The following is a 57671-nucleotide window of genomic DNA, read 5'->3' as shown; positions in this document are numbered from 1 at the left end:
GATCCCTCGCACGCCGACATGACGGCTCTATACGTCGAGCGTTTCATGAACTACGGCCTGACGCGCGAGGAATTGCAATCGGGCCGACCGATCATCGGCATTGCGCAGACCGGCAGCGATCTGGCGCCGTGCAATCGCCATCACATCGAACTCGCCGCGCGAACGAAGGCAGGCATTCGCGATGCCGGTGGCATTCCAATGGAGTTCCCCGTGCATCCGCTCGCGGAGCAGAGCCGCCGCCCGACCGCCGCGCTCGATCGCAATCTCGCCTATCTCGGTCTGGTTGAAATCCTGCACGGCTTTCCGCTCGACGGCGTCGTGCTCACCACCGGTTGCGACAAGACGACGCCGGCGTGCCTGATGGCCGCGGCCACCGTCGACATGCCCGCGATCGTGCTCTCGGGCGGCCCGATGCTCGACGGCTGGCACGAAGGCAAGCGCGTCGGTTCAGGCACCGTGATCTGGCATGCGCGCAACCTGCTCGCGGCGGGCGAGATCGATTACGAAGGCTTCATGCGCCTGACGACGGCGTCGTCGCCGTCCATCGGCCATTGCAATACGATGGGCACCGCGCTTTCGATGAACAGTCTCGCCGAAGCGCTCGGCATGTCCCTGCCGACGTGCGCGAGCATTCCCGCCGCATATCGCGAGCGCGGGCAGATGGCGTACGCGACTGGCAAGCGCATCGTCGATATGGTGCGCGAGGATCTGAAGCCGTCGAAAATCATGACGCACGACGCGTTCATCAACGCAATCGTGGTCGCCTCAGCGCTCGGCGCATCGACGAATTGCCCCCCGCATCTGATCGCGATCGCGCGGCACATAGGCATCGAGTTGAGTCTCGATGATTGGCAACGCCATGGCGAACAGGTGCCGCTCATCGTGAACTGCATGCCCGCCGGCGAATATCTCGGCGAGAGCTTTCATCGCTCGGGCGGGGTGCCCGCGGTCATGCGGCAACTCGACAAGGCGGGACTCATCAGACGCGATTGCCTGACCGTGTCGGGCCGCACGATCGGCGAGATCGCGAACGATGCGCCGGCCGCCGACAATGAAGTCATCCGCACCACGGACGATCCGCTGAAACACGGCGCGGGCTTCATGGTCCTGTCGGGCAATTTCTTCGATAGCGCGATCATGAAGATTTCGGTCGTCGGCGATGCGTTCAGAAAGACGTACTTGAGCGAGCCCGGTGCGGAAAACGCTTTCGAGGCGCGCGCAATCGTCTTCGATGGCCCCGAGGATTACCACGCGCGCATCAACGATCCGTCGCTCGACATCGACGAACATTGCATCCTCGTGATTCGCGGCTGCGGCACGGTGGGTTATCCGGGCAGCGCGGAAGTCGTGAACATGGCGCCGCCCGCCGAACTGATCAAGCGCGGCATCGATTCGCTGCCCTGCATGGGAGACGGACGCCAGAGCGGGACGTCCGCGAGCCCGTCGATTCTCAACATGTCACCCGAAGCGGCGGTGGGCGGCGGTCTCGCGCTCCTGCGCACGAACGACAGGATTCGCGTCGATCTGAACGCGCGCAGCGTGAACGTGCTGCTGGACGAAGCCGAGCTCGAAAGCCGCCGCGCGCAATCCGCATTCGCCGCGCCGGTCGCGCAGACGCCGTGGCAGGAGTTGTATCGACAAACGGTAGGACAGTTGTCGACGGGCGGCTGTCTCGAACCCGCGACCCTGTATCTGAAGGTGATCGAAACGCGCGGCAATCCGCGCCATTCACACTGAGCGAGCCGCCATGTCCTACGCCATCTACCCGAGTCTTGCGGACAAGCGCGTCGTCGTGACGGGCGGCGGCAGCGGCATCGGCGCGGCGATCGTCGAGGCGTTCGCGAAGCAGGGCGCGCGCGTGTTCTTCATCGATGTCGCCGAGGCCGATTCGCGGCAACTCGAACAGGCCCTCGCGAGCGAGAAGCATGCGCCGACGTTTCTGCATTGCGATCTGCGCGACACGGCCGCCATCGAAAAGGCCTTCGACGACATCGCCAGCGAAGCCGGTTCAATCGACGTGCTGGTCAACAACGCCGCGAACGACGACCGCCATCAGTGGGACAACGTGAGCAGCGCGTACTGGGACGAGCGCATGGCCGTCAATCTGCGGCATCAGTTTTTCTGCGCGCAGGCCGCGGCAGAGCGCATGCGCACGCAGAAGCACGGCGCGATCGTCAATATGGGCTCGATTTCGTGGCATCTCGCGTTGCCCGATCTCACGCTCTACATGACCGCGAAGGCCGCGATCGAAGGACTCACGCGCGGGCTCGCGCGCGAACTCGGCGAGCATGGCATCCGCGTGAACACGGTGATTCCCGGCGCCGTGCGCACGCCGCGTCAGACGAAGCTGTGGCAATCGCCCGAAAGCGGGGCGAAACTGCTCGCGCAGCAATGCCTGCACGAGCGGATCGACCCGGAACACATCGCCCGCATGGTGCTGTTTCTCGCATCGGACGACGCGGCACGCTGCACCGCGCGCGACTATTACGTCGATGCGGGCTGGTTCGGCACGTGACGCATGACGTAATGCGTTTCAGATGCGCGCATCGCGACGCCGCGTCACCTTCGGCGTCGCCCTGACGGTCGGCATCGTGCCGCTTTCGATGCAATGCTGCACGGCATCTGCGGCTTCGTCATAGTCGCGTTCATCGAGCCAGTGCCAGACTGCCGCGAGAAAGAGGCCGAGTCCCGCATGCCCGCAATGGGCGATTACCTCGGCGATGCCTTCCGCGAGCGCGTCGTTGCGGCCCTCGGGCTGCATCGCGCTCGCGACATGCGATGCCGTGCGCGATACCAGCATCGCGTGCATCGTATGCAGTTGCGGATTGAACGTGCTTGCGGCGTTTTTTCTTTGACTGCTGCCCATGAAACCCCCGTCTCTGGCTCGGCATGCGGCGACGGCATTGGAATTGCGTGCGCGCCGCGAGTGATTCTTCGAATGCGCCTTTTCTTAGGCGATGGGGTCGACTTACGCAAGAAGCGGGCCGACGGTCCACTTCGACCGGCGAACTTCGTTTCGCGCCTTATATAACGGCGCAGCACGCATCCTGCTGGGAACGGAGAAAAAAGCGTGTAAAGACGATCGCGCATGCATTTCATACAATTCAGCGCCGTGTGCGGCAAGCAATCCATCAAAACATGCGTCTTATGTCCTACTTTTGGTCGGCTGTATTCGCTTTGATCGCGGGCTGCTCGTCGGGCGCAACCGCGCGCAGTGATGAATCCGCGCATGCACCGGAATCGCAACAGCCGCAAGCGCTGCACCACGCGAAGCGCACCGCGTCCGGCTTCGAAAACGATTATGGTCATCTGCCGCGCGAATCGTTTCTGAAGTGGCGCTGGGAGCGCTTCACGCATGGCTTGCCGAAACCGCCCGCGAACGGCTATCACTTTCCGATGGCGCATCCCGACATCGCGTGGCTCAAGGCCAACCGCACCGCCGATACGCTCACGTGGATCGGCCATGCGAGCGCGCTGGTACAGATCGACGGCGTGAACATCCTCACCGATCCGGTGTTCTCCGAGCGCGCATCGCCGTTCTCGTTCGCGGGCCCGAAGCGCAAGACGCCGCCCGGCCTCACGCTGAACGAGCTGCCGCACATCGACATCGTGCTGATTTCGCACAATCACTACGATCATCTCGACAAGCCGAGTATCGAAGCGCTCAACCGGCAACCGGGCGGCCCTCCGCGCTTTCTCGTGCCGCTCGGGATCAGGCAGTGGATGAAGGACATCGGCGTGACGAACGTCGAAGAACTCGACTGGAGCGACGAGACGCACGCTGCCGGGCTGAATATCTGGTTCGTGCCGAGCCAGCACTGGTCGGCGCGCACGCCGTTCGACCGCGCGGAAACCCTGTGGGGCGGCTGGGTCGTGAAGACGCCGGCAGGCGCGGCGCATCCGTACTCGTTTTACTTCGCGGGCGACACGGGCTATTCGCCGGACTTTCGCGATATCGGCGCGCGGTTCGGCGGTTTCGATCTCGCGCTGATTCCGATCGGCGCCTACGATCCGCGCTGGTTCATGCACGCGCAGCACGTCGATCCCGAGGAAGCGGTGCGTGTTTTCCAGGACGTCCACGCGAAGAAGGCGATCGGCATTCACTGGGGTTCATTCGAACTGACCGACGAGCCGCTCGACGAACCGCCACGCCGGCTCGCCGACGCCGTGCGCCGCGCCGGCCTGCCCGCAGACGCCTTCACCGTACTGAAACACGGTGAAATGATTCGCCTCGACACGCCGAACTCAAGCGCAGCCACAAGCGGCCGTAAACACGGTCTGGGAGCGCGGCTTTCACGCGCACGAATTCTTCCTGCAAATTGAGGCGCCTCATCGTCGAGGCGACTCGCGGTTGTGCGCGGCGCGGCAATCGTCTTTATCACTGATGGGGCTCATCGCGTGAAGCAACTGTCCATTCGGCATCGCATTCTGGCCAGCTTCGGCATCATTCTTTCACTGATGCTCGTCATGGCGGCACTGTCGTACACGCTGCTTGGCGGAATCGATCGCGAAGCCAAGAGTCTCGAAGACGATTCGATGCTCGGCGTCTCGCTTTCCAGCGATCTGCGCGCGACATGGTTCGAGAACTACGCGATCACGCAGCGGCTCGTCTTCATCGACAAGGACGCCGAACAGGTGCGCCGCGATACGCAGCGTCTCGCCGAAACGCGCGCCACGATCGACAAGCTGATGGACACCTACGTGCCTACCATCTTCGAAGAAGATGACCGGCGCCTCTTCAACGATTTCAAGCGCCAGCGCGACCTTTACCTTCCGGTTCAGGACGAGACGCTGCGCGAACTCGCGAGCTCGAAGGACGCGGCCGCCGCGACCTTCAACACGCGTCTCGCGCCGGTATGGGAAGCAGGACAGACCGCGACGCGCGCGCTCGTCGACCATAACGAGAGCTTCAACGCGAAATCCGTGGAAAGCATTCGCGGCTCGGTGCAGAAGTCGGAAGCGACGCTCATCGTCATCATGCTCATTGCGATTGCGGCGGCAGCGGTGCTCGGCTTCATGCTGATGAAGGCGCTGACGGTGCCGATGCTGCGCATGGTCGATGTGGTGGACAAGATGCGCACCGGCGACCTCACGCAGCGGCTCGCGCTCGCGCGCCGCGACGAATTCGGCACGCTGGAAGCGGGCTTCAATCGCATGACCGACGAGCTCACGGGTCTTGTCGGCCAGGCGCAGAAATCGGCTGTGCAGGTGACGACATCGGTATCTGAGATCGCGGCGACCGCGCGCGAGCAGCAGGCCACCGCGAGCGAGACGGCCGCGACGACGACGGAAATCGGCGCGACCTCGCGCGAGATTTTCGCCACGGCGCGCGACCTCGTGCGCACGATGAACGAAGTGTCGGGCGTGGCGGAGCAATCGGCGGCGCTCGCGGGCACGGGTCAGGCGGGACTCACGCGCATGGAGGAAACCATGCGCCTCGTGATGGAAGCGGCGGGCTCGGTGAACGGCAAGCTCGCGATCCTCAACGAAAAGGCGGGCAATATCAATCAGGTCGTCGCGACCATCACGAAAGTCGCGGATCAGACCAACTTGCTCTCGCTGAACGCGGCGATCGAGGCGGAGAAGGCGGGCGAGTATGGGCGCGGCTTCGCGGTCGTCGCGACCGAGATTCGCCGTCTCGCGGATCAGACGGCCGTCGCCACGTTCGACATCGAACAGATGGTGAAGGAGATCCAGTCCGCCGTCGCGGCAGGCGTGATGGGCATGGACAAGTTCTCCGAGGAAGTGCGCCGCGGCATGCTCGATGTGCAGCAAGTCGGCGGTCAGCTTTCGCAGATCATCCATCAGGTACAGACGCTCGCGCCGCGCTTCTCGATGATCAACGAAGGCATGCAGACGCAGGCCACCGGCGCGGACCAGATCTCGCAGGCGCTGTCGCAACTGTCCGAAGCCGCGCAGCAGACGGCCGAATCGCTGCGCCAGTCGACGCAGGCGATCGACGATCTCACGCATGTCGCGAACGGCCTGCGCACGGGCGTGTCGCGCTTCAAGGTGGCGGCTTGACGTTCCATTGAGGCGCGCCGCGATGCTCTTCGTCCAGTTCACGCTCGGGTCCGACCGCTATCTGCTCGACAGCGCGCACGTCGAACGCATGCTGCCGCTCGCGCCGCTGAAGGCGTTGCCGGGCGCGCCCGCCTGGGTCGCGGGCGTGCTCGATTACGAAGGCGCGAGCGTGCCCGTCATCGATATCGCGGCGCTTGCGCTCGGGCGCGCATCGCAGGAAAGGCTTTCGACGCGGCTCGCGCTCGTCGCGTATCCGCGTTGCGGCGACGACGGCGTGACGACGCTTCATCGGCTCGGTCTTCTGCTCGAACAGGCGACGCGCACCGTCACATTCGATGCCGCTTCGTTCAGCGATGCGGGCATCGACACGCCGCACGCGCGCTATCTCGGCCCGCTCACGCGCGACGAAGCGGGGCTGCTGCAATGGGTGCGCATCGAGCATCTGTTGCCCGACGACGTGCAGGCGCTGCTTTTCGCCGGGAGCGACGCATGAGCGCGCTGCCGACATCATTCGCCGATGCCCGTCATGACGAGCCGTTCGGCATGGGCCGATTCATCGACCTGCTGCATCGCACGATCGGGCTCGATGCCGAATCGATCGGCGCGAACGCGGTGTCGCGTGCGGTGCGCGAGCGTTACACCCTGTGGCGAGACGAGCACGGCGGCACACTGGACGACTACTATCGCGCGGTGACGCAAGATGCCGCGCACATGCAGGAACTGATCGAAGCGGTCGTCGTGCCGGAGACATGGTACTTTCGCGATCCCGAAGCCTTCGCCGCGCTCGCGCGTCTTGCGCGCGTGCGTCTGCACGAGCGGCCCGCGAAGCCGGTGCGCGTGCTGAGCGCGCCGTGCTCGACCGGCGAGGAAGCCTATACCGTTGCGATCGCGCTGATCGAAGCGGGCATCCCCGCCGAGCGCTTCTCGATCGACGCGATCGACGTGAGCGAACGCGCGCTTGCCGTCGCGCGCCGCGCGCACTACGGGCGCAACGCGTTTCGCCAGCGCGCGCTCGATTTTCGCGACCGTCACTTCCGCGCAGCCGATGGCGGCTGGCAACTCGATCCCGCCGTCGCGCAGACCGTGCGCTTCTCGCAAGCGAATCTTCTGCAACTCGACACGCACGCGTTCGAGCAGTTCGATTTCATTCTGTGCCGCAACGTGCTCATCTATTTCGACCGCGACACACAGTCCGCGGTTTTCCGTGTGCTCGATGCACTGCTCGCGCATGGCGGCACCTTATTCGTGGGTCCGGCGGAGACGGGTCTTCTGATGCGCGAGGGCATGAGCTCCTCGAACATTCCGCTCGCGTTCGCGTTCAACCGGGCCGAGCGCGAGCATGTCAGCGTCTTCGATGCGGCGTGGCCGAGCCTGCCCGCCGTGAAGACGCCGCCGCCCATGAAGTCCGCGTTCGTCCTGCCCGCATGGGCCAGCGCGCCGCCCCCGGTTCGTGCGGTGCCGGTGCCGGTTCCCGGGGCGCGCGAAGACGCGCGCGTTCGGCCCGAGCCCGCGATCAGCCTCACGCATGCGCGCGAACTCGCCGATGCCGGACAGCTCGAAGCCGCGGCGAACGCGGCGCATGCGTATCTGCGCGTGAATCCATCGAACGCGGATGCGTACTATCTGCTCGGCGTGATCGCGGATGCGCGTGGCGAGCATCAGGCAGCGCGCGGTCATTATCGTCGCGCGCTGTATCTCGAACCCGCGCATCCCGAAGCGCTCGCGCATCTGGCCGCTTGCCTCTCGCTCGACGGCGATGAAAGCGGCGCGCGCCTCTTGCTCGCACGCGCCGGGCGCGTCACCGGGAGCGCGCGATGAACGCACGCGACACCCATATCGCGATCGATATCGACGATTGCTGGAACCGCATCGGCGTGCGCGGCGATGCGTCGTGTCCGAAGCTCGAACGCTACGTGCATTGCCGCAATTGCCCGATTCACGACGAAGCGGCCGCGCGCGTGCTCGATCGCGTGGAAGCACGCACGTCGATCGAACAGACGAGCGCGGTTTCGTCGAACGAGACGCAGAGCGTCGGCCAGACCGGCGCGCATTCGTGTCTCGTGTTTCGCATCGGCGGCGAATGGCTCGGCTTGCCGACGACCGTTTGCGCGCAAGTCGCTCAACTGCGTCCGGTGCATTCGCTGCCGCATCGGCGGCATCGCGCGGTGCTCGGCATCGTCAACGTGCGTGGCCGACTGATCGTGTGCGCCTCGCTTGCGCGGCTCTTCGGCATCGAAGAACGCGCTGTGAACGACGTATCGCATAACCGGACGCTCGATGCGCGCGAGCTCGGCCGTCTGCTCGTCATCCAGCGCGCGCAAGGCCGCGATCATGCGAACGGCGATCATGAAGGTCCGATCGCTTTTCCCGTCGATGCCGTCGACGGCGTGCATCGTTTCACGAGCGCCCAGCTTCAGCCCGTGCCCGCGACGCTCGCGCAGCGCGTGGCGTCGCATGCGCATGCGGTGGCCGCGTTCAAGGACGCGACCGTCGGCCTGCTCGACGCCGATCGTCTCATCGACAGCATGAACCGGAGTCTCACATGACGAGCATCGATCCCGGCCGCTCGTCGTTGCTCGAACTCTTTCAGGAAGAAGCGCGCGCGCAGGCGCAGATTCTCTCCGATGGCCTCATCGCGCTCGAACGCGCACCGCGCGATCCCGTCACGCTCGAAGCGAGCATGCGCGCCGCGCATTCGCTGAAAGGCGCTGCGCGCGTGGTCGGCGTGCCGGTCGGCGTGACGCTCGCGCATGTGATGGAGGATTGCTTCGTCGCCGCGCAGGACGGGCGCGTCGTGCTCGACGCAGGCTATATCGACATGCTGCTGCGCGGCGTCGATCTCATCGTGCAGATCGGCGAGGCGCGCGACATCGATGCGCAAACGGCGCTCGAACGCGACGTGGATGCGTTCGTCGATGCGCTCAACGCGCGTCTCGAAGGCACGCAAGTGGCCGAAGCGCCGCTTTCGAGCCACGTTGCGCTGGATCTTTCGCAAGAACTTACGCTCGACAATGCGCCCGAGCTGGTCCAGACGCCTTCGCGCACGAATGAAGCGCGCATGCTGCGCATGCGTGCCGACACGCTCGACCGCCTGTTGAGCCACTCGGGCGAATCGCTCGTCGAATCGCGCTGGCTGAAGCCGTTTTCGCAATCGATGCTGCGCGTGAAGCGCATTCAGCACGACGCGAGCCGCGCGCTCGAACGTCTGCACGAAACGCTCACCGAGACGAACGCGACGCAACTCGACGCACGCGCGCATGCCGCGCTCGACGAAGTGCGGCGCCTGACGGCCGAAGCACATCGTCAATTGAGCGAGCGCCTGGCGGAACTCGAAAACTTCGATCGCCGCTCGACGCATCTCGCGCAGCAGATCTACGACGAAGCGCTCGCGTGCCGCATGCGTCCTTTCGTCGATGCGACCGGCGGCTTCGCGCGCATGGTGCGCGATGTCGCGCGCGGGCTCGGCAAGGACGTGCGGCTCGAGATCGCCGGCGAAACGACGCAGGTCGATCGCGACATTCTCGATCTGCTCGACGCGCCGCTCGGCCATCTGTTGCGCAACGCGGTCGATCACGGCATCGAGCAACCCGCGCTCAGGCGCGCGCTCGGCAAGCCCGACACCGGCACGATCACGCTCGAAGCGCGCCATAGCGCGGGTTCGCTCTTCATCAGCGTATCCGACGATGGCGCGGGCGTCGATCTCGATGCGCTGCGTCGCGCGGTCGTGCGCAAGAATCTCGCGAACGAGGACACTGCCGCGCGTCTCACCGAAGCCGAGCTGCTCGAATTTCTTTTCCTGCCCGGCTTCTCGATGCGCGATGCGGTCACGGATGTATCCGGGCGCGGCGTCGGCCTCGATGCGGTGCAGGACGTCGTGCGGCAGGTGCGCGGCAGTGTGCGCGTGACGCAGGACGTGCACGCGGGCACGCGCTTCACGTTGCAATTGCCCCTCACGCTGTCGGTGATCCGCAGCCTGATCGTCGAGGTGGCGGGCGAGCCTTACGGCCTGCCGCTCGCGCATGTCGCGCGCACGCTCGTGCTGCCCGCGAGCGCTATCGACACGCTCGAAGGCCAGCAGCACTTCTCGTTCGACGGAAAGCGCGTCGGCCTCGTCACCGCGCATCAGATCTTGCAGACCGCCGCATTCGAAGCGGCGAGCGATGCGCTCAACGTCGTCGTGATCGGGCAGGGCGCGGCGAGCTACGGCATCGTCATCGATCGATTTCTGGGCGAGCGCATGCTGGTCGTGCAGCCGCTCGACAAGCGGCTCGGCAAGGTGCGCAACATCGCGGCGGGCGCGCTGATGGAGAACGGCGACCCGCTGCTCATCGCCGATCTGGACGACTGGCTGCGCTCGGTCGAAAAGCTCGTTGGCAGCGGCGAACTCGGGCGCGTGGGCCCGAACGCGGCACGCTCGAGCGTGACGAGCGCAAAGCGCGTGCTCGTCGTCGACGATTCGCTCACCGTGCGCGAGCTGGAGCGCAAGCTGCTCGCCTCGCGCGGCTACGACGTGTCCGTCGCGGTAGATGGCATGGACGGCTGGAATGCGGTGCGTGGCGAACGCTTCGACCTCGTCATCACCGATATCGACATGCCGCGTCTCGATGGCATCGAGCTCGTCACGCTCATCAAGCGCGATGCGCAGCTTTCCGGCCTGCCGGTGATGATCGTGTCGTACAAGGATCGCGCGGAAGACCGTCAGCGCGGCCTCGATGCGGGCGCGGATTATTACCTCGCGAAAGGCAGTTTCCACGATCAGGCGCTCATCGAGGCGGTGCGCGATCTCATAGGCGAGGCGAAATCATGAAGATCGGCATCGTCAACGACGTTCCGCTCGCGGTGGAAGCGCTGCGGCGCGCGCTCGCGGCGCGGCCCGACTTCGAGATCGCGTGGGTCGCGCACGACGGTCGGCAGGCGGTCGACTATTGCGCGGCCCACACGCCCGATGTCGTGCTGATGGATCTCGTGATGCCGAACGTCGATGGCGTGCAGGCGTCGCGGACCATCATGGCGCGTTCGCCGTGCGCGATTCTCGTCGTCACCGTGGATGTCGGCGCGAACGCGTGGCGCGTGTACGAAGCGATGGGCGCGGGCGCGCTCGATGCCGTCGATACGCCCGCGCTCTCCGGCGCCGATGCGCGTCGCGGCGCGGCGGCATTGATTGCGAAGATCGATCAGATCGGCGCCCGGCTCGCGTCGTCGGGTGCCTCGTCCGTCAGCGCGATGAGCATGCCGAAAAGCCATGCGCGACTCGTTGCGATCGGCGCGTCGGCGGGCGGCCCGTCCGCGCTCGCAACGGTGCTCGGCGCGTTGCCGAAGGACTTCGCTGCGGCGATCGTCATCGTGCAGCATGTGGATCGCGCGTTCGCGGAAGGCATGGCGCAGTGGCTCCATGCGCAATCGGTGCTGCCCGTGCGCGTCGCGCGCGAGGGCGACAAACCGGTGCCGGGCGAAGTGCTGCTCGCTGCGACCAACGATCATCTCCATTTCGCCGATGCTTTACGCCTCGGTTACACCGCGCATCCCGAGCAGCTGCCTTACCGGCCTTCCGTCGATGTGTTTTTTCAGAGCGTGACCGAGCGCTGGACCGGCCGCGCGATCGGCGTGCTGCTGACGGGCATGGGCCGCGACGGCGCGATCGGCCTGAAGGCGATGCGCGCGAAGGGCTATCACACGATCGCGCAGGACGAGGCGACGAGCGCGGTGTACGGCATGCCGAAGGCCGCGGCCGCGCTCAACGCGGCGGCGTCGATATTGCCGCTGCCGCGCATCGCCGACGCAATCGCCAGGGCATTTTACTGATAGCGCCACGAACCAACCGATAAGCAATCAATCAAGGACACGTTCATGAAACTTCCTCATCCCGATCCGCTGGCCGAGCGTGCGAAACGGGCCGCGGCGGCAGGAACGCCGAGCATCGGGCGCGCGGGTTCGCGTGCGATGGTGGACGAGCGCGCCGTGTCCGATTTGCTCGCAGCCGCATTGAACGCGCCGCCCGCGGCCGAGTTGCCGGTGATGGTTTTGCTCGTGGACGATCAGGCGATCATCGCGGAGGCGCTGCGCCGTGCGCTCGCGGAAGAGACGAACGTCGATCTGCATTACTGCGCCAATCCGGAAGAGGCGCTGCGCACCGCGCAGGAAACGCGGCCGACGGTGATTCTGCAAGACCTCGTGATGCCCGGCGTCGATGGCTTGACGCTCGTGCGTCAGTACCGCGAGCATCCCGCGACGCGCGACATTCCGATCATCGTGCTCTCGACGAAGGAAGAGCCGCGGATCAAGAGCGCGGCGTTCGCGGCGGGCGCGAACGATTACCTCGTGAAGCTGCCCGATACGATCGAGCTCGTCGCGCGGGTGCGCTATCACTCGCGTTCGTATCAGAACCTGTTGCAGCGCGACGAGGCGTATCGCGCGCTGCGTCAGTCGCAGCAGAAGCTGCTCGAAACGAATCTGGAATTGCAGCGGCTGACGCATTCGGACGGGCTGACGGGGCTGTCGAATCGTCGCCGTCTCGATGATTATCTGAACGCCGAATGGCGGCGTGCGGCACGCGAGCATGCGGCCATCGGCTTCCTGATGATCGATGTCGATAACTTCAAGTCGTACAACGATACGTATGGACACGTCGCTGGCGACGATGTATTGAAGCTCGTCGCGCATACGATCGAGACGAGCCTCAACAGCCCAACGGACCTGGCCGCGCGTTTCGGCGGCGAGGAGTTCGCGGTGGTGTTGTTGTCGACATCGGCGCCGGGATTGCGGTTGCTTGGCGAGAAGATACGCATCGCGGTGGAGGCGCTCGACGTGCCGCACGCGGGTTCCGCGAGCGGGCGCGTGACGATCAGCATCGGCGGTGCGACTCAGATCGCCATGCAGGACGATGCGTCCAAGCAGCTCGTGGAAGCGGCGGATCTCGCGCTTTATCGGGCGAAAAGGGATGGGAAAAATCGGGTGGTGATTACGTGATTTGCGGCGCGTAGAGGCATGCAAAAACGCGCGGCGGCATATTGCGTCGTGGTGAGCGACCGATTCAACGCACATGACACCCTAGGCGGCAGGGCGGCACGCTCAATTCGCTCGTGCTCATGTAGGCGTTGCCGATTACGGCAGTCGATGAGGCACAGTTCATCGAGATCGAAGGCAATTCCAACAGCATCGCCGATAGCGGTGGTCGCAGCGGATCGTTGAGCGTGCTAAAGCTAAACGCAACGCGCAGGTGACCGCTTTCCCCCACTCGTAAGAGTAATCTTATTTGCCGTCGTTGATATGACGTGTTAATTGACAGCCTTTCGTTGCAATCCTAAATTCCAATGCGAAGCTTGAACGAACGATAAGACATCGTTTCATTCAACAAGATAGGTATGCATATGAATGCTGTCACAAAAAATCTAACTGATGCACTGAGCCGTCCGAGCGCGCGGCTCACCCAGCATCTGAGCATATGGATCGGCACGCTCGATCTCGGCCTTGACGTGCTCAAGTTCAAGGTCAAAGCGGGGCTATGCGATGACTACACGGTGGAGGTGACCGTGACCTCGCCGCAACTCGATATCGACGGCAAGCTGTGCGTAGGACGGCGCGCAGGTTTGCAGATCGACGAGCGCGTGGCCGTGCCGTCGGTGAACTACATCGAGCCTGTCGATCACGAGGCCGCCACCTTCAATGGCATCGTCACATGCTTTAAACGCATCAGCGCGAGCCGCGAGGAGGCGACCTATAAACTCCGCATCGAGCCCAGATTTGCCGCGCTTTGCAAGCGCGTGCATCGTTCAGACGTGTACAAGGACGTCACCTTTCAGGAGATGGTGACGCAGTTGCTGGTGGATCGAAGAACTTCGATGCTTTCGATATCGAGTTCCATCTGGAAGGCGCGCAGGAGAAGATGGAGCAGGGCGTGATGTACGGGGAGTCCGTCTGGGACTTCATCACACGTTACGCGAAACGTAGGGGCATTTGCTGGTTTCTGACTAACATAAAGCGCTGTCTCGGAACCCGCATAGACGCGAAACGCGCGGCCTCAAAAGAGCCCGCGCGTTTCGCTTTTTGCAACGCCCACTACACACCCAGCGTCATCGCCTGAACACGCCAAGCAGCAACGTCGCCAGAAAGATCACGATGAAGATGAAGAACAGGATCTTGGCGATTTCCGCCGCGCCCGTTGCGATCCCGCCGAAGCCGAAGACGGCCGCGATGATCGCGATGATGAAGAAGATGACAGCGTAACGGAGCATGGAGCCCTCCCGTGGGGTTCGGTTGATCGGTCGATTCGCAGGCGGGTCGATGCCGCTGCTTTCGCTCATCAGGTTCTTACCGCGCATCGTTCAAAGCAACAGGCGTGCCCAGCGTATCGAAGGCGCTCAGATGCAAAAACGCCGCAACGGGAAACATTGCGGCGTTGCGGATCGCGTCCTCATTGGCGCGATGGGCCCGGCTGTCGAGGCTAACGGCCTGCTGTGCGATCGGAGTCGGAATCTTCGGCGTCATCTTCATCGTCGACGCCGTTTAGCGCATCCGGCAGGTTGTTCTCCAGTTCATCGCGTTCGATCTGATCGGCCAGGTCGAGGGATTTGCGCGTGGCGGGACCGGATGGGCGATTGGCTCCAGACATGGCGTACTCCTTGGACAGATTTCAAAGCCGCGCCGACGATTCGGCGCGAACCAACGGACTAGCAAGGCATGTACGCGCCGGGCTGAAAACGCCGCCTTAAAGGATCGCTTAAGGACCGGTCGGGCGGCAAGGTGGACAGACGATGCTGGCGAGAAGAAACGCAGTCCCAAACTTGCAAGCGGGACGGCAGATTTTGCGTGCCGGCGCGTGAGTCCAGTATGCACCCGACAGGCGTCGAGGCAAAGAGCGCGCGCGCTTTTCATGCGGCGCGCGTTTCTCCTCACGCATCAATCGAACAAATGGGCGACGATCGGATACAGCGACAGCACCAGCAGCACGGCCATCGTGATGTTGAAGACGCGCAGCGAGCGCGGATTCGCAAGAAAACGCCGCAGCGACATGCCGAACGCGGCCCACATCGTGATGCACGGCAGCCCGATCACAACCAGCACCAGCGCCATCAGCGCCGCATTCAGCGAGAGGCTCGCGTGCAGATGGATGGTCGTCGCGGCCGTGAGCACCATCATCCACGCCTTGGGATTGATCCACTGGAACGCGATCGCTTCGTGAAAGCGCATCGGGCGGCCCTGCCCATCGCGCATCTGCACCGACGACGACGTGCCGATCTTCCATGCCAGATACAGCAGATACGCGACGCTCGCCGCTTCCAGCACGGTATAGAGCCACGGCACATGCTCGAACGCCTGCGCGAGCCCGAGACCGACCGCGATCATGAGAATCGCCATGCCGGCGCTGATGCCGAGCACATGCGGCACCGTTCGCTTCAGGCCGAAATTGACGCCCGAGGCGAGGAGCATCGTGTTGTTGGGGCCGGGCGTGATTGTCGTCACCAGCGCGAACAGCGCGGCGGCGGGCAGGGCATTCATGAGTTCGGTCGGCATGGCGCGCTCCGGTGGTTTCAGGCTCGATGGCGCCAAGTGTACGGGACGTGTCCGGTACAGTACCGATACAGATTTACGGAAGCCTCCCGGTACGGATTCTGAATGTGGCGGGCGGCACCCGCCACGCGCAGACTTAAGCCTTACACCGGGAACGGATTGCGTTCCGCGAATCCTTGCTGATGCCAATACGGGTACGCCGGCCGCACCGTGCTCGCCTCATCCAGTTTCTTCACCTGCTCGGCAGTCAGATTCCACCCGACCGCGCCGAGGTTCTGACGCAGTTGCTCTTCATTGCGCGCGCCGATGAGCACCGTCGCCACCGTCGGACGTTGCAGCAGCCAGTTGAGCGCGATCTGCGGGACGGTCTTGCCGGTTTCCTCGGCGATGGCGTCGAGCGCATCGACGACGCGATACAGGTACTCGTCCGGCACCGGCGGGCCCATGTCGGCGGTCTTGTGCAGGCGGCTCGTCGCGGGCAGCGGCTGGCCGCGACGGATCTTGCCGGTGAGCCGTCCCCATCCGAGCGGGCTCCACACGATCGCACCGACGCCCTGATCGAGCCCGAGTGGCATCAGCTCCCATTCGTAATCGCGGCCGATGAGCGAGTAATACGTCTGATTCGCGACATAGCGCGGATAGCCGTAGCGGTCCGCCACGTCGAGCGATTTCTGTAGATGCCAGCCCGAGAAATTCGACACGCCCGTATAGCGGATCTTGCCCGCGCGCACGAGATCGTCGAGTGTGGAAAGCGTTTCCTCGACAGGCGTCTTCGCATCGAAGCCGTGCAACTGGAACACGTCGATGTAATCCGTCTGCAGGCGCTGGAGCGCCGCGTTCACTGCCTGGATGAGATGAAAGCGCGACGATCCGACCGCGTTCGGATCGTCCTGGTCGAAACGGAACGTGGCCTTGGTCGAGACGATGACCTTGTCGCGCCGGCCCTTGAGCGCTTCGCCGAGTATCGATTCCGATGCGCCGCGCGAGTAGATGTCCGCGGTGTCGAACATCGTGACGCCCGCATCGAGACAGATGTCGACGAGCTTGCGCGCCTCGCTCACGTCGGTTTCGCCCCATGCCTGAAAGAATTCGCCCTTGCCGCCAAAGGTGCCGGTCCCGAAGCTCAATACTGGAACCTTGAAGCCCGAAGCACCGAGATGTCGATATTCCATTGCCTGTCCTCGTTAATGAAGTCGGAAGGCGCCGCGCTTCGTGCGTGAAACGCGGCGCAACGAACGTTCATCGACGAGACTACCGCAACCGTCCCGCGCATGCAGGACGCGGGCGCTAGCGTCTGGTCGCGGCACGCTCGCCGAGCGAATCGTAGATCGGCGGCACGCGCAGGAGCATCGGCACGACCATCGCGGTGAAGCAGGCGGTGAGCATCGGCAGGAGCAGGGTGAAGCTCGCCGTCATCTCGGTGACGAGCACGATGCCCGTGACCGGCGCGCGCACCACCGCGACGAAGAAAGCCGCCATGCCGACCACCGCGAACGTGCTCGTGTCGCCGGCGGCGGGTGCCATGCCGGGGAACCAGTCGAGACAGACGCGGCCGAACAGAAGGCCCGTCTGCGCACCGAGCACGAGCATCGGCGCGAAGATGCCGCCGGGTGCGCCCGCCGCGTACGACACCGGGCCGAGTATGAAGCGCAACGCGAACATCGCCGTCACGCCCGCCAGGGTGCCGGTGCCGAGAAGCGCGCGCTCGGTCAGCGCGTCGCCGCCGCCGGCGAGGTCCGGCGCGAACCAGGCGAGCAGACCGACCGCCGCGCCGATCGTCGCCGCGCGCATGGTCGCGTGCTTCACCGAGCCGGACGGCGCGACCGATTCGGCGGCGTCGAGCGTCCAGACGATGAGACGGCTATACGCCGCGCCCAGCAGTCCCAGCAGCGCGCCGAGCACGAGATGCGCGCCGCTCATTTCGAAGCCGGGGAATGGTTGCGGCGGGACGTGAAAGTCGGGGAAGTCGCCATGCAGCAGACGCGCCATTGCGATCGCGCTCGCCGATGCGCCGAGCGCCGCGACCGCCGTGCGGGTATCGAAACGGCGCGTCAGTTCTTCGAGCACGAATACGGCGCCCGCGATCGGCGCATTGAATGCGGTCGCAAGCCCGGCGCCCGCGCCGGCCGCGAGCAGCACCCGGCAATCGCCCACGTTGCGCCTGAAGAACCTGCCGACGGCATGCGCGATCGATGCGCCCATCTGCACCGTCGGGCCTTCGCGGCCGAGCGCGAGCCCCGCGCCAATGGCGAGCACGCCGCCCACGAACTTGATCGGAACGAGCACGAGCGGCGCGGGCGGCACTTTGCCGTGCAGCACCGCTTCGACATGGGGAATGCCGCTGCCGCTCGCCATCGGCGCGTAGCGCGCGACGAGCCACGCGGCGAGCGCGGCGGCGGCCGATGCAGCGAGCACGACGAGCACGATCGCCGCATCGTGTCCCGCGTGCGCCCACGCAACGAACGCGTTGCGCCATGTATCGGCGCGTTCGAGGGCGAAGCGAAAGAGCACGCCGATCGCGCCCGTCGCCGCGCCCACGACGACCGATGCCGCCGCGAGCGCAACGAGTCCTGCGCGCTCGTCGTCCTGATGGGTGACTTCGTTATCGTTCATCGCGCAGGTCGCTCCGGAATCGGCAAATGCAACGAAGCGTATCACCGCGTCGCGCGGCGGGCATGGTGCTTGCAAAACGAAAGTCATTTCGCCGGGAGTGCTGTAAACAGCAGATGACCCACGCAAACCACGACGAGCCGTTTTTCCAGCCGGGACGCAATTGCGCGAGCGTGCGTCACGCAGATCGCTTCAGCCTGCTCATCGACGGCGCGGATTATTTTCGCGTGCTGCGCGAGGCGCTCACGCGCGCCGAACGCACGGTGTTCATCCTCGGCTGGGACATCGACAGCCGCATGAAGCTCACGCCCGAAGGCGCCGACGACGGCTATCCCGAAGCGCTCGGCGATTTTCTCCACGCGCTTGCTGGCGACAAGCGGCGGCTGCGCATCTACATACTCGCGTGGGATTTCGCGATGCTCTATGCATTCGAGCGCGAGTGGCTGCCGGTCTACAAGATGGGCTGGCGCACGAACCGGCGCATCGCGTTCCAGATGGACGGCAAGCATCCGCTCGGCGGCTCGCAGCATCAGAAGATCGTCGTGATCGACGATCGCCTTGCGTTCGTCGGCGGTCTCGATCTCACGCGCTCGCGCTGGGATACCACCGCGCACGCCCCGGACGAGCCGCTGCGCCGCGATGCGAACGGCGCGGCGTATCAGCCGTTCCACGACGTCCACACGATGTTCGACGGCGACGCCGCGCGCGAGATCGGCCTGCTCGCACGCGAACGATGGACGCGCGCATGCGACAAGCGACTCGCGATCCGCGCGCATCGCGCCGCGCTTGCCCAGGACCCGTGGCCGCCTTCGCGACGTGTCGATCTCGAGGACGTCGATATCGCCATCTCCCTCACCGAGCCCGACTATCTCGGCCGCCCACCGGTGCAGCAGATTCGCACGCAGTATCTCGACGCCATCGCGCGGGCGCGGCGCAGCATCTATATCGAGAACCAGTACTTCACATCGGGCACCGTCGGCGCGGCGCTCGCCGATTCGCTCGCGCGCGACGATGGCCCCGATCTTGCCATCGTCGTGCCGCGCAATCAGAGTGGCTGGCTGCAGGAAGTGACGATGGGCGTGCTGCGTGCGCGCCTGCATACGCTGCTCAAGCGTGCCGATACGCACGGCCGCTATCGCCTGCTGTGCCCGAGCGTGCCGAATCTGGGCGACCAGATCGTCAACGTGCACAGCAAGCTGATGATCGTCGACGATGAATTGCTGATCGTCGGCTCGGCCAACCTGAACAATCGCTCGATGGTGCTCGACAGCGAGTGCAACGTGTCGATCGACGCGGGCGCCGACGCGCGCATCCGCCGCGCGATCGCGACGATGCGCGACACGCTGCTCGCGGAGCATCTCGGCTGCGAGATCGCGGATATCGTGCGCGAGCGCGACGCACGCGGCGGCATGAACGCCGCGATTCAGGCGCTGCTGCGCGAGCGCGACGCGCATCGCACGCTGGTGCCGCTCGACCCGCAAGTATCGCCCGAACTCGATCAACTGATTCCGCCCGAAGCGCTGATCGATCCCGAAACGCCGATCGCCGCCGACGAACTCGTCGATCAGTTCGTGCCCGCGGAGCGGACGCGCCCGCTCATCGGACGCTTTGCGCTGCTCGGCGGGTTCGCGCTGATGATCGTGCTCTTCGCGGCGCTGTGGCACTGGACGCCGCTCGGCGATTACGCGAACCTGAAGTCGCTCACGAACGCGACGCGCCATATCGACGCGTCGCCGTTCGCGCCGCTGTGGATCGTCCTCTGCTATGTCGTCGCCGCGGTCGTCTCGGTGCCGATCACGCTGCTCATCGCGGCTACGGGCATCGTCTTCGGCGCGTCATGGGGCGGCATGTACGCGTTCTTGGGCACGATGGCCGCGGCCGCCATTTCGTATTCGCTCGGCAACTGGCTCGGGCGCGATGCGGTGCGCAAGCTGGCGGGCGCGCGCGTGAACCGGCTGTCCGAACGCGTCGCGAAGCGCGGCATCGTCGCGGTCGTCGTGTTGCGGCTCTTGCCGGTCGCGCCGTTTTCGATCGTCAATCTCGTCGCGGGCGCATCGCATATCCGCATGCGCGATTTCATGATCGGCACGATGCTCGGCATGGGGCCGGGCATCTTTCTGACGGTTGCGTTCGCGCATCAGCTCGTCGCTTCGTTGCATCGGCCGACGATCGGCTCGTTCGCGGTGCTGATCGGCATCGGCGCGACCTTGATCGGCGTGTCGCTGCTGTTGCAGCGCTTTCTCGGCCGCGCGGATCGTCAGGAAACGCACGAAGGCGCGCCGGGCGATGCCGACAAGCCGCGCGCAAGCGACGAGGCCAGACGCGCGAGCGAACTGCGCGAGAACGGCACCATGCCGCGCGATGCGGCGGCGCGCGCATCGTCGAGAAACGAGCGTCCCGATGAGATCAACCAATGACGCTGATGCACGAAGCCGGAATAGAAAACGAAGACCTGGCCGACACCCGCGCTCGCGAGTTGCGTATCGCGACGTATAACTTGCATGGCGCGATAGGCATCGACGGCAAGTTCGCGCCGGAGCGCATCGGCGAGGTGCTCGCCGAGATCGATGCGGACATCTTCGCGTTGCAGGAAGTGCCGCTCGGCGGCAACGGCTCACCCGATGTGCTCGATGTGCTGCAACGCATGACGAACCTGCATGCTGTCGCCGGCCCGACGCTCGACACGCCCGAGCGCCGTTACGGCAACGCGGTGCTCACCCGCTATCCGGTGCGCGCGGTGCGTACACTCGATCTGTCGTTCAGAAGCCGCGAGCCGCGCGGCGCGCTCGACGCCGACATCGACTGCGGCGGCGAACTATGGCGTGTAGTCGCGACGCATCTCGGACTTGCATCCAGCGAAAGGCGTGCGCAAGTGGAGCTGGTGTTGCAGAACTTCGATACCCCCGCGCTGCCCGTGATCCTGCTCGGCGATCTGAACGAATGGTTCGTGTATGGCCGGACATTGCGGCGTCTCGTCACGCACTTTCATCGCGCGAGTGCGTTGCGCACCTTTCCGACGCGCTATCCGCTCTTCGCGCTCGATCGCATCTGGGTGCATCCGGGCGAGCGCCTCATGCGTGTCGACGTGCATCGCACACGGCTGTCGCGCATCGCTTCCGATCACTATCCGCTCATCGCGCATATCGCGCATCGTGCGTTTGCATCGTCCATGCAGCGCTAAAACGCATGACGTGTGCAACGCAAACGCAGCGAAGCACATCGCAAACGATGCCTTCATGACGCACGTGTCAGCGCCGCGCCACGAAAAACCCCTATAAAAACGATACAAAAGCGCAAAAGACTCGCACGAACTCGCTTGGCCTATGTAGAATCCGGCGTGATACGAACGCATCGGTGCGAACGTATTCGAATATCACTGACCAAAAAACAGGTAGGAGAAACATGCCGACTTCCGCTAAAACCGCTGCAAAGAAGGTCCCGGCCAAGAAGGCCACGGCGAAGACCGCCGCCGCACCGGCGAAGAAAGCTGCAGCACCGAAGGTTGCCGCGAAGAAAGTAGCCGCGAAGAAGACCACGGGCGCTCCCTCGCCGATCAAGGATACGTTCACGAAGGCATCGCTCGCGACGCACCTTGCAGACCGCGCCGCCGTCGACCTGAAGGCGGTGAAGGCCGTGCTGGTCGCGCTGGAAGACACCATCCTCGGTTCGATCCACAAGAAGGGCGCTGGCGAATTCACGCTGTCGGGTCTGCTGAAGATCTCCGCGCAAGCCGTGCCGGCTAAGAAGAAGCGCTTCGGCAAGGACCCGTTCACGGGTGAGGAGCGCTGGTTCCCGGCCAAGCCGGCAAGCGTTCGCATCAAGGCGCGCGCGCTGAAGAAGCTGAAGGACGCCGCGGCTTAAGTTTCGTCAGCCGGCGTTGTGGCTTCGGTTTCGTTGGCGAAATCGAAGCGCGATGAAAAAGAGGCCAGCTTCCCTTCATCGGGATGCTGGCCTCTTTTGCTTTCGCGGTTTTGATCAGCCGCGCACGTTGAATGGAGCGAAGATCTCGCCCAACCAATCCGCGAAAACCCGTACGCGCGCGGAGAGCTGACGGTTATGCGGATAGAGCACGGAGACCGGCATCGGTGGAGGGGCAAGGTCTGGGAGCACGACTTGCAGGCGGCCATGGGCGAGCGCATCGTCGATGTGATAGCGCGGCACCTGAACGATGCCGAGCCCCGCGATAGCCGCTTGCGTATAAAGTTCGACGCCCGACACCGACATCGCCGCTCTCAATTCGATGGTCTCGATACGCTCATCGACGGTGAATTCCAGCGGCAGCGCGCGGCCCGTCGCACTCGACACGAAATTCACCGCGCGATGCGACGCGAGCGCTGCGAGATCGTCCGGCACGCCTTCACGCGCGAGATACGCGGGACTCGCGACGGTCACCTGTTCGAGCAGCGCGACGCGCCGGCCGATCATCGACGAATCCTGCAACGTGCCCGCGCGCAAAACGCAGTCGACGCCTTCGCGCACGAGATCGACGAGTCTGTCGTCCTCTCCGATGTGCAGTTCGATCTGCTTATGCCGTTCGAGAAACGCAGGCAGTCCCGGCATGACGAAGTGCCGCGCGAGCGTGCCTTGCAGATTCACACGCAACATGCCCTTCGGCTCCGCATGTCTGAACGAGCCTTCCGCTTCTTCGAGATCCGCGATCAGACGCACGCAACGCCGATAGTGCTCTTCGCCATCATGCGTGAGGCGCACCGTGCGCGTCGTGCGTTCGAGCAGGCGCGCGCCGAGCCGCTCTTCCATGCGCTTCATCAGATTGGTGACGGTGGCACGCGGTATCTGCAAATCGTCGGCGGCCTGCGTGAAGCTGTGCCGCTCCGCGATACGCACGAATACCTGCATTTCCTGGAATCGATCCATGGGCTCGAGATTGTTGAAGCAACTGGAACGATGATACTAAGCCACACGCGATGATCGCGGAAACGGAATGATTCATCATGCTTGCCATCGAACAGCTTACTTTGGGAGCACATCATGAATCAGATCGATTCGAAGCGCGTTGCCATCGTCACGGGTGCGTCGCGCGGCATCGGCGCGCAGATCGCACGGCGTCTCGCACGCGACGGCTTCGCGGTTGCGGTGAACTATGCGGCGAGCGCGAAGGAAGCGGATGCGCTCGTTGCCGAATTGCGCGAAGCAGGCAGCGCATCGATCGCGGTGAAGGCGGATGTTGCCAGACCCGACGACGTGCGCCGTATGTTCGAGACCGTCGAAGCGGAACTCGGCCCGGTCGACGCGCTGATCAACAACGCCGGCGTGCTGACGACCACGCCACTCGCCGACACGAGCGACGCGCTCTACGACAAGACCTTCGGCATCAACGTGCGCGGCACGTTCAACACGCTTCGCGAAGCGGCGGCGCGCATGAACGGCGGCGGGCGTATCGTCAATTTTTCGAGCACGACGCTCGCGCTCAACATGCCGGGCTATGCGATCTACAACGCGACGAAGGCCGCGGTCGAATCGTTCACGCATGTGTTCGCGAAGGAATTGCGCGGGCGCGGCATCACGGTGAACGCGGTCGCGCCGGGGCCGGTGGCGACGTCGCTCTTCCTCGACGGCAAGACCGACGAACAGATCGCCACGTTCTCGAAGATGGCGCCGCTGGAAAGACTCGGTCAGCCGGACGATATCGCGTCGGTCGTCGCGTTTCTCGTCGGGCCGGATGCCGGTTGGGTCAACGGGCAAGTGCTGCGCGCGAACGGCGGCATCGCCTGAAACGTCTAGAACGTCAGGGCGAACTGATCGGCGGCGATGGCGCGCGGCTTCATCGCGCGTTTCGTCTGCTGTGTGGCGACGACTGCACGCGCCGGCGCATCTTGAACGACGAGATGAAACGCCGGCCGCGCATCGCAGGCGATCCACGTGAGTTGTCCGGTTGCAAGACGCTTCGCGATCAGGCTGTACACGTCGGCATCGAAAGGGCGCATTTCCACTGCATCGGCGAGCAGCGGGGCGATGTCGGCGCGCGTCGCGCATGTGCCGACATAACACCATCGATCGATCACGTGCCACGCCTCGCGGCCCGTTTGTTCGTCGCGCTCGGCGACGGCGATCGGCCCTTCATGCGGCCATTTCACGAGGCGTGCGTGCTCGATTGCGGCGAGCGCGCGCGCCGCGTGATCCGCAAGTGCTTCGATTCCCGCACACGATCCGAGGCAGCGTTTCACCTGATAGCCGAAGCAGCCGCGACCGCGCGACAGCGGCGCTTTTTCGAGTCCGAGCGTCGCGTGACAGAGCGTGTGCTCGTCGGCGATATGGCGCATGAATGCAAGTGCCTTCGCCCGCGATGCGAACACGCCGAAGAGATGGTCCTCGCGCGACAGATCGCGCCGGTTCGCCTTCAGGAGCGTCGGCGCGCTCGCGCCCGGCAGCCATTGCCACGCGCACGTGCCCGAGGCGCCCTTGAGCAAGCGGTTGTGCGTCGGCTTCAATGCCTTCACGAGCTTCGCTTCGAGCAGCAGCGCGCCGAGCTCTCCGACCGTCTCCCGGCATTCGATGCGCCTGATGGCCTGTGAAATCGACAAGTCTTTCTGAAGCCTGTGATCGCCCGAAAAATGGGCTGCGACGCGCTGTTTCAGGTTGATGCTCTTGCCGACATAGAGCGGGACGTCGTCGTCGCCGTGAAAGAGGTAGACGCCGGGCGTCGATGGCAGCGCGTCGAGCGCGCCTTCGGGCAGCGCGGCGGGCAAGCTCGCGCGACGGACCAGCGTCTTGATGGCGGCATCGACGAGATCCTGCGGATAGAGCGCGTGAATCTTCTGCCAGAACTGCCACAGGAGATCGGCATCGGCGAGCGCGCGATGGCGTCCTTCCGGCGCGAGATTCAACCGCGCGATGAGCGCATCGAGACCATGCCGCTCGACCGATGGAAACAGCGCGCGCGACAGTCTCACCGTGCACAGCGTATCCGCGCGAAACGCGATGCCCGCGCGCCGGAATTCGTTCTTGAGAAAGCCGTAGTCGAAGCGCGCGTTGTGCGCGACGAAGAGCTTGCCGTGAAGGCGCTCGGCGAGCGCGGGCGCGAGCGATTCGAAGCTCGGCTGGCCGCGCAGCATTGAATCCTCGATGCCGGTCAGGCGCGAGATGAACGGCGGCACCGGCACGCCCGGATCGACCAGCACGCTCCAGCGCTCGATGCCGGCCGTGCTCGCTTCGACAACGCCGATTTCGGTGATGCGATCCTCGTTTGCGTTCGAGCCCGTGGTTTCCAGATCGACGAACACGATCGGGCGCGCGAGTCGCGCGAGCAGGGCGTCGGCGAGGGAATCGGGTTCGTCTTCGAGCGCGTCGGACATGGATGAAACGTTGAGCATGAGTCGGGAGTCTAGCGCAAACGAGTCCGCAGCATCGCGGCGCGCGAAAAAAGCTGCACGCGCCCGGTGCTTTCGTTCGATACTTCGAAAAAGCCGCTGAAAAAACCGCGAAGGACGCAATGATGCAGATCTACGATGAAATGCGTCAGGACGACTCCGTGCGCCGTCACTACGCACGGTTTTCGCGCTGGCTCGCGATGCAGAGCCCTGAGACGATCGCGCGCAAGCGCGCGGAGGCGGACGTGCTGTTCCGGCGCGTCGGCATCACGTTCGCGGTGAACGGCGATCTGTCCGGCACCGAGCGGCTCATTCCCTTCGACATGATTCCGCGCATTATTCCCGGCGACGAATGGCGCGTGCTCGAAGCCGGCTTGCGGCAGCGCGTGCAGGCGCTCAATTTCTTTCTGCACGACATCTATCACAACGGCGATATCGTGCTCGCCGGGCGCATTCCCGCAGAGCAGGTCTATACGAACGCGCAATACCGGCCGGAGATGCAGGGCGTGGACGTGCCGCTCGACGTCTACGCGCATATCGCGGGCGTCGATGTCGTGCGCGCCGGCGCGGCGGGCGAGTTCTACGTGCTCGAAGACAATCTGCGCGTGCCCTCGGGTGTGTCGTACATGCTCGAAAACCGCAAGATGATGATGCGGCTCTTTCCCGAGCTCTTCGTGCAGAATCGCGTCGCGCCGGTCGCGCATTACCCCGACTTGCTGCTCGAGACGCTGCGTTCTATCGCGCCCGAAGGCGTCGACGATCCAACCGTCGTCGTGCTGACGCCCGGCATGTACAACTCGGCCTATTTCGAGCACACGTTCCTCGCGCAGCAAATGGGCGTGGAACTGGTCGAAGGCAAGGATCTCTTCGTTGACGACAACTACGTCTTCATGCGCACGACGCACGGGCCGCGCCGCGTCGACGTGATCTATCGCCGCGTGGACGACGACTTTCTCGATCCGCTCGCCTTCCGCGCGGATTCGGCGCTCGGGATTCCGGGCTTGCTGACGTCGTATCGCGCGGGCCGCGTGACGCTCGCGAACGCGATGGGCACCGGCATCGCCGACGACAAATCGATCTATCCGTTCGTGCCCGACATGATCGAGTTCTATCTCGGCGAGAAACCGATTCTCAACAACGTGCCGACGTATCAATGCCGCAAGGCGGACGATCTCGCCTATACGCTCGCGCATCTGCCGGAGCTCGTCGTCAAGGAAGTGCACGGCGCGGGCGGCTACGGCATGCTCGTCGGGCCGGCATCGACGAACGATGAGATCGAAGCGTTCCGCGCGCTGCTTCTCGCGCGCCCCGAAGGCTATATCGCCCAGCCGACGCTCGCGCTCTCCGCATGTCCGACGTTCGTGGACGCGGGCATTGCGCCGCGTCATATCGACTTGCGGCCGTTCGTGCTTTCCGGCCGCGAGGTGTCGATGTGCGCAGGCGGCCTCACGCGCGTCGCGCTGCGGGAAGGCTCGCTCGTCGTCAATTCGTCGCAAGGCGGCGGGACGAAGGACACGTGGATGGTCGATTGACTAACTCACTGCACATCACCACATGCTGAGCCGCACTGCCGATCACCTGTTCTGGATGGCGCGCTACATGGAACGCGCGGAGAACACCGCGCGCATGCTCGACATCGACATGGAAGGCGCGCTCCTGCCGCAAACGCCCGAGCAGGCGGCGCGCGGGCAACGCTCGGTGCTGAAGATTTCCGAGCTGGAGGAGATGTTCGACGAGCGTCATCCGGGATCGCGCTCGCGCGAGGACATGCTGCATTTCATGGTCGCCGATGCGCGCAATCCGTCGAGCATCCTGTCCTGCCTGCAGGCGACGCGCGAGAACGCGCGCGCGGTGCGTGGCACGCTCACGACGGAAGGCTGGGAAACGATCAACTTCACCTGGCTCGAATTCAATCAGCGGCTCGCGAACATGGAGCTCGAAACGGGCCCGGATGCCCTGTTCGAATGGGTCAAGTACCGCTCCAATCTGTGCCGCGGCGTGATGCAGGGCACCGCGCTGCGCGACGACGCGTTCTTCTTCATGCAGCTCGGCACCTATCTCGAGCGCGCGGACAACACCGCGCGGATTCTCGACGTGCGCTTCGCCGATGCGACGCCCAACTCGCGCGAGGCGGCGCGCCAGCTCGAAGACTTCTATTACTGGACGTCGATTCTCAGTTCCGTGTCGGCGCTCGAGATCTATCGCAAGGTGTATCGCGATGTCGTGACGCCGACGCGCGTCGTCGAACTTCTGATTCTCAACGAGCAGATGCCGCGCTCGCTGCTCGCATCGCTCGACGGCGTCTGCGAGACGCTCGCGAAGCTGCGCACGGATGCGTCGAAGGAATGCGAGCGCTTCGCGGGCAAGCTGCGCGCGGACGTGCTGTACTCCGACATCCGGCTGATTCTGGAGACGGGCGTGCACGCGTGGCTCACGCAGTTTCTGAAGCGCGTCGATGAACTCGGCCTGCGCGTGATGCACACCTTCCTCATGTTGCCCATTGCGTGAATCATGCTGCTGACCATACGCCACGACATCCGCTACCGCTACGCCACGCCGGTCACGTATTCGATCCAGCAGTTTCGTGTGACGCCGGCAAGCGGCGCGTCGCAGCTCGTGCGGCACTGGCGTGTCGCAGCGCCGGGCAAGCTCGATGCGGCGCGCGATGCGTATGGCAACGCGTTGCACACGCTCGTGCTGACGAAGCCGCACGGTGAGATCCATGTGAGCGTGGCGGGCGAAGTCGTGACGCAAGCGTTGCCCGATGGCCGCCTGTTCGACGAAGCCGGACCGATTCCGCTCGAGCATTTCACCTGCGCGACGCCGCTGACGATGCCCGATGCCGCGATCCGCGCGCTCGCGCATCGCGTGCCGTCGCTCGATACGCCGGCGTCGCTCATCGCGCTGGCGGAGCGCATCGGCGAGAGCGTGCAGTATCGCAACGAGCCGGCGTATGCCGCGGGCACGGCCGCGCAGGCGCTCGCGAGCGGCTTCGGCGATGCCCGCGATTTCGCGCATCTGCTGCTCGCGTGCTGCCGGGCGCGAGGCGTGCCCGCCCGCTGCGTGAGCGGCTATTTCGACGCGGGCGCGACCGAGGCCGTGGCCGCGCACGCATGGACCGATGTCTGGGCGGAGCACGGCTGGGTCTCGGTGGACGCGACGCAGGCCGCATTCGCGGGCGAGCGTCATTGCCGTCTCGCGGTGGCCCGGGACTACGAGGCCGCGGCGCCGGTGCGCGGCTCGCGCGTGGGCGGCAAGGAGGAGACGCTCTCGGTGCACATCGGGATCGATGCGCACCGGGATCAGTGAACGGGCGGATGCGACGCGCGGTCGCGCTCAGTACAATGAGGGTTTGCTCGTTTTTCAGGATCGATCGACATGACTTATTGCGTGGGCATGTGCGTGGACGAGGGACTCGTGTTCCTGTCCGACACGCGCACCAACGCCGGCGTGGACCACGTAAGCGCCGCGCGCAAGATGGTTGTTTTCGAACAGCCGGGAGAGCGCGTGATCGTCCTGCTCGCGGCCGGCAATCTTGCGCTGACACAGGCGGTGACGCATCTGCTCGCGGAGCCGTCCGATCCCGCCGCGCCTACGCTCTACAGCGTCCCGACGATGGCGGAAGCGGCGCGCATCGTCGGCGATGCGGTGCGGGAGGTGCATCGGCGCGATGCGCTGTCGCTCGCGGAATTCAGCGTCGACTTCAATTGCAGCTTCATTCTCGGCGGACAGATTTGCGGCCAGCCGCCGCGTCTTTTCATGATTTATGCGGCGGGCAATTTCATCGAATCGACGCGCGTGTCGCCGTATTTTCAGATCGGCGAATCGAAGTACGGCAAGCCGATCATCGACCGCGTCATCACGCCCACATCGCCGCTCGACGAAGCCGCGAAATGCGCGCTCATTTCGATGGATTCGACATTGCGCTCGAATCTTTCGGTCGGTCTGCCGCTCGACCTGCTGGTCTATGAAAAGGACTCGCTGCGCGTCACGCGCTTCGCCACGCTCGACAACAACAGCGCCTACTACCAGATGATCAACAAGACGTGGGGCGAGCGTCTGAGGCAGCTCTTCGGCGAGATTCCGAACCCTTCCTGGACCGAACTCGACAACGTGCCGCTGCGCCCGCGCGAAACGCGCAGCACGGTGCCGCGGCTCGTCATCGGGGACCTGCCTTGCCCGGGCGCGCCCGCGCAGACGCTCGCGGAAGACGTCGAAAAGGGCAACGCGCCGCAACTCTGACGTCACATTCGCGAGCACATAAAAAAACAGCCATCGGAAAACCGATGGCTGTTCGAGGGTACTGCGATCCTCCGACGCGGCACTTGCGTGCCGCGCCAGTCGGTTGTTCTTAGAACTTGTGGCGCAGACCGATGAGCACCAGTTCCTGGTGGTTGCGGCCGCTGGCAAAACCGAAGTCGCTGATCGAAGCTTGCGCGTCTTGCGTCGTGCCGTCAGCGTTGCGCTGCGTGCCGCTCGCGTGCTGATAGGCGCCGACAGCGTACACGTCGGTGCGCTTCGACAGCGAGTAGTCGGCACCCAGGCTGACCTGGTGGTAGTTCGCCGAGGTGTCGCCGCTGGCGTGCGTGTACGTGTAGCCCAGGCCGAGCAGCGTAGCCGGCGTCAGCTGGAAGTTCACGTAGCCGTTGGCCACGTTGAACTTCTCTTGTTCCGTGAACGCCGAGTTGCCGTCGTTCTTGTACTGCGCGAAGCTGTACGAAGCACCGACCGTGAACGCACCGAACACGTACTGGCCAGCACCGCGCGCGATTCCGACCGCGTGGGCCGTATCGTAGCCGGCGTTGATCACCGTGTTGAACAGCGAATCCGACGACGGGCTGTTCCAGCCGGTCGCGCGGTTTGCGCTCGGGTTGTTCACGTACAGGTAGCTGGCCGCGATCGAGAACGGACCGTTGCCGTACGTCGCTGCGCCGCCCCAGGTCTGGCCCTGGCCGGTCGTGCCAGCCAGATTGCTGAAGCCGTAGATGCCTTCGAACTGGAAGCCACCGAACACCGGCGACACGTACTTGACGGCGTTGCTCACGCGCAGGCTGTTGTCGTAGTTGTCGACGTCGCCCGGCGTAGCGAACGCTGCGCCCCAGTAGTTGTCGCCCGTGAGGCCCTGAACCATGTCGACGGACGGATCATACTGACGACCCAACGTGACCGTACCCCACTGGTTGCCGCTCAAACCGACGAACGCTTGACGGCCGAACAGGCGACCGCCCTGGTTCGACTGGCCCGTGCCCGGATCGAAGCCGCTTTCCAACTGGAAGATCGCCTTCAGGCCGCCGCCGAGGTCTTCCTGACCCTTCAAGCCCCAACGCGGGCCGGACAGCGTGCCGTTGACCATGCCGAAGAGATGGTCGCCATCAGTGTTGGCATGGCTCACATACGCGAGACCGGTATCGATCACGCCATAGAGGGTGACGCTGCTTTGTGCTTGTGCCGCGCCTGCTGCGCCGAGAAGCGCCAGCGAGAGGGACGTCAGTGCGATTCGTTTCATCGAATTCTCCACGCGAATGATTAATCGTTGTTGCCGGCGCAGAGAATAACGCAACGTTTCGTAACTTAAGAAACGAAAAAATATTGACTGTCTCGAAAAACACACAGTCTGGTCGGATGCCCGCCTGTAAAGGGTCTGCGGGGATCTCAAAGCGAATTTCGGGAGACAGGCGGGCCTCGGAAAAGTTCCGCGCCGAATCGCACGTTCGAATCTGTGATTTTTAGCGTCGATATTCGATTACGCGCGTTTCAAATAACAAAGCGCTTTTTCGACACGCGATTTTTCGGATTCGATGGACAGCGGTGCTGCGCCGTCAGAGGATCAGTTTCGAACGTCTGCGTCGTCCGCCGGCGCAGCGTCGCGCCGCGACAACAGCGCGAGCGCCATGCCCGCGCCGGCTGCAACGAGCACCGCGCGCCACGGATGCCGCCGCACCGCCGCGTTGGCATGCGACGCCTTGCGGCCCGCCCCGACCATCGCGTGTGCGGTGACGCGCGTGGCGGTCGATTCCGCCCGCGCGAGCTTGCGCGACAACTCCAGCGCCCGCGTCACGGCGGATACCTTCTTGCGCGCCTGTCCCGTCAGTTGCTGCGCGTGCTGGGCGCGCGCACCGATCGCGCGACGCGCGCCTGCTGTGACCGGCGCGTCCGCGCGAGCGCTCGCTGGCGTAACCGGCGCAACCGTCGACGCGCTGGCGGTCACCGGCCCCGCGGTGCGCGTCGAGGCGGCGAGCATCGAGCCGATCTTCGCGCGGCTTCCGGGCGGCACGCGGCCGTTGTTCTGTTGTCCCCACGCGCCGCGCGGATCGTGCAGACGCGCGCGCGCCGCCGAAAACTCCGCGCCGAGCAAGAGCACGGCGGCGGAGAAGTACAGCCACATCAGGAGCACCGCGAGCGATCCGGCCGCGCCGAACGCGCTCGCCGTACCCGCGTGCGTGAGATACAGCGCGAAGAGTTTCTTGCCCGCCGAAAACAGCAGCGCGGCGACGAGCCCGCCCACGAGCGCATCACGCCACTCCACCGGCGCGTCGGGCAAAAACTTCAGCAACGCGCCGAACGCGACCGTGAGAATCGCGAGGCCGACGGCGAGCTGCACGACATCGCCGATGATCACGAACGGCGAATTCGCCCACAGCCACATGCCGACGGCCTGAATCGCGGTGTCGAGCACGAGCGAGACGATCAGCAGGAACGCGACGCCGAGCACGAGCCCGAACGATACGAGCCGCACGCGCACCATCGCAATGACGCTGGAGCGCTGCTCGCCGCTCATCGGCCAGACGATGTTGAGCGCCGTATTAAGCGATGAAAACGTCGCCGACGCGCCGACCGCCAGCAGCACGAACGAAATGATCGCGGCGATGCCCGTTCCGCCGCTGCGATGCGCATTCTCGACGATGCTCTGCACGCCGGCGGCCGCCTGATCGCCGAGGAGTCCGTTCACCTGATGAAAGAGCTGCCCGCGCGCGGCTTCGGGCCCGAACACCCAGCCGGCGACGGCGATGACCATGACGAGCGTCGGCGCGAGCGAGAACGCCGAGTAGAAAGCGATGCTCGCGGCCATCGCGGCGCAGCGGTTTTCCGAGAACTGCTTGAGCGCGCCGAGGACCCAGGAAGCGTCTTTTTTCACGGCCGCTTCGATCTTCTGCGTGGAGACGGAACTCATGACGACCTCTCGAATCGGTGATGGAGCGCGGATGCCCGGCGATGTCCATCCCGTCGAGCACGTTCCATTCCAGCGCATGCCGACGCAGGCGCGTGACTTGCTGAAGGAGCGCGGTTTGCGCGGCAAATGGGCGCATTGGTGCAAACACCGTGTCAACCTGTCTGCGCGATGTAATCGTGCACCATATACTTGTGAAACCACTTTACGACGCGCCGAGGGCAATCATGCTCCAGATGTCACGGCGACAGTTCCTGAAGGTCTCCGCGAGCACGCTGGCCGGTTCGAGCCTGGTGGCAATGGGCTTTTCTCCGGCACCCGCGCTCGCCGAAGTCCGGCAATACAAACTGTCGCGCACCACGGAAACGCGCAATACCTGCCCGTACTGTTCAGTCGGGTGCGGCATTCTTATGTACGGCCTGGGCGACAACGCCAAGAACGCCAAGCCGAGCATCATCCATATCGAAGGCGATCCGGATCATCCCGTCAATCGCGGCACGCTCTGCCCGAAAGGCGCCTCGCTCATCGACTTCATTCATAGCCCGAGCCGGCTGCTGTATCCCGAGCATCGCGCGCCCGGGTCGAACGAGTGGAAGCGCATCTCGTGGGACGAGGCGCTCGACCGCATCGCCGTGCTTCTCAAGGAAGATCGCGACGCGAATTTCGTCGAGACGACGCCCGACGGCAAGAAGGTCAACCGGTGGCTGACTTCGGGCTTTCTCGCGGCGTCGGCGGCGAGCAACGAGGTCGGCTATCTGACGCACAAGACCGTGCGCAGTTGGGGGATGCTCGCATTCGATAATCAGGCGCGTGTCTGACATGGCCCGACGGTGGCAGGTCTTGCCCCGACGTTTGGCCGTGGAGCGATGACGAACCATTGGGTCGACATCAAGAACACGGACCTGATTCTCGTGATGGGCGGCAATGCGGCCGAGGCGCACCCGTGCGGCTTCAAGTGGGTGACCGAGGCAAAGGCGCATCGTCGTGCGCGGCTCATCGTGGTGGATCCGCGCTTCACGCGCACGGCATCGGTCGCGGATTTCTACGCGCCGATTCGCACCGGCACGGACATCGCGTTCCTGGGCGGCGTCATCAACTATCTGCTCACGAACGACAAGATCCAGCACGAGTACGTGAAGAACTACACGGACATGTCGTTCATCGTGCGCGAGGACTTCGCGTTCAAGGACGGCGTGTTCTCGGGCTACGACGCCGAACATCGCAAGTACGACAAGTCGAGCTGGGACTACGAGCGCGGCGAGGACGGTTACGTCAAGACCGATCCGACGTTGCAGCATCCGCGCTGCGTCTACAACCTGCTCAAGCAGCACTACGCCGCCTACACGCCGGAGATGGTGACGAAAGTCTGCGGCACTCCGACCGACAAGTTCCTCAAGGTCTGCGAGATGCTCGCGACGACCGCCGCGCCCAATCGCGCGGGCACGATCCTCTATGCGCTCGGCTGGACGCATCACTCGGTCGGCGCGCAGATGATCCGAACGGGCGCGATGGTGCAGCTTCTGCTCGGCAATATCGGCATTGCGGGCGGCGGCATGAATGCGCTGCGCGGGCATTCGAACATTCAGGGCCTGACGGACCTCGGCCTGATGTCGAACCTGCTGCCCGGCTACATGACCTTGCCGATGGAAGGCGAACAGGAGTACGAGGAGTACATCAAGAAACGCGCGGCGCAGCCACTGCGGCCGAACCAGTTGAGCTACTGGAAGAACTACCGCGCGTTCCACGTGAGCTTCATGAAGTCGTGGTGGGGCGACAACGCGACGGCCGACAACAACTTCGGGTTCGACTACCTGCCGAAGCTCGACAAGTCCTACGACATGCTGCAGGTCTTCGAACTGATGGCCGCGGGCAAGATGAACGGCTATATCTGCCAGGGCTTCAATCCGCTCGCGGCCGCGCCGAACAAGGCGAAGATCGGCCTTGGCCTGTCGAAGCTGAAGTGGCTCGTCATCATGGATCCGCTCGCGACGGAAACGTCGGAGTTCTGGAAGAACCACGGTGAATTCAACGATGTCGATGCATCGAAGATCCAGACAGAAGTTTTCCGTCTGCCGACAAGCTGCTTCGCGGAAGAGCGCGGCTCGCTCGTGAGCTCGTCGCGCGTGCTGCAATGGCACTGGCAGGGCACGACGCCGCCGGGCGAGGCGAGGAGCGATCTCGAGATCATGTCGGGTCTGTGGCTGCGCATGCGAAAGGCCTATCAGGAAAAGGGCGGCAAGTATCCCGACCCGATCCTGAAGATGACCTGGCCGTATGCGGACCCGGAGAGCCCGACGCCCGAAGAGATCGCGATGGAGTTCAACGGCCGCGCGCTTGCCGACGTCACCGATCCCGCCGATCAGACGAAAGTGCTCGCAAAACGCGGCGAGCAGCTCGCGAGCTTTGCGCAACTGCGCGACGACGGCTCGACCGCGAGCGGCTGCTGGATCTTCTGCGGCTCATGGACGCAGGCGGGCAACCAGATGGGCCGGCGCGACAACTCCGACCCGACCGGCATCGGCCAGACGCTCGGCTGGGCGTGGGCGTGGCCGGCGAACCGGCGCGTGCTGTACAACCGCGCATCGTGCGATGTGAACGGCAAGCCGTTCGATCCGTCGAGAAAGCTCGTCGCGTGGAACGGGCGCGCATGGACGGGCTCGGACATCCCCGACTTCAAGGTCGACGAGCCGCCGGACAAGGGCATGAGCCCCTTCATCATGAATCCGGAAGGCGTCGCGCGTTTCTTCGCGCGCGACGGCATGAACGAAGGGCCGTTCCCCGCGCATTACGAGCCGTTCGAGACGCCGCTCGGCTACAACCCGTTCTTCCCGGACAACAAGGCGGTGACGAGCAATCCGGCCGCGCGCGTATTCGCGGACGATCGCGCCGCGTTCGGCACGGCAGACAAGTTCCCGAACACGGCGACCACGTACCGGCTCACCGAGCACTTCCACTACTGGACCAAGCACGCGCGCCTGAACGCGATCGTGCAGCCGCAGCAGTTCGTGGAGATCGGCGAGGAGCATGCAAAGGAAGTGGGCGTCGTCGCGGGGGATCGCGTGAAGGTGTCGAGCAATCGCGGGCATATCGTCGCGGTGGCGCTCGTTACGAAACGCATCAAGCCACTGACCGTGGAGGGCAAGAAAGTGCACACCGTGGGCCTGCCGCTGCACTGGGGCTTCAAGGGCCTCACGCAGCCGGGCTATCTCGTCAACACACTCACGCCTTCGGTAGGCGACGGGAACTCGCAGACGCCCGAGTTCAAGTCGTTTCTCGTGAAGGTCGAGAAGGCATAAGGGGGACGAGATGGCTCTGCAATCGCTCGATATCAAACGTCTCTCGGCGACGACCACGCCGCAGACGCAGGTGCGCGAGCCGGTCACGGGGACGGTGGCGAAGCTCATCGACGTGTCGAAGTGCATCGGCTGCAAGGCGTGTCAGACGGCGTGCATGGAGTGGAACGATCTGCGCGACGACATCGGTCACACGACCGGCATCTACGACAACCCGCGCGACCTCACGGAGCATTCGTGGACCGTGATGCGCTTCACCGAATACGAGAATCCGAAGGGCGACCTCGAGTGGCTGATCCGCAAGGACGGCTGCATGCATTGCGAGGATCCAGGGTGTCTGAAGGCGTGTCCGTCGCCGGGCGCGATCGTGCAGTACACGAACGGCATCGTGGATTTTCACGAGGAGAACTGCATCGGTTGCGGCTATTGCATCACCGGATGTCCCTTCAACATTCCGCGGCTCTCCAAGGAAGATCATCGCGTGTACAAATGCACGCTCTGCTCGGACCGCGTCGCGGTCGGGCAGGAGCCCGCGTGCGTAAAGACGTGCCCGACCGGCGCGATCATGTTCGGCACCAAGGCGGACATGCAGGTGCAGGCGGCCGATCGCGTGGAGGACCTGAAAGAGCGGGGCTTTGCGAATGCCGGTTTGTACGATCCGCCGGGCGTGGGCGGCACGCACGTCATGTACGTGCTGCACCACGCGGATCAGCCGGAGTTGTATCACGGCCTTGCGAAGGATCCGCACATCAGCCCGCTCGTGTCGATCTGGAAGGGCGTGACCAAGCCGCTCGCGATGGCGGGCATCGCGCTCGCGGCGCTCGCGGGGTTCTTCCATTACACGCGCATCGGCCCGAACGAAGTCAGCGAGGAAGACGAAGTGGAAGCGCACCGCGAGGCGGAAGAGGTGCGGCGTCGCCGGGAAGGCGGACAGGAGCGTGAAGATGAAACACGATAGCGAACTGCGTGACGTGAAGGGCCATCGTCTGATCGTGCGCTACACGCCGAACGAACGCACCAATCACTGGATCACCGCGATCACCTTCGTGCTGCTCGCGCTTTCCGGGCTCGCAATGTTCCATCCGTCGATGTCATGGCTCTACGCGATTTTCGGCGGCGGGCAGTGGACGCGCATTCTGCATCCGTTCGTCGGCTGCGTGATGTTCATCTCGTTTCTGATCCTCGCGCTGCGCTTCTGGCATCACAATTATCTGGACCGCAACGATGTCCAGTGGATGAAGCAGATGAACGACGTGCTCACCAATCGCGAGGATCGCTTGCCGGAGATCGGCAAGTACAACGCGGGGCAGAAGCTGCTGTTCTTCGTGATGGTCGCGAGTCTCGTGCTGCTGCTCTTGAGCGGGATCGTGATATGGCGCGCGTACTTTGCGTTTTATTTCCCGATCACGGTCATTCGCATCGCGTCGGTGGTGCATGCGGCGACGGCGTTCGTGCTGATCGTGTCGATCATCGTTCATATCTACGCCGCGCTGTGGGTGAAGGGATCGATCGGCGCGATGACGCGCGGCACGGTCACGTATGGATGGGCGCGCAAGCATCATCCGCGCTGGTTCAGGGAGATTATCGGGAAGTAAAGGGCTGTCGCGACGGCGGGCCAGTGTGCGCGGGGCGCGGTCCATTTCTTGTCCAATTAGCTGATATCCTTGATCGACCGCTCATCCCCGCGAGGAAACCTTCCGTGGTTCAACGCATAGTCGAAGCCGCGAGAATCGAATCGCTCGATCCCTCGGCGATTCCGCGCTTGCGCATGCCGGAGCGCGCCACGATATTCGCCGCGCGCGCCGCGCGCCTTGTGCAACTCGCCGACGCGAGCAATCCCATCGCCGGTTATCTGCGCCTGATGGCCGCGCTCGCCGATGCCCAGCAGCGCGTGCTCGCCGGATTCAACGCGCCGATGCCCTCGCGCGCATCGATCGAACTGAACCAGCGTCATTCGATGCCCATCGTCCCCGCGCTCACGGACGCACGCGATCCCGCGTGGCGAGACGTGCTCTTCATGCTGCTCGACGGCATCGAGGCCGCGGGCGCGCTGACGCCCGCGCTCACGCAACTCGTCGGCCGCCTGCGCGCGACGGACGCCGCCGCGCTCGACAGCCAGGCCGATGCCGTCCTCGCGCTGCGCTTCGCCGAGATCGATCCGGCCGCGGCGCCGTTCATCGCGGCCGCGCTGCAAGTCGTGTGGACCGATCTCGCGAGCCGCATCGACACGAAGGACGTGCCCTATCTCGACACGCCCGGGGTATGCCCGGTCTGCGGTTCGGTGCCGGTGGCGAGCATCGTGCGTGTGGGCGGCGCGTATGACGGCTATCGCTACGCGCAATGCGGCCTCTGCGCGACGGAGCTTCACGTGGTCCGCGCCAAGTGCACGAACTGCGATTCGACCAAAGGCATCGCCTATCACGTGATGGGCACCGGCGACGAACCCGAAAGCGAGAAGTCCGCGCGGGCGAAGAGCGCGCCGCTCAAGGCGGAGTCGTGCGATGAATGCGGCACGTACCGCAAGATCGGCTATCAGGACAAGGCCTATGATTTCGAGCCCTACGCCGACGATCTCGCGAGCCTCACCCTAGACCTGTTGATGGGCGAGGCCGGCTATCGGCGCGCGGCGCCCCATCCGTGGCTGTGGCCCGAACATTCGGAAGACGATCGATGAGCGACGTCAAAGGCGGCGAGGGCGGCGAACTGCGCGCGTTGATGGCCCGCGTGCCATCGGTGGAGCGCGTGCTGGCATCGGCAGAATTCGAGGCGGTGATCGCCGGATACGGGCGCACGCAGACGCTCGCCGTGTTGCGCGAGACGCTCGACGCATGGCGCGCCGATGCGCAGGCAGGCCGCGCATCCGTCGACGCCTTGAGCGATGCGCAACTCGCGCGCACCGTCGATGCGAGGCTCGCAAAGCGCGCGCGCAGCAGCGTGCGCAGCGTCTTCAATCTCACGGGCACGGTGCTGCATACCAACCTCGGCCGCGCGCTCCTGCCCGACGAAGCGGTGCGCGCGGTGGCCGAGATGCTCACGCGGCCCGCCAACCTCGAATTCGATCTGGACACGGGCGCGCGCGGCGATCGCGACGATCTCATCAACGGCCTGATCTGCGAACTGACGGGCGCGCAAGCCGCGACTGTCGTGAACAACAACGCGGCGGCCGTATTGCTCACGCTGTCCGCGCTCGCATCGCGAAAGGAAGTGATCGTGTCGCGCGGCGAGCTCGTCGAGATCGGCGGCGCGTTTCGCATTCCCGACATCATGAGCCGCGCGGGCGCGAAGCTGCGCGAAGTCGGCACGACGAATCGCACGCATCTGAAAGACTACGACGAAGCGATCAACGCGAAGACCGCGCTCCTGATGAAGGTGCATTGCAGCAACTACGCGGTGAGCGGCTTCACGAAGGAAGTGACCCTCGCGGAACTCGCGCCGCTCGCGAAGGCGCGCGGGCTGCCCGTCGCGATGGATCTCGGCAGCGGCACGCTCGTCGATCTCGCGCAGTGGGGCTTGCCGCGCGAAGCGACGGTGCGCGAGACCGTCGCGGCAGGCGCGGATCTCGTCACCTTCAGCGGCGACAAGCTGCTGGGCGGGCCGCAGGCGGGGCTGATCGTCGGGCGGCGCGACCTGATCGCGAAGATCAAGAAACATCCGCTGAAGCGCGCATTGCGCGTCGGCAAGCTGACGCTCGCCGCGCTCGAAGCGGTGTTGCGCCTGTATCGCGCGCCCGAAACGCTCGCCGAACGTCTCACGACATTGCGCCTTCTCACACGTCCCGCCGATGTCATGCGCCTCGCGGCCGAGCGCATCGAGCCTGCGCTGCAAGGCTTCGTCGGCGACGAATTCACGGTTGGCGCCGAACCGATGTTCAGCCAGATCGGCAGCGGCGCGTTGCCTGTCGATGTCCTGCCGAGCTACGGGCTCGGCGTGCGGCTCGCGAGCGGCAAGCGGCCGGGCGGTGCGCTCAACCGCGTCGAGAAGCGGCTGCGCGACTTGCCGCGGCCGGTGCTCGGGCGCATCGCGGACGGCGCATTGCGGCTCGATCTGCGCTGTCTCGAAGAGGCCGACGAAGCCGCGTTCGTCGCCCAACTGGAAGCACGCGAATGATCGTCGGCACGGCGGGGCATATCGATCACGGCAAGACGACGCTCGTGCGGGCGCTGTCGGGCGTGGACACCGATCGCCTGAAGGAAGAGAAAGCGCGCGGCATCTCGATCGAACTGGGTTACGCATATGTGCCGTTGAACGACGGCGGCGTGCTCGGCTTCATCGACGTGCCCGGACACGAGAAGCTCGTGCATACGATGGCGGCGGGCGCGTGCGGCATCGACTTCGCCTTGCTCGTGATCGCCGCCGACGATGGCGTGATGCCGCAAACGCGCGAGCATCTCGCGATACTCGAGCTGCTCGGCGTGACGCGGGGCGCGGTCGCGGTGACCAAGTGCGATCGCGCGGAGGCATCGCGCGTGCGCGACGTGCACGCGCAAATCGAAGCGCTGCTCGCGGACGGCCCGTTGCGCGCTGCGCCCTTGTTCGACACCGATGCGACGAAGGCCGACGACGAAGGCGTCGCCGCACTGAGCGCTTATCTTCGCGATGCCGCCGCGCACTGGCGCACGCGCCGCGACGACGGCTTTTTCCGGCTCGCGGTCGATCGCGTGTTCACGTTGACAGGGCAGGGCACGATCGCGACGGGCACGGTCTTCGCGGGCCGCGTGAACATCGGCGACACGATGGCGCTCGCGCCGCGGGAAGCGTCCGGTGCACCTGTGCGCGTGCGCAGCATTCACGCGCAGAATCGCGCGGCGCAGACGGGGCGGGCGGGCGAGCGCTGCGCGCTCAATCTCGCGGGCATCGACAAGGATGCGCTCGCGCGCGGCGACTGGATCGTCGATACGCGGCTCGCGCGTGCGTCCGAGCGGCTCGATGTCGAGCTGACCTTGCTCGATGACGCGCAGCTCACGCTCACGCATTGGGCGCCCTTGCATGTGCATCTGGGCACGACGCATCGCGTCGCGCATGTCGCGCTGCTCGAAGCCGACACGCTTGCATCGGGGCACACCGCGCGCGTGCAGCTCGTCTTCGATCAGCCCGTTTGCGCGCTGCCCGGCGACCGCTTCATCGTGCGCAATGCGCAGGCGAACCGGACGGTGGGCGGCGGACGCGTGCTCGATCCGTTCGCGCCCGCGCGCAAGCGCCGCACGCCGCAACGCCGCGCGTGGCTCGATGCGCTCGTCGCGATGCTCGACACGGGCCGCGTCGATGCGCTCTTCGAGCAGGCGCCGTATGGCTTGCCGCGTTCGCTGATCGAGCACCTCCGCGGACGATCGATGACGCCGGAAGGCCTGCGCGCCGTTTCCACGCATGACGACACGCTTTATATTGCATCGCGTCATTGGGACGCCATGAAGACGCGCCTTCTCGACGCGCTCGCCGCATTCCACGAACGCTTCTCCGACGAACAGGGCCCCGACGCCGCGCGCCTGCGCCGCATGGCCGCGCCGCTTGCGCCTGATGCGCTGTGGCGCGCGCTCGTCGACGATGCCGTGGCGAGCGCAACGATTGCGAGGAGCGGGCCGTGGCTGCATCTGCCGGCGCATGCGGTGACGCTCGACGAAAGGGAAGAAGCACTGGCGCGCGCGGTGCTGGCATCGCTCGAAGAGGGGCGTTTCGAACCGCCCTGGGTGCGCGATCTCGCCCGCGCGCACGGCATCGGCGAGGACGAGATGCGCAGGCTCCTCAAAAAACTCGCACGCCGCGGCGACGTGTATCAGGTCGTGCGCGATCTGTTCTACTGCCGCGCGTCGATCGGCGCACTGGCGCAACTCGTCGCGCAGCAGGCCGAGGCGCAGGGCGGCGCGCTCGGCGCGGCCGCCTTCCGCGACGCGAGTGCGCTCGGCCGAAAACGCGCGATACAGATTTTGGAGTTCTTCGACCGCGTTGGGTACACTCGATTCCACCGCGATCTTCACCTGTTGCGCAGCGATAGCCGCTGGCACGAGTCCGTCTGACGATTGCGCACCGCTGCGCTTTCGCCTGTCGATCACGATGGAGCATTCCTACTTCAAGCTGTTGCACCTCTTGTCGGGCCACCCCGAGTGGGCGCTCGCCGTGGTGCTGCTCGCGTCGTTTCTCGAATCGGTCGCGTTCATCGGCACCTTCGTGCCGGGCAGCACCGCGATGTTCATCGCCGGTGCGCTCGTCGGCGCAGGCGCGCTGAATCTCGGCTGGGTATTCGTCTGCGCGATCGCGGGCGCCATCGCAGGGGACGCCGCGAGCTTCTGGTTCGGCCAGCGCTATGCGGACAAGATCGCGCAGATGTGGCCGTTTCGCGCGCATCCGGGCGCGCTCGCCGCGGGCAGGAAGTATTTCGATGCCCACGGCGCGAAGAGCGTCGTGCTCGCGCGCTTCGTCGCGCCGATGCGCGCCGTCGTGCCCGTCGTCGCGGGCGTGGCGGGGATGACGCCTGCGCGTTTTCTCGCCGTCAACATCCTGAGTGCGCTCGTCTGGGCGCCGACGCATATCCTGCCGGGCGTCGTATTCGGCGCGTCGATCGAGCTGGCGGGCGCGGTGTCGATCAGGCTCGTCGTGATCCTGATCATCGTCACCGCGCTTGGATGGATCGTGTTCAATCTCTCGCGCCTCATCGTGTCGCACGCGATGCGCTGGACCATCGCGTCCCGCGAGAAACTGCTCGCATGGGCGCAAACGGGCCGCGGCCTGCCGGCACGGCTCGTGTCGCGCGCGCTCGATCCGGGCAATCCGGCGACCGGCCTCATCGTGACGATCTCGGTGCTGCTGCTCGCCTCCGCCTTTGTCTTTTTCTCCGTGCTGGCGAATGTCGCGCGCGGCGCATCGATCGTGCAGGTGGATGTGTCGATCTATCGGCTGCTGCAATCGTTCCGCTCCACCTGGACCGATTCGATTCTCGATGGCGCGGCGACGCTCGGCAGCACACCCACGCTGCTCGCGCTCGGCGCGATGGTCATCGTGTGGATGAGCTTCGAGCGGCGCTGGCGCACGGTCACGTACTGGGTCGTGGCCGTGGCGTTTTCGCAGTTGCTGGTCGCGGCGATCCGCTTCACCGCGCACGAGCCGATCCTCGTTTCCTTCACGCCGGCGGAGCACCGCTTTCCGAGCAGCCATGTGGCGGCAACCGTCGTCATCTATGGCTTTCTCGCGTTTCTCCTGCTGCGGCGCGTGGGCTTGCTGACGGGCGTGTTCATCGCGACGGCGACCTCCGCGATCGTCACGGCGGTCGGCGTAGCGGGGCTGTATTTCGGCCGCTTCACCATCTCCGATGCGCTGGGCAGCACGGCGCTCGCGGCCGTGTGGGTCTTTCTGATCGCGCTCACGGCCGTATGGCGCAATCCCGCCAAACCGAAACCGCGGCCCTTGATGCCGATTGCCGTGCTGGCCGTGATCTGCGCGAGCGTCGCCCTGCAACTGAGCGATGACACGGAAGCGCACAGCGCGGCGCCTGCGACCATCGTCGTCACGCCGATCCAATGGACCGATACCGTGTGGCGCACGTTTTCGTGCTATCGAGCGAGCATGGAGGGCGATCGTCGCGAGCCGATCACCGTCCAATGGGCCGCGACGCCCGAGCAGATTCGCGCACAGCTGATATCGCGCGGCTGGACGGAGGTGTCGCATGTAAGCTTGAAGAGCGTGATGTCGGTCATGTTGCCGAATGCGCCCGCGATCGATCTGCCCGCGCTGCCGCGCCTGAACAACGGCGAGCCGTCGAAGCTCGTGTTCGCGCGCTCGCCTCGCGGCGCCGACGAGCGCGACGTACTGCGCTTCTGGCCGACGCATTATGCGGTGCGCGAGGGCGAGGGCACGCCGCCTGCGCCAATCTGGCTCGGATCGGTCGTGCACGAACGCTTGCGGCGTCCGTCGTGGCCGTTCAACGTGCTGAGGCCGGACCGGCGCGTCGATCCGATGGCGTTCGATCACGGCGAGGGTTCGCCCTGGCGCGGCATCGAAATTGCGAGCAGCGCCGGATGTGGAGACGTTCCGGTGATGCTCGTCGAGTCCGGGTCCGAATGAAGTTTCGGTTGGTGCATCGCAGCCGGCGATCGAGAGGTGCCGATTGATCCAGATTCCGCCGTCGGCGATCGTGCAGTGGGGCAGCGCGGCCGTGTTCGCGAACGTCCTCCTGACGCGTCTTGGCGTGCCGCTGCCGTCCGCGCCGTTGCTCGTGTTCGCGGGCTCCGCCGTGGCGAGCGGGCGACTGTCCTTCGCGCACGTGCTGTTCGCGGCGTTGTGCGGCGCGCTGCTCGGCGACAGCGTGTGGTTTTCGGCGGGACGCATCTACGGGCGTCGGCTCGTCGCGGCGCTCTCGCGCAGATCGTATGCGGTCGATAGCGGCATGCGCACGACGGGGGAGTTGTTCGAGCGCCACGGCGCGCCTATCGTCGCGGCATCGAAGTTCGTGCCGGGACTCGGACTCGTCACCCCGCCGTTGATGGGCACGACGCAGATCGCCGTGCTCGCATTCTTCTTCTGGGATACGGCGGGGATCGTTGCGTGGGCGTCGTTCTGGCTTCTGGGCGGCGCGCTCTTCGAGCGCCAACTGCATGTCGCGGTGCTCGCGCTCGAATCGCATGGCGCGACGGTCGTGGATGTGCTCGCAGCGGCGGCGTTACTGTATTGCGTGTATCGCCTGATGCGGCGAAGACAGCCGCGTTCGCATCCGGGCGATGGCAGCGGGTGAACATGCGCCGCTATAATCGGACGCCCGCCCGGATTCTCGCCGGACTTGGCTTTGTCGTGGGTCCATGAAGGAAGGCATCCGTATCCGGTGGTGCGGCCGGGCTTCAAACCCGGTAGGGGGTGTCAGACACTCTCTGGTCGGTTCGACTCCGGCTGCCTTCCGCCACCTGGCTGATTGAAGCGGTTCGTCGGCATTTGGTTTGGCTACAGGGAAAGGCAATTTAGACGGCCGCGGAGAAAGCCGCCGTCAAGTTGAGCAGGGGATCGTGAGCGACTTGGCTTTCGCATAATCGTCGGGTGCCGATCGTGCGTCATCTGCTCAGGGCTCTTTCGAGCCCGGCATTTCCTTCCAGATAAGAGGGTGACCCGACGCATTCTCGAGGCCGCGAAGCAACGGTTCGCAACCGTGGATTGACGGCCACCCCCCCTGCGAGCAGCTGGACGGCAAGTGACAAAACGCCATGCAGGCGCCCAAAACAAAAGGCCACGGGGCAAGGCCCCATTCGCTCGGCCCGTTCATGCTGGCCAAGCTCCATACGGTGCACGCGACCTGCAAGGACCGCGCTCAGACGAAGACCGTCAGCATCGCCAGCAAACGCAGCACGCAGGCGGCCTTCTACTGGAACGTCGAATTGCTGGAAAGATCATCCCGGCGGGCCTGTTTCTCCGCGGGTGAATTGGCACGTGCATGCGCTGTCACCTATGTTGCCCGACAACATCGTCATCACCAGCGTCTCTTATGTCGTTAGAGTGACACTAGTGAGAAAGTCCGATGCAACCGACGTCCGCATCGTCGACGCACATCACAACAAGGTGCTGCGGGCCGATCACTAAAAGCACTCCTAATTTCATGCGAGACATGGCCTTCTCCTTTGCCGGCAATGCTGGTTCAGGTCGCGCTTGCCGTAGTTACGGCTGCGGATTCGAATCGGCGGTTCCCGAATTGACCCTTAGCGCGACTTCCCCGGTCCGAAGCTTCCAATCAGAAACGGTGACGCACGCCGACGGTGGCCTCGATCTGATTCGATGTCGATGCGGGTGAACTCACACCGTTGATCCAGGCGACTCCCAGCGGGTTGCCAGCCCTCGCGCTTACGCTTTGATAGGTGCTTTGAATATAGACGTCCGTGCGTTTCGAGAAGGCGTAGTTCCCGAGCGCGCTCACCTGATTCCAGTGCGGAGCACCACTCCCGGCGTTGCCTCCGGCCCGTGAGTATGTGTAGGCGGCCGCCAGCATAACGGCTGGTGTCAAAGCGAACCGGATGTTTCCTTCATAGTTCTGGAAGTGGGTATTGAAGCCAGTGAGGAACAGCTCGGTCAGGTTCGTTTGTGTATAGACGATGCCCGCGACCAACGGACCGAACGCGTAGTTGACGCCTCCGCCCCACGTCTGTTGCCGGCGAGCGAGTGCACCTAATGGCACGGCGGTCGGCGTCAGAAGACCTGATAACGAGGTCCCGAGCGTATCGGTGACAGCGCCGTTCGTGTTGAGTTGTGCCGGGGTGCCGGCCGAGTTGTTCAGATGCAAATACCCGGCGCCAAAGTTCAACGGTCCCCACATGTACGACATGCCGACACTGTACGCACGGTTGTTCGCGAAACCACCTGCCTGGTTCGAGAAGCCATACAAGGCCCCGATCCTGAAGCCGGCAAAATTCGAGCTTTGATATTTGACCGAATTGTTGATCTGGAACGAGTCGTTCAAATTGTCGACGTCGAACGGATGTGCGAAGTGGGTGCCGCCATACTGTGTGCCGGTCAACGAGAGCGGCCCTACGAAGTCAACCATGCCGTCAGTCTGACGTCCCAAGGTCAGTGAGCCAAAATCCCGGCTGGACACTCCGACGTAGGCCAAGCGGTTGAAGATGCGATTGGCCGACGACAACTGCCCGTTGTTCAGATTGAAGCCGTTCTCCAGAGTGAAGATCGCCTGCAACCCGCCGCCGAGATCTTCCGCTCCGCGCAGCCCCCAACGACTGTACTGTACGCCGCCACTCGTCATCTGCCAGTTGCTGTGACCTCCTGCTCCGGTGCCGGTGATCTGGCTGTTCGTGTAAGTCAGACCTGCGTCGATCAGACCGTAAAGCGTGACATTGCTTTGCGCCTGCGCCGAGCCGGCCAAGGTAGCCAGCGCCGCACCGGCAATGAGAGTTTTCTTCATTTGCTACTCCAGGGTTGTGGGCTGTCTTCGTTAAACGCTTCACGTCACCCCGTACCGCGCCGTCCTCTCTGCGGAGAAGTTGCTGTCGCGATACGACGATAATCGCAATTGGGTGTCCGAATCTATCGTGTCGTAAAGTTTGTCGCTCGACAGCAACACGCGCGGTCACGTCGCCTGGAGTTACTGTCCGCGACGAAAGCAACATGTGTGTTCGTTCGGCATCCTGCGATTAAAAATAGCGTTCAAATGCCAGCGATATATCTTCGGTTTGCGTTTTTCGTTTACGAGATAACCTTCCTCTTCGCCATTGGAATTGAGCTGAAGCAGATCTCCACGGTGGTTCACCCGTTTCGGCGGGTTTTTTTCGTCCGCGTGTTCGCGACAGTGGCGTTCATGCGGCCGAGCAAGTTGAACGTCCTCATGGACAACATGCGCATGCGCCGACTCGCGCCGAAGACCCAGGCCAACTATTTACGTGCGGTTCGAGATTTGACCATCTTCCGGATGGAAACCGGTGGGTCGCATGCAGGCCGGGTTTCTTCCTTCCAGTGCGCGTGCACTCGCGTTTGTTCCGGCGACGCTTCCTCGCAGAACTCGAGGCCCACCTATCGCCGCGGCCAGTTGCGCTTCTTCGGCGAATACGTGCACCTCGACGATGTGGCTGCTTTTACCAAGTGGCTCGCGTCAATGCGCGCATGGAAGCGGGTGGTGTATGCCAAGCGCCCCTTTGCCGGGCCCAAAGCGGTGTTGGCCTATCTGTCGCGTTACACGCACCGAGTCGCGGATCTCCAACCAACGTCTGGTGGCGCTCGACGAACATGGCGTCACCTCGCCCTGGAAGGACTATCGCGTCAACGGACGCACGTGCAACAAGACTATGACACTCGAACTCGATGAGTTCGCGCGGCGGTTCTTGCTGCACGTTCTGCCTAGTATCCGGGCGGTGGCGGAACTTGCGTGTACACCACGCCGCCGCTCCCATATCCCGTCGCGTACCACGTCGCGCCACACTTATAGTACGGCACGTCCTTAACGGCGATGGGGGCGACGTTGCACGGCGGCGCGACAGGCGCAGGCGCAGCGACGACGGTGGTGGTTGCGGGCGGCGGTGTGGTTGCGGCAGCGGCCGCACCGACCACCATTGCCCCGGCCACAAATCCGGCCGCCGCAGAACCGCCGTCCCAATCCGAGTTGCAGTCGTAACAACCGCCCGAGTAGTTGTTCTGCACGTTGGTCACGTTCGTAGCACGCGTGTTTTGCATCTCCTTAGCGGTGGATTGACGCGCACTCTGGTTTTGGCTGGTCGTTTGAGCCGCCGCGGTCTGTCGTGCGTTCTGGTTCTGACTCGACGTAGCTTGGCGCTGCGCCTGGTTCTCGCTCGTGCTCTGCTGCCGGTTAGCCTGATTTTGGCTGGAGGTTGCCTGCCTCGAACTCGCCGAACTCTGGCGCGCACTCTGATTCGCACTTGAAGTTGAAGTTGCGGTGGCTTGGCGCGAGGCCAGAGTTTGTTGGGCCGCCGCTGATTGGCCGCCACCACGCTTCGCGCCTCCTTGCGCCGCGGTTGTGCCGCCGGATGACAACCCTCCAGACGACGCCGCCCCGCCACGGGAAAAGCCGCCGTCGCCGCCACCACCACCGCGAGCACCACCGCCTCTCTCGCCTCGTGCCTCCGCTTGATTCATCAAGCCCAGCGCGAATACTCCGGCGACGAGTGCCGTGACGACACGATCCCATGATCCGGTTTTCATCATTTCGCCCCCTTCTTCGCAGACGACTGGCGAGCCGTGGGCGACGCACGGGGAAGCTGCGCTGCGAACGCGACTTTTTGCAGGCCATCGGGAATCTGTGCCGAGAATGTCGCATCGTTAAGCTGGGGCGCAAGATCCCAGTCGACAAAGTCCGCCCAGAACTGAGGCTGGCCCACCGCCTTTCTGTAAGTTAGTACGATCCGCTGCAGCAGAGGTTTGTCGCCATCGGCTATCCACACCTGAAAATCCACCGTGTCGGTACGCGCGGCTAAATGATAGGACGCAGTGCCGGAGATACTCGTCTTCTCCACATAGTCCACCGACCGTACCCGGGCTTGCAATTCTTCAGGCAGCGAGTTCAACAGGAGCGCCGCGAGCGGCAGGCGCATGCCGAGATCCTTGACGAAATACACGATGCTCTCGTCCAGACTGCCAGGTTGCGGCGCCGTCGCATAGACTTTGCTGGCGAGATCGACCAGAACGATCTCTTTCCCGGTGAGCACAACGAGCGTTTTTGCGCCATCGCTGCGCTCGCTTTCCACGCGCATACGATCCGGCCGGCTCAACGTAACGGTGCGGTATTCGCCGAATTCGATTTTCTGCCCGGACGGCTGCACGGCGTCGTACCCGCTGCGCACACCGACACGAAAGCTCGGCGTCCCCCCAAGGAACTCCGCCATTTTCATCAGAATCGCCCGAGCCTGGGCTTGGGAGGCGGTGTCGTGCTCAGCTGGCGCGGCACGGACCGGTGGTTCTTTCTGCCCGGAGCCAGAGTAGGCGTGAGGAGCGGTGGTCAGCAGCAAAACCGATACCCACGTAGCCCTGGACGCGCGGCGCAATATGTTAGTGATCAATTTGTTAACTCCTTCTGCTCGAATACCTCTCAACCGCCGGCCTCCCGCATAAAGAATAGTGGTTCGCAGAATTTTTTCCATTCGGTTTAAAGTGGCTTACTGGGCGGGTGAAAAGCGGCGTCAGGACGCAGGGGTGACCATCACCGCGCCGTTGCTCGTGAAGCATTACCTAATAATGCCGAACTATCGGAACGTGAAATTGACCCGCCAAAACGGACTCCTATCCTTTGGATGAGGGGTGCCAAATGGGCAAGCATCGAACACCGTAGCCGGCGGAGTTCCGGGCTCACCTGGTCGAGCTGGTGAAGGCGGAGCGAACGGCTGAGGAGTCGGCGCAGGCGTTCGAACCTAGCGTGCAGGCAATAGTCGACGGGGTAGCACAGGCTGACATGGACGCCGGCGTGCGTCACGATGGCCCGACGACGGCCGAGCGTTAGGAGTTCACACGTCTGCGCCGCGAAAATCGGCAATTAAAAATCGAGCGCGACATTCTCGCTCACGCGGCGGCCTGATTCTCCCGGCGGGACAGGAGCCGCATCCTCGAAGGATGCGGATTCTTGAAAGCGGACCGAGCCGGTTGGCCCATGTCACAATGGCACGCCTGCTCTATTCGGGGCAAGCCGACGGCGCTGGCCGCGTACTACGCGGCAACGTGCGGGGCCACGACGTGCGCCGGACCGGGTACGCCGGCACTTCAGTGCTGAGGGTCCGGACATACTTTGGGTGGCCGATGTCACTTATATTCCGACCGGCGAGGGGTTTCTCTATCTGGCCGTGGTGCTTGACGTATTCAGCCGGCGCATCGTTGGTTGAGCGATGTCGAACCCTTTGGATACCGCACTAATGTGGCACGCGCTGGACATCGCGTTTCAGCAGCGGCGCCATGAGGGAGTTATTCTGCATTCGGACCAGGGCTGTCAATACACATCCATTGCCTTCGGGCGGCGCTGCCGCGGAGCCGGTGTGCAACCGTCGATGGGGACGGCGAGCGACGCCTGCAATTCCGGTTCATCGCGTCGCCTCTTTTCCGCGAATCGGGGCGGTGATTCTAATCTAAGCCGTGAGCTCTGGAACAAAGGCAAGTTGGTTGGTCAAAAGCCGCCGCTGAAGCCGAAAGAGATCTGGGCAATCCGGATTTACCTTCAGAACGCGCACGGGTTAATGATCTAGCGCTATTCAATCTTGCGATCGACAGCAAGCTGCGCGGGTGCGAGCTCGTTCAACCTGCATGTTCGCGACGTGACGCACGGCAATCAGATATTCCCCGCGCGATGATAATGCGGCGCAAGACTAAACGGCCCGTGCAGTTCGAGGTTACAGGGCACGCTCGCGTTGCGGTCGCTGCATGGATCGAAAAAGCTGAGTTGAGGTCCGAGGAGTACCTTTTCGGAAGCCGCTTTTCTCGGTCGCCGCATATCTCAACGCGACAATACGCTCGTAAGGTACATCAATGGGTCGCCGCGCCACGGCAATGCGCTGTGACGCCGAGCCGTGCGTCATTCGACTTTGACGACCATCATGCGAAGCGAATCGGCCGTACGTGAATTGCGTTGCAGATAGCGCCACAACGCTGCGTAAGTCAGAAGTCCGAGCATGCTGACCGCGATGAAAATCGGTTGAACACCGAGACGGCCGCCGAATGTGGCCACAATCAAGCCGGCCACGGGCAGGCTCAATTGATTCAGCAATACGATCAGGCTCAGGACCCTGCCCAGTTGATCGCGGGGAATCCAGTGCGCGCGCTCCGTGCGGATATATACATTGAATAGACCGCAAGACGCAAAACTAAGCGCATAGCCCAGCACAAACACCGGAAATGACGATGCCATGCCCATAAGCAGCCCCCCTACGACGATCATTCCGAACGCGGTGACACCAATCCAGTAGACGGATAAACGGCGCGTCAGATAAGGAACGGCCAAGAAGCTGGCGAGCGCAACAGCTCCAACGATGGTCTGGAGAAATCCGAACAGACTGTTCGGAAGCCCGAACCGACCAGTGGTAATCGCCGCACCGGTGGCTAGCGCGACGCCGACAATCAGGTTCACCCCCATGCTCAATGCGATCAGTGCCCAGAGAACAGGCTTGTCACGTAACACTCCGACGGCCGCAGCTACGCCAGCATTGAAACCCTGTCGGTGTCCCGCACTTCGCGGTTCGGTGCGATGAAGGTCGTTTCGCAATGACCATACCAACAACGCACTGAGACCGAACACCGAAGCAGCGACCCACAACAAGCCGCTGGGCGGAAATCGCGCGGCAAGCAGCGCGGCCAAGGCTGGCCCCGCAATACTGGCTGTCTGATCGATGGCTTGCAAAAGTGCCTGCGCCTTGTGCATTTGTTCCGGCATCACGAGCCTCGGAACGGTCGATTCGAGCGCAATGAACGCCTGTGCATAGAAAAACGCGCATACCGCGCTCAAGCTCGCAATGATTGGAAACGAATTCGACGGTGTCGCCAACGCCAGCCAGGCAACACATGCGCAGGCTATCGCGCGCGCCGTGTCCGCGAAGCCGTACACGCGCCAACTGTCCAGCCGGTCGCACAGGTTACCGGCGATTGGCAATGAACAGATTCGCGGCAACCATTCGATAAAAAACGCGAGGCCTGACATGGCGACGCTTCCCGTGCTGCGGTACACGATCAATGGCACCGCGAACATGAGGAACTGGTCTCCGAGCGAAGAGGCTGCCCGCGATAGCAAGAACCGGAGGATTACACCGCGCTGCATAACATTCTCCTTAGGCTGCCGCGTCCAGTGGCAGGGATTCGATCCGCACCGACGCAAAGAGATCCTTGAGCAGGTGTTCAAGATCTTGGGTGGACGGGCCAGCAATGACGCCGGCAGCCGGAGCTTCGGTGGCTTGATAGGTAATGTGCCGGGGCAGCGGTTGGCCGTGCGCGAGCTGATTCCAACGAGCCATCCAGGGATGCGAGACGAACCCTTGCGATCCGTGAAGATGGCACCCTCCGCGAGGCATGTGATGGCCTGGCAACACAAACCAACCGTAGCGGACGCCAGAATCAGGCGTGGTGCGCAGCTCAACCGCTTCACCGATCAGCAATTTCAGCTCGCACGATGGCAGGTGTATGCCGGTGCGCATTCTGAAAGTGTCTACCACGTCGGCGCCCCCAACGCGGTTGGCTATTTCCAGAAAGACCAGAGAACCGCCATTATCGATTGCCTCGAGATGGAAGCTGCCGTCACGGATTTCAACGGCTGACACGACCTTCTGGACCCACTCGCGTGCAACCGGATCGTCGTCGATCTGCACCGATCCCAGAGGCATGCCCGACGCGTAGTCGAGGCAAGTGCCCACGTAGCGGCTGCCGACAACAACCGCGACCCGACTGTCTGTCACGAGTCCGTCGAAATGCAGAATGGGTCCGGTAACAAATTCTTCGATCTCAAAGCGCGCGGTGGCCAACGCGCGAGTCGCGTCGTCGAGGCTATATACGCCGGTTCGGTGGTCGTGCAGCGCCGTGAGCATCGCAGAGGGTGAGTCGAAGACCACGACGTCTTCGCTTGACGCACCGTCGAGCGGCTTGAGGACGGTTCTGCCGAACCAGTCGGCGATGCCGGGGTTGTCCATAAACTCAGCCAGCGCGATGGCGCGTGGAACGCGTAGGCCAGCCTGCGCGACCAGACGTTTCATCAGCAACTTGTCGCGCACCTTCTCGACTTTCGCAACTCCCGGTCCGCTTATGCCCAGTGCGTCGCGCACTCGTGCGGCATCCAGCAATTCATATTCGGACAGTGAGAGTACCCGGTCGAACGTGATGTCGAGCGATTTGATAATGGCAATGACTTCGTCGCTCGCGCGATCGGTACCAGGGCGAAGCAGTTGTTTGCACGGAAGCGAAGCGGGAATCGTTGCAAGATTCTTCTCCGTGCCGATGTAGTAAACGTCATGGCGATCATGATCGATGCCGAGGTGATAATCGATCTTGTGATAGGGGATACGATGCAGAATAAGAATTCTCACGACAGCAGACCTCGCTGATAAATGCGTTAATCTCTTTTGGATCGATACGTCATGCGCTGCCTTCCGAAACGGCTCTTATCACGCGCCACGACAGCTTTTGGCCGCCGCTTCGCTATCCGTCGCACTGGGCGACGTCGACCGCCTGGCGGAGGCATGAGCCGCGTACATATTGATGAAACGACGCTTTCCAAACCGTTTGCAGGTTGGACGCGAGATCCCGGATATCAATGTCATCGCGGGTCGTCGTCAGACATACCTGTGCGATGAAATCAGCGTTGTCCCGGGGAACGGCGTGAATGCGCCGAGCTTCCGCCGGCAACCAACAGAACTCATGCAATTCCAGGTCACCGCTTCGCAGAGATGGAAAGCGACTTTGCAGCGACGGCAAAACTACGTGATCGAGCAAGACGCTCGCGTCAGCGCCCATCGCCGAGATGACGTCGGTGTCCTCCGCCACCCCAAGCATCACGGTCGCCGCCTGGCGGCTGGCTTGTGGTAATTCGCGCGGAATTTCTTCGCCGAATGCCTGATCGACCCACAGGTGGTAAAGATTGACTTGATAGACCAGCGACGCAATCGTCCAGATCTTCATGCCTGCCGGCCGGCGATTCGGTTCGACAACGGCTGCGCGATGGCCGTCGTCGCTAAGCTTGATTTCATTGTGAAACGGCCCATTGCGCTGTCCGACCAGCAAGTTGGCCAAACGTCCGGCCACCGATATCGTATTCCGTTCGCGAGGTGTGATTCGCGCTGGCAAGACTTGTCCGAGCTCGACAGGGTATCGGCCGGTCGCGCTGATCTTTTCTGTAATAAAGGACAGGCTACCGATTCCATCGAATGAAAATTCACGGCGATAGGGAATGAGTTCTTCGCAAATCACACCGTCAGAGAGATACGTTGAAACCTCCTTCAGAACGGCGGCGAGGTCGTCTCCTTGGCGCATGGTGACCACGCCCCGATTATTACCTTCACAGCTCGGCTTGACGACAAATCCCCCGGGATGCCGAACGGCAAATTCAGTTAGATCGGCCAGATTCCGGATCGGTGCACAATCCGGGACCATCATCCCTTGAGGCCCGAAGATATCCCGATGTCTCTGCTCAAGCGACCGATACGCGTGCTTGCTGAACGCCCCTTCAGCGAGGGTGCCGGAATCCACCGCTAGCCCAAGTGCCTCGAGAAGCAAGGCCCCGCTTTGCACAGCGTTGTCGGAAAACACCAGCCCACCTGCAAGTCGTGCGCGGTATGGTGCGAGTGCCACGAGGGCCCTTTCAACAAAGTCGTCGTCGCGCGGATTGAGGTCGATAACGCCATCGCAGATCGCTCGGTCGACATCAGTGGGCGTAGAACGGATGAGTAGCGACTGCGCACCATAACGGACTTTCGCATAGCAAGCCATCTGCCTTACATCTGCGACCCGCGAAAGATTGTAATCAACGAGTAGCAGGATTGGTTGAGCATGTATCATCGTGCTCGCTCCTTCGCATAGCGTACAGTGACTGCGCTGTTGGAATTCTTTACTATTACTGGCAATAGAGTCTCACGCTCGGCCAGGTCAAAGTGCCACAACAATTGGCCCAGGAAAACCTCGCGAGAACTCGCCTGCACGTCGTCTCCCGCCTTCAGAAAAATCTGCGAAACAACGGGCTTGGGCAAGTGATTTTCGACGGCCACATGTTCTATCCTGCCCGGCTCGGCGAAATAAACGCGAAAGAATGTACTCTTCGCATGACGCTGCGTGCCGTCCATGTCAAATGCCAAAGCTTTTAGCTTGTTGCGCCGAGCGTTCAGTGCGGACTGACCCAGCGACGCGTCGACCAGCAGATCCAACCAGAGATCCAACATGCTGTGCTGACCATTCAGCGACTTCACACTCGCCGAGATCAGACTCCCCCCAACCCGCGGATTGATCTCAATCAAATCCCATCGACCCGTATCGAAGCGTGCCTCGATATGAAAGCAACCCCATTTGCAATCCAGTTGTTTAAAAATCTCGTTGATCCAACGCTGGCCTTGCGCTATCGCGTCTGCATCGATGCTGCAGGGAGGGCATACACAACTGTTCTCGAGCACGGTCGTGGCGTTTTCGGTCAGCTCGCACTTTTCGTGTACGGCGAGTACGCTCACGTCGCCGTTGCTCAAGATGACTTCAAAACTGAACTCCCGGCCAGGGACGTAGTCCTCCGCTAGAAATTCGAGTCGGTTACCAAACGCCGATTGATAAATGACATCGTCGGACGCTTCGTCGGCGACCTTGATGAGATCCTCCCAGGTAGTCTCGGGGCGCAACGAAAACGCGCCGTAAGAGGCGATTCCACACACTGGCTTGACGAACAGTTTTCGACCGCTCGCTTTAAGTTCATCAAGCGTTTCCGGGGTCAACCGGTGAGCGCGAGCACGCGTGAGGCCCAAAGTCTCCAGCGTGTTGCGCAATTCGCGCTTATTGCGCAGCATGCCGACCTGGGCGGGCGTAAGATCCGGTACACCCAGGTTCTGGTTCGCCAGCGCCATGAGATCCCGGTAGCCTTCCCACACGCAAATGCAGCAGAGCAGGGTCTCGCCATCAGCTTGCAAAGTTTTGAGCGTGGCTTCGACATCCTCGGCAGTCAAGGCATGGGATTGCGTTGTAATCAGCCGGTCCGCTTTCTGTTCAAGTTCCACAAGGCGCGTCGCCTCGACTTCGGGCAGTGGCCGTGACGACAGAACGATGCCGCGGAAGCCTCGGGCCTTGACCGATTCCAAGAGATCCTCCATAAAGGAAAATCCGCAATGGCTTAGCAGTAGAACGCCATTCCTTTCTTTGGTCATCACCTTCTCCTCTTATGCCGCTGCCTTCCGAAGCTTGGGTTCCATCACGTCTTCGTACAACTCGGTGAAATAGAGTCCCAGCACTTTCTGATGCTCGCCAAGGTATCGCTTCAAGTGCTCGATGTCTTCGTCGTTTCTGAGCAGATGACGAATCACGTCCCAGACTTCACCTGGATGGTCGTCATTGATATCCGTGTGAGAATGCGCGACCTGGCCCGATATGTTGTCTTCGCCCACGGATTGCTTGAGAGCATCGATCTTTCTGGGCTCGAGCTTTACATTGACGTATTCCACCAGGTACGAATACGCCACCACCCCGAGAGGATCTTCATGATCGAGCAAATAGGAGAAAAATCCAGAAAGCAATTTGGTGGACAAATATGGCTCGGTCGCCAGAAATTGCTCACGGCTGACCCCAGCTTTGGCCAGGTCCTGGATAAAAAGCTGGTCGTGAAGCATTTCTTCCCGCTCGTAATTGGCCCATATCTGCGCGGCCCTCGGACTACGCTTGGCGATTTCGGCAAGGGCCTTCGACTCAACGACGCGCAAAAGACGAATTCTCCAAGCGGTCTCGATCAAATGGCGGCGATAGTAATCCGGATCGACTACTTCACCTTCAAGGTGAGCGGCATAGGGAACCGTTTGATACCAGAGTTCGACTTGCTGGTCGATAATCTTGTCTATTTCCTTTCTCAACATCGACGATTCGCTTGTGTTGATAAAAGGCACGGAATTAGGAAAGCCGACATTGTGGACTCGATTTGACATGATATTTTCTCTGTTCGTCTAATTTAAAAATAGGATTCTAGATTTCGGTGTTGATGGTGGCGGTGCCATTAATTTTGCATTGGCAGGCCAGTCTGAATCTTCCGTCGTCGTAACCGAGGAAGGTTAGAAGCTTGAGTTCCCGTTCGGTTGGCTCGCTGAGACAGCCAAATCCATTGAGCACTTCGATGACGCAAGCACCGCAAGCTCCTGCTCGGCAACCAGCAGGTATGACGTCACTATCCCTCAGTTCAAACTCCAGATCACTCAGACGAGCCGACTCGGCTAGATGAACCGTCACGTTAAGCGGAAAAATATGTAAAAGTGCCATACGAGTTAGTTGGATTAGATGGATTCCAAAAGTCTCCCTGTCGTGTTTAATTAAAATAAGCCCGAATCCAAAAGTGGATTTGCATCGCTACTTGATCCAGCCGGATCAATAAACGGGATGATGGCTTCTTGATAACTTTGACGATCCCATTCGCGTGGTTTCGCGCACCTGTCGTCAGGATCAGTTAGCAGGTCGAGTGAAAATAGAGGCGAGCGTGGCACGACTACTCCTATTATGAAACGCGTCCCAGTGGAACAGAAAACGGACGCGCGTTGCGCGCCCACATAAAACCCATGCGATTACACACAAGTCATTCGCCGAGTTCTCGGGCGTACTTGAGGCCGGCGGCGAAATCCGTCACTCGCTGGA

48 protein-coding genes, 1 tRNA gene and 2 pseudogenes (1 of these 51 running past the window's edge) are annotated in these 57671 nt (G+C 63.3%); 31 read left to right on the top strand and 20 right to left on the bottom strand.

Annotated features, from left to right (window positions below):
* Both NCS58_RS20170 and NCS58_RS20165 read left to right on the top strand, forming a co-directional pair.
* Positions 1-1737 carry the 3' portion of an IlvD/Edd family dehydratase gene (locus NCS58_RS20170; protein WP_250477490.1) on the top strand. It extends 48 nt beyond the left edge of the window, so the window shows 1737 of its 1785 coding nt (coding positions 49-1785); its start codon lies beyond the left edge, outside the window; it ends in the stop codon at positions 1735-1737.
* Positions 1738-1747: 10 nt separating this feature from the next.
* A complete protein-coding gene (locus NCS58_RS20165; protein WP_061117904.1) occupies positions 1748-2515 on the top strand; it encodes an SDR family NAD(P)-dependent oxidoreductase in 768 nt (255 codons plus the stop codon).
* A gap of 18 nt (positions 2516-2533) precedes the next feature.
* Here NCS58_RS20165 and NCS58_RS20160 read toward each other — a convergent pair whose 3' ends face one another.
* On the bottom strand, positions 2534-2866 hold the full coding sequence (locus tag NCS58_RS20160) for a hypothetical protein (protein ID WP_061117905.1): 333 nt from the start codon (positions 2864-2866) through the stop codon (positions 2534-2536).
* Positions 2867-3147: 281 nt separating this feature from the next.
* Between NCS58_RS20160 and NCS58_RS20155 the strand changes: the two genes are divergently transcribed.
* The 9 genes from NCS58_RS20155 (at position 3148) to NCS58_RS20115 (ending at position 13922) form a co-directional block, all read left to right on the top strand.
* The gene (locus NCS58_RS20155) at positions 3148-4323 is read left to right on the top strand and encodes an MBL fold metallo-hydrolase (RefSeq protein ID WP_250490487.1); all 1176 of its coding nucleotides are present in this window, start codon (positions 3148-3150) and stop codon (positions 4321-4323) included.
* A gap of 75 nt (positions 4324-4398) precedes the next feature.
* The gene (locus NCS58_RS20150; protein ID WP_061117906.1) at positions 4399-6024 is read left to right on the top strand and encodes a methyl-accepting chemotaxis protein; all 1626 of its coding nucleotides are present in this window, start codon (positions 4399-4401) and stop codon (positions 6022-6024) included.
* A gap of 22 nt (positions 6025-6046) precedes the next feature.
* On the top strand, positions 6047-6517 hold the full coding sequence (locus NCS58_RS20145) for a chemotaxis protein CheW (RefSeq protein ID WP_061118124.1): 471 nt from the start codon (positions 6047-6049) through the stop codon (positions 6515-6517).
* Positions 6514-7842 (top strand): protein-glutamate O-methyltransferase CheR, encoded by a 1329-nt coding sequence (locus NCS58_RS20140; RefSeq protein ID WP_061117907.1) that lies wholly within the window; start codon positions 6514-6516, stop codon positions 7840-7842. Before NCS58_RS20145 ends, NCS58_RS20140 begins: the two co-directional genes overlap by 4 nt.
* Entirely contained in the window at positions 7839-8570 is a 732-nt protein-coding gene (locus NCS58_RS20135; protein ID WP_061117908.1) for a chemotaxis protein CheW, read from the top strand. The genes NCS58_RS20140 and NCS58_RS20135 overlap by 4 nt, the downstream gene beginning before the upstream one ends.
* Positions 8567-10831, top strand: coding sequence for a hybrid sensor histidine kinase/response regulator (locus tag NCS58_RS20130; protein ID WP_061117909.1), 2265 nt, complete (start codon positions 8567-8569; stop codon positions 10829-10831). Before NCS58_RS20135 ends, NCS58_RS20130 begins: the two co-directional genes overlap by 4 nt.
* Complete coding sequence (locus NCS58_RS20125; RefSeq protein WP_061117910.1) at positions 10828-11826, top strand: chemotaxis response regulator protein-glutamate methylesterase; 999 nt, start codon at positions 10828-10830, stop codon at positions 11824-11826. The genes NCS58_RS20130 and NCS58_RS20125 overlap by 4 nt, the downstream gene beginning before the upstream one ends.
* Positions 11827-11871: 45 nt before the next feature.
* Positions 11872-12990 (top strand): diguanylate cyclase, encoded by a 1119-nt coding sequence (locus NCS58_RS20120; protein ID WP_284502335.1) that lies wholly within the window; start codon positions 11872-11874, stop codon positions 12988-12990.
* Positions 12991-13391: 401 nt separating this feature from the next.
* Positions 13392-13922, top strand: a complete 531-nt coding sequence (locus NCS58_RS20115; protein ID WP_250477488.1) for a contractile injection system protein, VgrG/Pvc8 family — start codon at positions 13392-13394, stop codon at positions 13920-13922.
* Between the two features lie 171 nt (positions 13923-14093).
* On the opposite strand, the gene NCS58_RS20110 is transcribed toward NCS58_RS20115, so the two are convergent.
* The 6 genes from NCS58_RS20110 to clcA all read right to left on the bottom strand — a co-directional run bounded on the left by NCS58_RS20110 (position 14094) and on the right by clcA (position 18144).
* Entirely contained in the window at positions 14094-14255 is a 162-nt protein-coding gene (locus NCS58_RS20110; RefSeq protein WP_008352793.1) for a DUF1328 family protein, read from the bottom strand.
* Positions 14256-14331: 76 nt separating this feature from the next.
* Positions 14332-14514 (bottom strand): hypothetical protein, encoded by a 183-nt coding sequence (locus NCS58_RS20105; protein WP_143756320.1) that lies wholly within the window; start codon positions 14512-14514, stop codon positions 14332-14334.
* Positions 14465-14632 carry a hypothetical protein gene (locus NCS58_RS20100; RefSeq protein ID WP_250477487.1) on the bottom strand — a complete coding sequence of 56 codons (168 nt, stop codon included), beginning with the start codon at positions 14630-14632 and terminating at the stop codon, positions 14465-14467. Before NCS58_RS20100 ends, NCS58_RS20105 begins: the two co-directional genes overlap by 50 nt.
* A 287-nt stretch (positions 14633-14919) precedes the next feature.
* Positions 14920-15534 carry a LysE family translocator gene (locus NCS58_RS20095; RefSeq protein ID WP_061117913.1) on the bottom strand — a complete coding sequence of 205 codons (615 nt, stop codon included), beginning with the start codon at positions 15532-15534 and terminating at the stop codon, positions 14920-14922.
* A gap of 140 nt (positions 15535-15674) precedes the next feature.
* Positions 15675-16703, bottom strand: a complete 1029-nt coding sequence (locus tag NCS58_RS20090) for an aldo/keto reductase (protein ID WP_061117914.1) — start codon at positions 16701-16703, stop codon at positions 15675-15677.
* Positions 16704-16818: 115 nt separating this feature from the next.
* A complete protein-coding gene (gene clcA / locus NCS58_RS20085; RefSeq protein ID WP_061117915.1) occupies positions 16819-18144 on the bottom strand; it encodes a H(+)/Cl(-) exchange transporter ClcA in 1326 nt (441 codons plus the stop codon).
* 113 nt (positions 18145-18257) lie between these two features.
* Here clcA and NCS58_RS20080 point away from each other — a divergent pair, with 113 nt between their 5' ends.
* The 3 genes from NCS58_RS20080 to NCS58_RS20070 all read left to right on the top strand — a co-directional run bounded on the left by NCS58_RS20080 (position 18258) and on the right by NCS58_RS20070 (position 22002).
* A complete protein-coding gene (locus tag NCS58_RS20080) occupies positions 18258-20558 on the top strand; it encodes a VTT domain-containing protein (RefSeq protein WP_250538866.1) in 2301 nt (766 codons plus the stop codon).
* Positions 20555-21322: an endonuclease/exonuclease/phosphatase family protein gene (locus NCS58_RS20075; protein WP_061117917.1), complete on the top strand. Its 768-nt coding sequence runs from the start codon at positions 20555-20557 to the stop codon at positions 21320-21322. Before NCS58_RS20080 ends, NCS58_RS20075 begins: the two co-directional genes overlap by 4 nt.
* Before the next feature lie 221 nt (positions 21323-21543).
* A complete protein-coding gene (locus NCS58_RS20070) occupies positions 21544-22002 on the top strand; it encodes an HU family DNA-binding protein (protein WP_061117918.1) in 459 nt (152 codons plus the stop codon).
* Between the two features lie 114 nt (positions 22003-22116).
* On the opposite strand, the gene NCS58_RS20065 is transcribed toward NCS58_RS20070, so the two are convergent.
* On the bottom strand, positions 22117-23016 hold the full coding sequence (locus NCS58_RS20065; protein ID WP_061117919.1) for a LysR family transcriptional regulator: 900 nt from the start codon (positions 23014-23016) through the stop codon (positions 22117-22119).
* Between the two features lie 114 nt (positions 23017-23130).
* Between NCS58_RS20065 and NCS58_RS20060 the strand changes: the two genes are divergently transcribed.
* Positions 23131-23874, top strand: a complete 744-nt coding sequence (locus NCS58_RS20060; RefSeq protein ID WP_250477486.1) for an SDR family oxidoreductase — start codon at positions 23131-23133, stop codon at positions 23872-23874.
* A gap of 5 nt (positions 23875-23879) precedes the next feature.
* On the opposite strand, the gene NCS58_RS20055 is transcribed toward NCS58_RS20060, so the two are convergent.
* Positions 23880-25454, bottom strand: a complete 1575-nt coding sequence (locus tag NCS58_RS20055) for a 3'-5' exonuclease family protein (protein ID WP_061117921.1) — start codon at positions 25452-25454, stop codon at positions 23880-23882.
* A 140-nt stretch (positions 25455-25594) separates the two neighbouring features.
* Here NCS58_RS20055 and NCS58_RS20050 point away from each other — a divergent pair, with 140 nt between their 5' ends.
* The 4 genes from NCS58_RS20050 (at position 25595) to NCS58_RS20035 (ending at position 29711) form a co-directional block, all read left to right on the top strand.
* The gene (locus NCS58_RS20050; protein ID WP_061118126.1) at positions 25595-27001 is read left to right on the top strand and encodes a circularly permuted type 2 ATP-grasp protein; all 1407 of its coding nucleotides are present in this window, start codon (positions 25595-25597) and stop codon (positions 26999-27001) included.
* A 22-nt stretch (positions 27002-27023) separates the two neighbouring features.
* On the top strand, positions 27024-27977 hold the full coding sequence (locus NCS58_RS20045; protein WP_061117922.1) for an alpha-E domain-containing protein: 954 nt from the start codon (positions 27024-27026) through the stop codon (positions 27975-27977).
* Positions 27978-27980: 3 nt separating this feature from the next.
* A complete protein-coding gene (locus tag NCS58_RS20040; RefSeq protein WP_061117923.1) occupies positions 27981-28778 on the top strand; it encodes a transglutaminase family protein in 798 nt (265 codons plus the stop codon).
* A 69-nt stretch (positions 28779-28847) separates the two neighbouring features.
* Positions 28848-29711 (top strand): proteasome-type protease, encoded by an 864-nt coding sequence (locus tag NCS58_RS20035; protein WP_086960970.1) that lies wholly within the window; start codon positions 28848-28850, stop codon positions 29709-29711.
* Between the two features lie 109 nt (positions 29712-29820).
* Here the strand turns inward: NCS58_RS20035 and NCS58_RS20030 are convergent, their stop codons facing one another.
* Positions 29821-30975 (bottom strand): porin, encoded by a 1155-nt coding sequence (locus tag NCS58_RS20030; RefSeq protein WP_061117925.1) that lies wholly within the window; start codon positions 30973-30975, stop codon positions 29821-29823.
* A 321-nt stretch (positions 30976-31296) separates the two neighbouring features.
* Positions 31297-32640, bottom strand: coding sequence for a YhjD/YihY/BrkB family envelope integrity protein (locus NCS58_RS20025; RefSeq protein WP_061117926.1), 1344 nt, complete (start codon positions 32638-32640; stop codon positions 31297-31299).
* A gap of 224 nt (positions 32641-32864) precedes the next feature.
* Here NCS58_RS20025 and fdnG point away from each other — a divergent pair, with 224 nt between their 5' ends.
* The 9 genes from fdnG to NCS58_RS19980 all read left to right on the top strand — a co-directional run bounded on the left by fdnG (position 32865) and on the right by NCS58_RS19980 (position 44814).
* On the top strand, positions 32865-35933 hold the full coding sequence (gene fdnG, locus NCS58_RS20020; protein ID WP_143756321.1) for a formate dehydrogenase-N subunit alpha: 3069 nt from the start codon (positions 32865-32867) through the stop codon (positions 35931-35933).
* Positions 35934-35943: 10 nt separating this feature from the next.
* On the top strand, positions 35944-36888 hold the full coding sequence (gene fdxH / locus NCS58_RS20015) for a formate dehydrogenase subunit beta (protein WP_061117929.1): 945 nt from the start codon (positions 35944-35946) through the stop codon (positions 36886-36888).
* Positions 36875-37525, top strand: a complete 651-nt coding sequence (locus NCS58_RS20010) for a formate dehydrogenase subunit gamma (protein WP_061117930.1) — start codon at positions 36875-36877, stop codon at positions 37523-37525. Before fdxH ends, NCS58_RS20010 begins: the two co-directional genes overlap by 14 nt.
* Before the next feature lie 104 nt (positions 37526-37629).
* Positions 37630-38604 (top strand): formate dehydrogenase accessory protein FdhE, encoded by a 975-nt coding sequence (fdhE, locus tag NCS58_RS20005; protein WP_061117931.1) that lies wholly within the window; start codon positions 37630-37632, stop codon positions 38602-38604.
* Positions 38601-40037, top strand: coding sequence for an L-seryl-tRNA(Sec) selenium transferase (selA, locus tag NCS58_RS20000; RefSeq protein ID WP_061117932.1), 1437 nt, complete (start codon positions 38601-38603; stop codon positions 40035-40037). Before fdhE ends, selA begins: the two co-directional genes overlap by 4 nt.
* Entirely contained in the window at positions 40034-41941 is a 1908-nt protein-coding gene (gene selB, locus NCS58_RS19995) for a selenocysteine-specific translation elongation factor (protein ID WP_061117933.1), read from the top strand. The genes selA and selB overlap by 4 nt, the downstream gene beginning before the upstream one ends.
* 37 nt (positions 41942-41978) lie before the next feature.
* Complete coding sequence (locus NCS58_RS19990) at positions 41979-43982, top strand: bifunctional DedA family/phosphatase PAP2 family protein (RefSeq protein ID WP_061117934.1); 2004 nt, start codon at positions 41979-41981, stop codon at positions 43980-43982.
* Between the two features lie 43 nt (positions 43983-44025).
* On the top strand, positions 44026-44649 hold the full coding sequence (locus NCS58_RS19985; RefSeq protein WP_250477484.1) for a DedA family protein: 624 nt from the start codon (positions 44026-44028) through the stop codon (positions 44647-44649).
* A gap of 69 nt (positions 44650-44718) precedes the next feature.
* A tRNA-Sec gene (locus tag NCS58_RS19980) sits at positions 44719-44814 on the top strand.
* Between the two features lie 816 nt (positions 44815-45630).
* Here NCS58_RS19980 and NCS58_RS19975 read toward each other — a convergent pair.
* Complete coding sequence (locus NCS58_RS19975) at positions 45631-46809, bottom strand: porin (RefSeq protein ID WP_250538865.1); 1179 nt, start codon at positions 46807-46809, stop codon at positions 45631-45633.
* A 467-nt stretch (positions 46810-47276) separates the two neighbouring features.
* On the opposite strand from NCS58_RS19975, the pseudogene NCS58_RS19970 reads away from it, so the two are divergent.
* Positions 47277-47740, top strand: a pseudogene (locus NCS58_RS19970) (transposase); the annotation flags it as partial.
* Here the strand turns inward: NCS58_RS19970 and NCS58_RS19965 are convergent.
* Positions 47739-48071, bottom strand: a complete 333-nt coding sequence (locus NCS58_RS19965) for a hypothetical protein (RefSeq protein WP_143756323.1) — start codon at positions 48069-48071, stop codon at positions 47739-47741. The pseudogene NCS58_RS19970 and the gene NCS58_RS19965 overlap by 2 nt on opposite strands.
* A gap of 485 nt (positions 48072-48556) precedes the next feature.
* Positions 48557-49411, bottom strand: a complete 855-nt coding sequence (locus tag NCS58_RS19960; RefSeq protein WP_250477483.1) for a DUF2092 domain-containing protein — start codon at positions 49409-49411, stop codon at positions 48557-48559.
* Positions 49412-50125: 714 nt separating this feature from the next.
* Here NCS58_RS19960 and NCS58_RS34500 point away from each other — a divergent pair.
* Positions 50126-50224, top strand: coding sequence for a DDE-type integrase/transposase/recombinase (locus NCS58_RS34500; protein WP_409219297.1), 99 nt, complete (start codon positions 50126-50128; stop codon positions 50222-50224).
* 270 nt (positions 50225-50494) lie between these two features.
* Positions 50495-50868 (top strand): annotated as a pseudogene (locus tag NCS58_RS34495) (tyrosine-type recombinase/integrase); the annotation flags it as partial.
* A 39-nt stretch (positions 50869-50907) separates the two neighbouring features.
* Here NCS58_RS34495 and NCS58_RS19955 read toward each other — a convergent pair.
* The 6 genes from NCS58_RS19955 to NCS58_RS19930 form a co-directional block, all read right to left on the bottom strand.
* Positions 50908-52143, bottom strand: coding sequence for an MFS transporter (locus NCS58_RS19955; RefSeq protein ID WP_250477482.1), 1236 nt, complete (start codon positions 52141-52143; stop codon positions 50908-50910).
* 10 nt (positions 52144-52153) lie between these two features.
* A complete protein-coding gene (locus tag NCS58_RS19950; protein ID WP_061117939.1) occupies positions 52154-53398 on the bottom strand; it encodes an acetyl-CoA carboxylase biotin carboxylase subunit family protein in 1245 nt (414 codons plus the stop codon).
* Between the two features lie 112 nt (positions 53399-53510).
* Positions 53511-54866 carry an acetyl-CoA carboxylase biotin carboxylase subunit family protein gene (locus NCS58_RS19945; RefSeq protein WP_061117940.1) on the bottom strand — a complete coding sequence of 452 codons (1356 nt, stop codon included), beginning with the start codon at positions 54864-54866 and terminating at the stop codon, positions 53511-53513.
* On the bottom strand, positions 54863-56140 hold the full coding sequence (locus NCS58_RS19940) for an acetyl-CoA carboxylase biotin carboxylase subunit family protein (RefSeq protein ID WP_250477481.1): 1278 nt from the start codon (positions 56138-56140) through the stop codon (positions 54863-54865). Before NCS58_RS19940 ends, NCS58_RS19945 begins: the two co-directional genes overlap by 4 nt.
* A 78-nt stretch (positions 56141-56218) precedes the next feature.
* A complete protein-coding gene (locus tag NCS58_RS19935) occupies positions 56219-56974 on the bottom strand; it encodes an iron-containing redox enzyme family protein (protein ID WP_061117942.1) in 756 nt (251 codons plus the stop codon).
* Between the two features lie 37 nt (positions 56975-57011).
* The gene (locus NCS58_RS19930; RefSeq protein WP_086960972.1) at positions 57012-57302 is read right to left on the bottom strand and encodes a 2Fe-2S iron-sulfur cluster-binding protein; all 291 of its coding nucleotides are present in this window, start codon (positions 57300-57302) and stop codon (positions 57012-57014) included.
* Positions 57303-57671 lie beyond the last annotated feature (369 nt).

This window comes from Caballeronia sp. INML3B, from assembly GCF_023631305.1.
Taxonomy (GTDB): domain Bacteria; phylum Pseudomonadota; class Gammaproteobacteria; order Burkholderiales; family Burkholderiaceae; genus Caballeronia; species Caballeronia turbans.
This window is presented reverse-complemented; position numbering and strand designations above follow the sequence as displayed.

What these genes read in the sequence shown, in the direction of transcription:
- NCS58_RS19990 (WP_061117934.1), top strand. Translation starts at nt 41,979, where the DNA reads ATGGAGCATTCCTACTTCAAGCTGTTGCACCTCTTGTCGGGCCACCCC.
- NCS58_RS20035 (WP_086960970.1), top strand. Translation starts at nt 28,848, where the DNA reads ATGACTTATTGCGTGGGCATGTGCGTGGACGAGGGACTCGTGTTCCTG.
- NCS58_RS20145 (WP_061118124.1), top strand. Translation starts at nt 6,047, where the DNA reads ATGCTCTTCGTCCAGTTCACGCTCGGGTCCGACCGCTATCTGCTCGAC.
- NCS58_RS20010 (WP_061117930.1), top strand. Translation starts at nt 36,875, where the DNA reads ATGAAACACGATAGCGAACTGCGTGACGTGAAGGGCCATCGTCTGATC.
- NCS58_RS20125 (WP_061117910.1), top strand. Translation starts at nt 10,828, where the DNA reads ATGAAGATCGGCATCGTCAACGACGTTCCGCTCGCGGTGGAAGCGCTG.
- NCS58_RS20115 (WP_250477488.1), top strand. Translation starts at nt 13,392, where the DNA reads ATGAATGCTGTCACAAAAAATCTAACTGATGCACTGAGCCGTCCGAGC.
- NCS58_RS20060 (WP_250477486.1), top strand. Translation starts at nt 23,131, where the DNA reads ATGAATCAGATCGATTCGAAGCGCGTTGCCATCGTCACGGGTGCGTCG.
- NCS58_RS19930 (WP_086960972.1), bottom strand. Translation starts at nt 57,302, where the DNA reads ATGGCACTTTTACATATTTTTCCGCTTAACGTGACGGTTCATCTAGCC.
- NCS58_RS19945 (WP_061117940.1), bottom strand. Translation starts at nt 54,866, where the DNA reads ATGATACATGCTCAACCAATCCTGCTACTCGTTGATTACAATCTTTCG.
- NCS58_RS20090 (WP_061117914.1), bottom strand. Translation starts at nt 16,703, where the DNA reads ATGGAATATCGACATCTCGGTGCTTCGGGCTTCAAGGTTCCAGTATTG.
- NCS58_RS20095 (WP_061117913.1), bottom strand. Translation starts at nt 15,534, where the DNA reads ATGCCGACCGAACTCATGAATGCCCTGCCCGCCGCCGCGCTGTTCGCG.
- NCS58_RS20045 (WP_061117922.1), top strand. Translation starts at nt 27,024, where the DNA reads ATGCTGAGCCGCACTGCCGATCACCTGTTCTGGATGGCGCGCTACATG.
- NCS58_RS20110 (WP_008352793.1), bottom strand. Translation starts at nt 14,255, where the DNA reads ATGCTCCGTTACGCTGTCATCTTCTTCATCATCGCGATCATCGCGGCC.
- NCS58_RS20165 (WP_061117904.1), top strand. Translation starts at nt 1,748, where the DNA reads ATGTCCTACGCCATCTACCCGAGTCTTGCGGACAAGCGCGTCGTCGTG.
- NCS58_RS20075 (WP_061117917.1), top strand. Translation starts at nt 20,555, where the DNA reads ATGACGCTGATGCACGAAGCCGGAATAGAAAACGAAGACCTGGCCGAC.
- NCS58_RS20100 (WP_250477487.1), bottom strand. Translation starts at nt 14,632, where the DNA reads ATGTCTGGAGCCAATCGCCCATCCGGTCCCGCCACGCGCAAATCCCTC.
- NCS58_RS20040 (WP_061117923.1), top strand. Translation starts at nt 27,981, where the DNA reads ATGCTGCTGACCATACGCCACGACATCCGCTACCGCTACGCCACGCCG.
- NCS58_RS20030 (WP_061117925.1), bottom strand. Translation starts at nt 30,975, where the DNA reads ATGAAACGAATCGCACTGACGTCCCTCTCGCTGGCGCTTCTCGGCGCA.
- NCS58_RS20105 (WP_143756320.1), bottom strand. Translation starts at nt 14,514, where the DNA reads ATGAAGATGACGCCGAAGATTCCGACTCCGATCGCACAGCAGGCCGTT.
- selB (WP_061117933.1), top strand. Translation starts at nt 40,034, where the DNA reads ATGATCGTCGGCACGGCGGGGCATATCGATCACGGCAAGACGACGCTC.
- NCS58_RS20140 (WP_061117907.1), top strand. Translation starts at nt 6,514, where the DNA reads ATGAGCGCGCTGCCGACATCATTCGCCGATGCCCGTCATGACGAGCCG.
- NCS58_RS20155 (WP_250490487.1), top strand. Translation starts at nt 3,148, where the DNA reads ATGTCCTACTTTTGGTCGGCTGTATTCGCTTTGATCGCGGGCTGCTCG.
- NCS58_RS19955 (WP_250477482.1), bottom strand. Translation starts at nt 52,143, where the DNA reads ATGCAGCGCGGTGTAATCCTCCGGTTCTTGCTATCGCGGGCAGCCTCT.
- NCS58_RS20070 (WP_061117918.1), top strand. Translation starts at nt 21,544, where the DNA reads ATGCCGACTTCCGCTAAAACCGCTGCAAAGAAGGTCCCGGCCAAGAAG.
- NCS58_RS20055 (WP_061117921.1), bottom strand. Translation starts at nt 25,454, where the DNA reads ATGTCCGACGCGCTCGAAGACGAACCCGATTCCCTCGCCGACGCCCTG.
- NCS58_RS19975 (WP_250538865.1), bottom strand. Translation starts at nt 46,809, where the DNA reads ATGAAGAAAACTCTCATTGCCGGTGCGGCGCTGGCTACCTTGGCCGGC.
- NCS58_RS20120 (WP_284502335.1), top strand. Translation starts at nt 11,872, where the DNA reads ATGAAACTTCCTCATCCCGATCCGCTGGCCGAGCGTGCGAAACGGGCC.
- NCS58_RS19935 (WP_061117942.1), bottom strand. Translation starts at nt 56,974, where the DNA reads ATGTCAAATCGAGTCCACAATGTCGGCTTTCCTAATTCCGTGCCTTTT.
- NCS58_RS20025 (WP_061117926.1), bottom strand. Translation starts at nt 32,640, where the DNA reads ATGAGTTCCGTCTCCACGCAGAAGATCGAAGCGGCCGTGAAAAAAGAC.
- fdxH (WP_061117929.1), top strand. Translation starts at nt 35,944, where the DNA reads ATGGCTCTGCAATCGCTCGATATCAAACGTCTCTCGGCGACGACCACG.
- NCS58_RS20050 (WP_061118126.1), top strand. Translation starts at nt 25,595, where the DNA reads ATGCAGATCTACGATGAAATGCGTCAGGACGACTCCGTGCGCCGTCAC.
- NCS58_RS20080 (WP_250538866.1), top strand. Translation starts at nt 18,258, where the DNA reads ATGACCCACGCAAACCACGACGAGCCGTTTTTCCAGCCGGGACGCAAT.
- NCS58_RS20065 (WP_061117919.1), bottom strand. Translation starts at nt 23,016, where the DNA reads ATGGATCGATTCCAGGAAATGCAGGTATTCGTGCGTATCGCGGAGCGG.
- NCS58_RS20130 (WP_061117909.1), top strand. Translation starts at nt 8,567, where the DNA reads ATGACGAGCATCGATCCCGGCCGCTCGTCGTTGCTCGAACTCTTTCAG.
- NCS58_RS19965 (WP_143756323.1), bottom strand. Translation starts at nt 48,071, where the DNA reads ATGCAAAACACGCGTGCTACGAACGTGACCAACGTGCAGAACAACTAC.
- NCS58_RS20135 (WP_061117908.1), top strand. Translation starts at nt 7,839, where the DNA reads ATGAACGCACGCGACACCCATATCGCGATCGATATCGACGATTGCTGG.
- clcA (WP_061117915.1), bottom strand. Translation starts at nt 18,144, where the DNA reads ATGAACGATAACGAAGTCACCCATCAGGACGACGAGCGCGCAGGACTC.
- NCS58_RS20160 (WP_061117905.1), bottom strand. Translation starts at nt 2,866, where the DNA reads ATGGGCAGCAGTCAAAGAAAAAACGCCGCAAGCACGTTCAATCCGCAA.
- selA (WP_061117932.1), top strand. Translation starts at nt 38,601, where the DNA reads ATGAGCGACGTCAAAGGCGGCGAGGGCGGCGAACTGCGCGCGTTGATG.